General features: G+C 47.7%; 65 protein-coding genes and 3 pseudogenes (2 of these 68 running past the window's edge). 16 read left to right on the forward strand and 52 right to left on the reverse strand.

Translation table 11 applies throughout. The annotated features are described in order from the left end of the window. Window positions 1-457 carry the start of an ABC transporter ATP-binding protein gene (locus tag MTP36_RS04420; protein ID WP_112115029.1) on the reverse strand. It extends 497 nt beyond the left edge of the window, so the window shows 457 of its 954 coding nt (coding positions 1-457); its start codon is at window positions 455-457; its stop codon lies beyond the left edge, outside the window. A gap of 250 nt (window positions 458-707) precedes the next feature. Here MTP36_RS04420 and MTP36_RS04425 point away from each other — a divergent pair, with 250 nt between their 5' ends. Next, window positions 708-1,364: an HD domain-containing protein gene (locus MTP36_RS04425; RefSeq protein ID WP_249253789.1), complete on the forward strand. Its 657-nt coding sequence runs from the start codon at window positions 708-710 to the stop codon at window positions 1,362-1,364. A gap of 235 nt (window positions 1,365-1,599) precedes the next feature. On the opposite strand, the gene MTP36_RS04430 is transcribed toward MTP36_RS04425, so the two are convergent. Then, window positions 1,600-1,944, reverse strand: coding sequence for a hypothetical protein (locus MTP36_RS04430; RefSeq protein WP_249253791.1), 345 nt, complete (start codon window positions 1,942-1,944; stop codon window positions 1,600-1,602). Window positions 1,945-2,059: 115 nt separating this feature from the next. On the opposite strand from MTP36_RS04430, the gene MTP36_RS04435 reads away from it, so the two are divergent. From MTP36_RS04435 to MTP36_RS04475, 9 genes are all read left to right on the forward strand, one after another. Next, the gene (locus tag MTP36_RS04435) at window positions 2,060-2,263 is read left to right on the forward strand and encodes a helix-turn-helix domain-containing protein (RefSeq protein WP_249253793.1); all 204 of its coding nucleotides are present in this window, start codon (window positions 2,060-2,062) and stop codon (window positions 2,261-2,263) included. Between the two features lie 382 nt (window positions 2,264-2,645). Beyond that, window positions 2,646-4,205: a cardiolipin synthase gene (cls, locus tag MTP36_RS04440; protein WP_005921174.1), complete on the forward strand. Its 1,560-nt coding sequence runs from the start codon at window positions 2,646-2,648 to the stop codon at window positions 4,203-4,205. Between the two features lie 210 nt (window positions 4,206-4,415). Beyond that, complete coding sequence (locus tag MTP36_RS04445; RefSeq protein ID WP_249253795.1) at window positions 4,416-5,849, forward strand: phospholipase D family protein; 1,434 nt, start codon at window positions 4,416-4,418, stop codon at window positions 5,847-5,849. Further along, window positions 5,828-6,538 carry a response regulator transcription factor gene (locus tag MTP36_RS04450; protein ID WP_129873037.1) on the forward strand — a complete coding sequence of 237 codons (711 nt, stop codon included), beginning with the start codon at window positions 5,828-5,830 and terminating at the stop codon, window positions 6,536-6,538. The genes MTP36_RS04445 and MTP36_RS04450 overlap by 22 nt, the downstream gene beginning before the upstream one ends. Continuing rightward, a complete protein-coding gene (locus tag MTP36_RS04455; protein WP_249253797.1) occupies window positions 6,538-7,581 on the forward strand; it encodes a HAMP domain-containing sensor histidine kinase in 1,044 nt (347 codons plus the stop codon). The genes MTP36_RS04450 and MTP36_RS04455 overlap by 1 nt, the downstream gene beginning before the upstream one ends. Before the next feature lie 33 nt (window positions 7,582-7,614). Further along, window positions 7,615-8,679: an FUSC family protein gene (locus tag MTP36_RS04460; protein WP_249253799.1), complete on the forward strand. Its 1,065-nt coding sequence runs from the start codon at window positions 7,615-7,617 to the stop codon at window positions 8,677-8,679. Between the two features lies 1 nt (window position 8,680). Further along, a complete protein-coding gene (locus tag MTP36_RS04465; protein ID WP_242821977.1) occupies window positions 8,681-9,100 on the forward strand; it encodes a hypothetical protein in 420 nt (139 codons plus the stop codon). Between the two features lie 185 nt (window positions 9,101-9,285). Beyond that, the gene (locus MTP36_RS04470; RefSeq protein ID WP_097778743.1) at window positions 9,286-9,621 is read left to right on the forward strand and encodes a hypothetical protein; all 336 of its coding nucleotides are present in this window, start codon (window positions 9,286-9,288) and stop codon (window positions 9,619-9,621) included. Between the two features lie 191 nt (window positions 9,622-9,812). Further along, window positions 9,813-10,601 (forward strand): DUF975 family protein, encoded by a 789-nt coding sequence (locus MTP36_RS04475; RefSeq protein WP_055185889.1) that lies wholly within the window; start codon window positions 9,813-9,815, stop codon window positions 10,599-10,601. Window positions 10,602-10,844: 243 nt separating this feature from the next. Here MTP36_RS04475 and MTP36_RS04480 read toward each other — a convergent pair whose 3' ends face one another. The 5 genes from MTP36_RS04480 to MTP36_RS04500 all read right to left on the reverse strand — a co-directional run bounded on the left by MTP36_RS04480 (window position 10,845) and on the right by MTP36_RS04500 (window position 14,291). Beyond that, complete coding sequence (locus MTP36_RS04480) at window positions 10,845-11,081, reverse strand: hypothetical protein (protein ID WP_249253801.1); 237 nt, start codon at window positions 11,079-11,081, stop codon at window positions 10,845-10,847. A 157-nt stretch (window positions 11,082-11,238) separates the two neighbouring features. Next, complete coding sequence (locus MTP36_RS04485) at window positions 11,239-11,556, reverse strand: DUF3847 domain-containing protein (RefSeq protein WP_442900252.1); 318 nt, start codon at window positions 11,554-11,556, stop codon at window positions 11,239-11,241. A gap of 103 nt (window positions 11,557-11,659) precedes the next feature. Next, window positions 11,660-12,145 carry a hypothetical protein gene (locus MTP36_RS04490; RefSeq protein WP_249253804.1) on the reverse strand — a complete coding sequence of 162 codons (486 nt, stop codon included), beginning with the start codon at window positions 12,143-12,145 and terminating at the stop codon, window positions 11,660-11,662. A 119-nt stretch (window positions 12,146-12,264) separates the two neighbouring features. Further along, on the reverse strand, window positions 12,265-13,587 hold the full coding sequence (locus MTP36_RS04495; protein WP_249253806.1) for a sensor histidine kinase: 1,323 nt from the start codon (window positions 13,585-13,587) through the stop codon (window positions 12,265-12,267). Further along, window positions 13,575-14,291 (reverse strand): LytR/AlgR family response regulator transcription factor, encoded by a 717-nt coding sequence (locus MTP36_RS04500; RefSeq protein ID WP_199680580.1) that lies wholly within the window; start codon window positions 14,289-14,291, stop codon window positions 13,575-13,577. Before MTP36_RS04500 ends, MTP36_RS04495 begins: the two co-directional genes overlap by 13 nt. Before the next feature lie 167 nt (window positions 14,292-14,458). Between MTP36_RS04500 and MTP36_RS04505 the strand changes: the two genes are divergently transcribed. Together MTP36_RS04505 and MTP36_RS04510 are read left to right on the forward strand one after the other, a co-directional pair. Beyond that, window positions 14,459-14,815 carry a helix-turn-helix domain-containing protein gene (locus tag MTP36_RS04505; RefSeq protein ID WP_249253808.1) on the forward strand — a complete coding sequence of 119 codons (357 nt, stop codon included), beginning with the start codon at window positions 14,459-14,461 and terminating at the stop codon, window positions 14,813-14,815. Between the two features lie 377 nt (window positions 14,816-15,192). Further along, window positions 15,193-15,591, forward strand: coding sequence for a hypothetical protein (locus tag MTP36_RS04510; RefSeq protein ID WP_098924823.1), 399 nt, complete (start codon window positions 15,193-15,195; stop codon window positions 15,589-15,591). A gap of 147 nt (window positions 15,592-15,738) precedes the next feature. On the opposite strand, the gene MTP36_RS04515 is transcribed toward MTP36_RS04510, so the two are convergent. The 5 genes and pseudogenes from MTP36_RS04515 to MTP36_RS04540 form a co-directional block, all read right to left on the reverse strand. Further along, on the reverse strand, window positions 15,739-16,020 hold the full coding sequence (locus tag MTP36_RS04515; protein WP_249253810.1) for a DUF6061 family protein: 282 nt from the start codon (window positions 16,018-16,020) through the stop codon (window positions 15,739-15,741). Between the two features lie 72 nt (window positions 16,021-16,092). Beyond that, window positions 16,093-16,380 (reverse strand): TnpV protein, encoded by a 288-nt coding sequence (locus MTP36_RS04520; RefSeq protein ID WP_249253812.1) that lies wholly within the window; start codon window positions 16,378-16,380, stop codon window positions 16,093-16,095. After that, window positions 16,377-18,473, reverse strand: a complete 2,097-nt coding sequence (locus MTP36_RS04525) for a recombinase family protein (protein ID WP_249253814.1) — start codon at window positions 18,471-18,473, stop codon at window positions 16,377-16,379. The genes MTP36_RS04520 and MTP36_RS04525 overlap by 4 nt, the downstream gene beginning before the upstream one ends. Window positions 18,474-18,543: 70 nt before the next feature. Beyond that, window positions 18,544-23,049 (reverse strand): annotated as a pseudogene (locus MTP36_RS04530) (DEAD/DEAH box helicase family protein); the annotation flags it as partial. Continuing rightward, window positions 22,977-23,330: a TnpV protein gene (locus MTP36_RS04540; RefSeq protein ID WP_117930556.1), complete on the reverse strand. Its 354-nt coding sequence runs from the start codon at window positions 23,328-23,330 to the stop codon at window positions 22,977-22,979. The gene MTP36_RS04540 and the pseudogene MTP36_RS04530, both read right to left, overlap by 73 nt. Here MTP36_RS04540 and MTP36_RS04545 point away from each other — a divergent pair. Together MTP36_RS04545 and MTP36_RS04550 are read left to right on the forward strand one after the other, a co-directional pair. Continuing rightward, the gene (locus MTP36_RS04545; RefSeq protein WP_249253816.1) at window positions 23,329-23,736 is read left to right on the forward strand and encodes a hypothetical protein; all 408 of its coding nucleotides are present in this window, start codon (window positions 23,329-23,331) and stop codon (window positions 23,734-23,736) included. The genes MTP36_RS04540 and MTP36_RS04545 overlap by 2 nt on opposite strands. Before the next feature lie 427 nt (window positions 23,737-24,163). After that, complete coding sequence (locus MTP36_RS04550; RefSeq protein WP_249253818.1) at window positions 24,164-24,448, forward strand: NAD(P)H-hydrate epimerase; 285 nt, start codon at window positions 24,164-24,166, stop codon at window positions 24,446-24,448. 116 nt (window positions 24,449-24,564) lie between these two features. On the opposite strand, the gene MTP36_RS04555 is transcribed toward MTP36_RS04550, so the two are convergent. The 7 genes and pseudogenes from MTP36_RS04555 to MTP36_RS04585 all read right to left on the reverse strand — a co-directional run bounded on the left by MTP36_RS04555 (window position 24,565) and on the right by MTP36_RS04585 (window position 29,864). Beyond that, a complete protein-coding gene (locus MTP36_RS04555) occupies window positions 24,565-25,029 on the reverse strand; it encodes an Hsp20/alpha crystallin family protein (protein ID WP_005924644.1) in 465 nt (154 codons plus the stop codon). A 310-nt stretch (window positions 25,030-25,339) separates the two neighbouring features. Beyond that, window positions 25,340-25,930, reverse strand: a complete 591-nt coding sequence (locus tag MTP36_RS04560; protein WP_249253820.1) for a DUF1003 domain-containing protein — start codon at window positions 25,928-25,930, stop codon at window positions 25,340-25,342. Between the two features lie 51 nt (window positions 25,931-25,981). Continuing rightward, on the reverse strand, window positions 25,982-26,203 hold the full coding sequence (locus MTP36_RS04565) for an MmcQ/YjbR family DNA-binding protein (RefSeq protein WP_226815879.1): 222 nt from the start codon (window positions 26,201-26,203) through the stop codon (window positions 25,982-25,984). Between the two features lie 43 nt (window positions 26,204-26,246). Then, a pseudogene (locus MTP36_RS04570) lies at window positions 26,247-27,144 on the reverse strand (radical SAM protein). A gap of 79 nt (window positions 27,145-27,223) precedes the next feature. Then, window positions 27,224-27,694 carry a GNAT family N-acetyltransferase gene (locus tag MTP36_RS04575; protein WP_005924656.1) on the reverse strand — a complete coding sequence of 157 codons (471 nt, stop codon included), beginning with the start codon at window positions 27,692-27,694 and terminating at the stop codon, window positions 27,224-27,226. After that, entirely contained in the window at window positions 27,694-29,169 is a 1,476-nt protein-coding gene (locus MTP36_RS04580) for an amino acid adenylation domain-containing protein (protein ID WP_055058585.1), read from the reverse strand. Before MTP36_RS04580 ends, MTP36_RS04575 begins: the two co-directional genes overlap by 1 nt. A gap of 20 nt (window positions 29,170-29,189) precedes the next feature. Next, window positions 29,190-29,864: an alpha/beta hydrolase gene (locus MTP36_RS04585; protein ID WP_044960443.1), complete on the reverse strand. Its 675-nt coding sequence runs from the start codon at window positions 29,862-29,864 to the stop codon at window positions 29,190-29,192. A gap of 389 nt (window positions 29,865-30,253) precedes the next feature. Here MTP36_RS04585 and MTP36_RS04590 point away from each other — a divergent pair, with 389 nt between their 5' ends. After that, window positions 30,254-30,529 carry a DUF5131 family protein gene (locus tag MTP36_RS04590; RefSeq protein WP_249253822.1) on the forward strand — a complete coding sequence of 92 codons (276 nt, stop codon included), beginning with the start codon at window positions 30,254-30,256 and terminating at the stop codon, window positions 30,527-30,529. On the opposite strand, the gene MTP36_RS04595 is transcribed toward MTP36_RS04590, so the two are convergent. The 22 genes and pseudogenes from MTP36_RS04595 to MTP36_RS04695 form a co-directional block, all read right to left on the reverse strand. Further along, window positions 30,465-30,668: a transposon-transfer assisting family protein gene (locus tag MTP36_RS04595; RefSeq protein WP_249253824.1), complete on the reverse strand. Its 204-nt coding sequence runs from the start codon at window positions 30,666-30,668 to the stop codon at window positions 30,465-30,467. The genes MTP36_RS04590 and MTP36_RS04595 overlap by 65 nt on opposite strands. Next, window positions 30,658-31,134 (reverse strand): YodL domain-containing protein, encoded by a 477-nt coding sequence (locus MTP36_RS04600; RefSeq protein ID WP_249253826.1) that lies wholly within the window; start codon window positions 31,132-31,134, stop codon window positions 30,658-30,660. Before MTP36_RS04600 ends, MTP36_RS04595 begins: the two co-directional genes overlap by 11 nt. 47 nt (window positions 31,135-31,181) lie before the next feature. Further along, the gene (locus tag MTP36_RS04605; protein ID WP_249253828.1) at window positions 31,182-32,069 is read right to left on the reverse strand and encodes an LPD16 domain-containing protein; all 888 of its coding nucleotides are present in this window, start codon (window positions 32,067-32,069) and stop codon (window positions 31,182-31,184) included. Beyond that, window positions 32,069-32,728: pseudogene (locus MTP36_RS04610) on the reverse strand (DNA topoisomerase); the annotation flags it as partial. The gene MTP36_RS04605 and the pseudogene MTP36_RS04610, both read right to left, overlap by 1 nt. Before the next feature lie 28 nt (window positions 32,729-32,756). Next, window positions 32,757-32,957, reverse strand: a complete 201-nt coding sequence (locus MTP36_RS04615) for a transposon-encoded TnpW family protein (protein WP_249253832.1) — start codon at window positions 32,955-32,957, stop codon at window positions 32,757-32,759. Between the two features lie 122 nt (window positions 32,958-33,079). Next, window positions 33,080-33,202: a hypothetical protein gene (locus MTP36_RS15940; RefSeq protein WP_256466536.1), complete on the reverse strand. Its 123-nt coding sequence runs from the start codon at window positions 33,200-33,202 to the stop codon at window positions 33,080-33,082. A gap of 30 nt (window positions 33,203-33,232) precedes the next feature. Next, a complete protein-coding gene (locus tag MTP36_RS04620) occupies window positions 33,233-33,670 on the reverse strand; it encodes a DUF3846 domain-containing protein (RefSeq protein WP_249253834.1) in 438 nt (145 codons plus the stop codon). Beyond that, window positions 33,594-33,794 carry a hypothetical protein gene (locus MTP36_RS04625; RefSeq protein WP_215674057.1) on the reverse strand — a complete coding sequence of 67 codons (201 nt, stop codon included), beginning with the start codon at window positions 33,792-33,794 and terminating at the stop codon, window positions 33,594-33,596. The genes MTP36_RS04620 and MTP36_RS04625 overlap by 77 nt, the downstream gene beginning before the upstream one ends. A 41-nt stretch (window positions 33,795-33,835) precedes the next feature. Further along, complete coding sequence (locus MTP36_RS04630) at window positions 33,836-34,075, reverse strand: hypothetical protein (protein WP_120081570.1); 240 nt, start codon at window positions 34,073-34,075, stop codon at window positions 33,836-33,838. 10 nt (window positions 34,076-34,085) lie between these two features. Next, complete coding sequence (locus MTP36_RS04635) at window positions 34,086-34,556, reverse strand: hypothetical protein (protein WP_117530049.1); 471 nt, start codon at window positions 34,554-34,556, stop codon at window positions 34,086-34,088. A gap of 66 nt (window positions 34,557-34,622) precedes the next feature. Beyond that, entirely contained in the window at window positions 34,623-35,555 is a 933-nt protein-coding gene (locus MTP36_RS04640) for a ParB/RepB/Spo0J family partition protein (RefSeq protein ID WP_249253836.1), read from the reverse strand. After that, the gene (locus MTP36_RS04645; protein ID WP_330220870.1) at window positions 35,512-36,138 is read right to left on the reverse strand and encodes a ParA family protein; all 627 of its coding nucleotides are present in this window, start codon (window positions 36,136-36,138) and stop codon (window positions 35,512-35,514) included. Before MTP36_RS04645 ends, MTP36_RS04640 begins: the two co-directional genes overlap by 44 nt. Before the next feature lie 98 nt (window positions 36,139-36,236). Beyond that, window positions 36,237-37,919, reverse strand: a complete 1,683-nt coding sequence (locus MTP36_RS04650; RefSeq protein ID WP_249253837.1) for a recombinase family protein — start codon at window positions 37,917-37,919, stop codon at window positions 36,237-36,239. 118 nt (window positions 37,920-38,037) lie between these two features. Further along, window positions 38,038-38,274 (reverse strand): DUF6870 family protein, encoded by a 237-nt coding sequence (locus MTP36_RS04655; RefSeq protein ID WP_005933564.1) that lies wholly within the window; start codon window positions 38,272-38,274, stop codon window positions 38,038-38,040. A 499-nt stretch (window positions 38,275-38,773) separates the two neighbouring features. Further along, window positions 38,774-39,184 (reverse strand): sigma-70 family RNA polymerase sigma factor, encoded by a 411-nt coding sequence (locus MTP36_RS04660; protein WP_015560007.1) that lies wholly within the window; start codon window positions 39,182-39,184, stop codon window positions 38,774-38,776. 436 nt (window positions 39,185-39,620) lie between these two features. Then, a complete protein-coding gene (locus MTP36_RS04665) occupies window positions 39,621-40,082 on the reverse strand; it encodes a hypothetical protein (RefSeq protein WP_249253839.1) in 462 nt (153 codons plus the stop codon). Window positions 40,083-40,089: 7 nt separating this feature from the next. Further along, a complete protein-coding gene (locus MTP36_RS04670; RefSeq protein ID WP_249253841.1) occupies window positions 40,090-40,869 on the reverse strand; it encodes an ABC transporter permease in 780 nt (259 codons plus the stop codon). Between the two features lie 2 nt (window positions 40,870-40,871). Then, a complete protein-coding gene (locus MTP36_RS04675; RefSeq protein WP_055303121.1) occupies window positions 40,872-41,657 on the reverse strand; it encodes an ABC transporter permease in 786 nt (261 codons plus the stop codon). Further along, the gene (locus MTP36_RS04680; protein WP_117476073.1) at window positions 41,650-42,576 is read right to left on the reverse strand and encodes an ABC transporter ATP-binding protein; all 927 of its coding nucleotides are present in this window, start codon (window positions 42,574-42,576) and stop codon (window positions 41,650-41,652) included. Before MTP36_RS04680 ends, MTP36_RS04675 begins: the two co-directional genes overlap by 8 nt. A 134-nt stretch (window positions 42,577-42,710) precedes the next feature. Then, window positions 42,711-43,628: a sensor histidine kinase gene (locus tag MTP36_RS04685; RefSeq protein ID WP_249253843.1), complete on the reverse strand. Its 918-nt coding sequence runs from the start codon at window positions 43,626-43,628 to the stop codon at window positions 42,711-42,713. Between the two features lie 5 nt (window positions 43,629-43,633). After that, on the reverse strand, window positions 43,634-44,326 hold the full coding sequence (locus tag MTP36_RS04690; protein ID WP_249253845.1) for a response regulator transcription factor: 693 nt from the start codon (window positions 44,324-44,326) through the stop codon (window positions 43,634-43,636). Further along, on the reverse strand, window positions 44,319-44,507 hold the full coding sequence (locus MTP36_RS04695; protein ID WP_024738628.1) for a helix-turn-helix domain-containing protein: 189 nt from the start codon (window positions 44,505-44,507) through the stop codon (window positions 44,319-44,321). The genes MTP36_RS04690 and MTP36_RS04695 overlap by 8 nt, the downstream gene beginning before the upstream one ends. Window positions 44,508-44,657: 150 nt before the next feature. Between MTP36_RS04695 and MTP36_RS04700 the strand changes: the two genes are divergently transcribed. Next, window positions 44,658-45,017, forward strand: a complete 360-nt coding sequence (locus tag MTP36_RS04700; protein ID WP_054754179.1) for a helix-turn-helix domain-containing protein — start codon at window positions 44,658-44,660, stop codon at window positions 45,015-45,017. 202 nt (window positions 45,018-45,219) lie between these two features. Here MTP36_RS04700 and MTP36_RS04705 read toward each other — a convergent pair whose 3' ends face one another. The 11 genes from MTP36_RS04705 to MTP36_RS04755 all read right to left on the reverse strand — a co-directional run. Further along, on the reverse strand, window positions 45,220-46,566 hold the full coding sequence (locus tag MTP36_RS04705) for a relaxase/mobilization nuclease domain-containing protein (RefSeq protein WP_249253846.1): 1,347 nt from the start codon (window positions 46,564-46,566) through the stop codon (window positions 45,220-45,222). A 158-nt stretch (window positions 46,567-46,724) separates the two neighbouring features. After that, window positions 46,725-47,072, reverse strand: a complete 348-nt coding sequence (locus MTP36_RS04710; RefSeq protein ID WP_118523111.1) for a plasmid mobilization protein — start codon at window positions 47,070-47,072, stop codon at window positions 46,725-46,727. Continuing rightward, window positions 47,069-47,233: a hypothetical protein gene (locus MTP36_RS04715; protein WP_249253848.1), complete on the reverse strand. Its 165-nt coding sequence runs from the start codon at window positions 47,231-47,233 to the stop codon at window positions 47,069-47,071. The genes MTP36_RS04710 and MTP36_RS04715 overlap by 4 nt, the downstream gene beginning before the upstream one ends. 12 nt (window positions 47,234-47,245) lie before the next feature. Next, window positions 47,246-47,830 (reverse strand): hypothetical protein, encoded by a 585-nt coding sequence (locus MTP36_RS04720; RefSeq protein ID WP_117485101.1) that lies wholly within the window; start codon window positions 47,828-47,830, stop codon window positions 47,246-47,248. Between the two features lie 13 nt (window positions 47,831-47,843). Continuing rightward, window positions 47,844-48,803: a hypothetical protein gene (locus MTP36_RS04725; protein ID WP_249253849.1), complete on the reverse strand. Its 960-nt coding sequence runs from the start codon at window positions 48,801-48,803 to the stop codon at window positions 47,844-47,846. 179 nt (window positions 48,804-48,982) lie between these two features. Next, window positions 48,983-49,336 carry a cysteine-rich VLP domain-containing protein gene (locus tag MTP36_RS04730; RefSeq protein WP_055228207.1) on the reverse strand — a complete coding sequence of 118 codons (354 nt, stop codon included), beginning with the start codon at window positions 49,334-49,336 and terminating at the stop codon, window positions 48,983-48,985. 4 nt (window positions 49,337-49,340) lie between these two features. After that, the gene (locus tag MTP36_RS04735) at window positions 49,341-49,517 is read right to left on the reverse strand and encodes a hypothetical protein (protein ID WP_014080211.1); all 177 of its coding nucleotides are present in this window, start codon (window positions 49,515-49,517) and stop codon (window positions 49,341-49,343) included. After that, window positions 49,514-50,263 carry a DUF4366 domain-containing protein gene (locus MTP36_RS04740; RefSeq protein WP_249253851.1) on the reverse strand — a complete coding sequence of 250 codons (750 nt, stop codon included), beginning with the start codon at window positions 50,261-50,263 and terminating at the stop codon, window positions 49,514-49,516. The genes MTP36_RS04735 and MTP36_RS04740 overlap by 4 nt, the downstream gene beginning before the upstream one ends. A 2-nt stretch (window positions 50,264-50,265) precedes the next feature. Continuing rightward, window positions 50,266-50,520, reverse strand: coding sequence for a DUF4315 family protein (locus MTP36_RS04745; protein WP_014080213.1), 255 nt, complete (start codon window positions 50,518-50,520; stop codon window positions 50,266-50,268). Between the two features lie 14 nt (window positions 50,521-50,534). Then, window positions 50,535-52,253 carry a C40 family peptidase gene (locus tag MTP36_RS04750; RefSeq protein ID WP_249253853.1) on the reverse strand — a complete coding sequence of 573 codons (1,719 nt, stop codon included), beginning with the start codon at window positions 52,251-52,253 and terminating at the stop codon, window positions 50,535-50,537. After that, window positions 52,234-54,004, reverse strand: the 3' portion of a protein-coding gene (locus tag MTP36_RS04755; protein WP_370741488.1) for a VirB4-like conjugal transfer ATPase, CD1110 family. It continues 590 nt past the right edge of the window; 1,771 of the gene's 2,361 nt are visible here — the last part of the coding sequence; its start codon lies beyond the right edge, outside the window — the gene reads right to left on this strand; the stop codon is at window positions 52,234-52,236. The genes MTP36_RS04750 and MTP36_RS04755 overlap by 20 nt, the downstream gene beginning before the upstream one ends.

Below are 54,004 nucleotides of genomic sequence, written 5' to 3' on the forward strand. Positions count from 1 at the left end.
CGATCGCGCGGGCAAATGCCACACGCTGCTGCTGACCGCCGGACAGCTGATGAGGATACCGCTGGGCAAAATCATCCAGCTGTACAGCGTGGAGTGCATTTTTCACCTTTTCGTCCAATTTGTCCGTCTTGCCAGCCGCCCGCAGGCCAAAAGCCACATTTTCAAAGACAGTCATGTGCGGCCAGAGGGCAAAATCCTGAAACACAAAGCCAAGGCCGCGCTTTTCGGGCGGGATATTGATCTTCTTTTCCGAGGAGAACACACAGCGATTCTCAAACCAGATCTCACCGCTGTCCGGCGTTTCCAGTCCGGCGATCATCCGCAACAGGGTGGTCTTGCCGCAACCGGAAGGTCCCAGCAATGTGGTCAGGCTGCCGCTTTGAATGACGAAGCTGGTAGGCTGGATCACCTGCTTTGCGCCAAAGGATTTTGTAACATGAACGAGCTTGATCTCCATATTTTGCACTCCTACTTTTGATACCTGCTCTATGGTAGCACGAAGGATTTGTGCAAACTATCCTGCTGGGGTAAAGCTTATGTAAAAGTTTGGCAACAAAAATTTCCCGCCAAAGAAAAACTCTGGCGAGGGCGAGCGCTGCATCACCGGAAAAATTGCATGGGTTTTACCACAATTTGATTGTAACTTCTCCGGGATCATCTTATAATAATAGATACTTTCTTTCAACAAGTGAACCGAGGGCAAAGCCATGACGTATAAGGACATCAAATACAACGAAGAAGTCAACGAACTGCTGAAAAAAGGCAATCAGAATCTGGGCTTGCTGGGCTATACCGACCACTCGCAGGCTCATTGCGTCCGGGTAGCAGAAACCGCTGCGCATATCCTGAAAAAATTCGGTTATTCGGAACATGACATCGAGCTTGCCCGGATCGCAGGCTATATGCACGATATCGGAAATGCCATCAACCGGAACCGCCACGCCGAATACGGTGGGCTGCTGGCCAATGAGATTCTCAAACAATATGACCTGAGCATTCCGGACCGCATCACCATCGTATCTGCCATTTCCAATCACGATGAATCTACCGGCAGAGCTGTGGATCCCATCTCGGCAGCCCTCATCATCGGTGACAAGACTGATGTGCGCCGCAGCCGCGTGCGAGAAAAGCCAAAGGCAACCTTTGATATCCATGACCGGGTCAATTACGCGGTGACAGGCCAGACTCTGAAAATCAACACCGAGAAAAAGGTCATCTCACTGAATCTGCAAATCGACACCGACATTTGCAGCATGTACGAATATTTTGAGATTTTCCTGCAGCGGATGCTGATGTGCCGCGGGGCTGCCGATATGCTGGGAACAACCTTCAAGTTAACGGCCAATGGGGCCAAAGTTCTTTAATGTGTGGCCATCTCCGCAAAGAACAGGAACCAGCCTTTATAATAAAAAACAAAAAGTCCCGCCTGAAAGTAAAGCCTTCACTTTCAGGCGGGATGTCTTTCAATATGACTGCTATGGCGGCATGCGTGACCATATCCTGTCAGATACAGCGTACTCCAGAGGTTATCTTCCGAGGCGTGCAGATAATCATAGGTCAGGTTTTCATCCACACGCTCAACGATGCAACCACCCGCCATCAGCGTTTCCAGTTTTTTTGTGATTGTACTGCCGGCATAGTCGATAAAGGAACGGATGATGACATTTCTTCCTTGGTCAAAATGCGCTTGGTCACCCGCTCGGTGCGCTGCTTTTCTGCGGCAAGTTGCTCATCATAACGGCAGCAATAAGAGCGGGGCCTTGCAAAAGGCTCCACTCTTATCATAACGGACAGATTGTATGGGTGAAGCGCTGCGAAGAACTTGAATGCGGGGATATCGGGATATTCGTATATGATGACTGTGGATATCTGAAAAAATACGATGAACATACCCCAGACAAATCCCAAGCAGAGTTCCTTACCGACAGCTATGGCGTGGTGCATAACCAACCGGTTTTGGTTTCTCTTAACACCAAATATTCGCCGATCCTTATATCTCCAGAGCAAAGATTCGAGGTTGTTGGAAAAGTTTTGAACTAAAAAGATGGGAGGAGTTTTCGTGGATACGATCAAGCGTGTTCAGGATTTGATGAAAGAGCGTGATATGAATCTATGTGTGTTGACAAAAAAATGCGGAATATCGTACTCCACGATTCAAACCACCGCCCGTCGGGGAGGGCAGTTAAGCGTAGAGACGATTGAAAGAATTTGTCAGGGTTTAGGAATTACATTAAAAGACTTCTTCGATTCCTCCTACCTGTAAATATAGGGGCAGCAAAAAAAGCCGTTCGCCACGCTGGAAAATCTGCGTGGTGAACGGCTTTAATACTGCTTCTATTTATCCTTTGGCAATCTCCAGATAAACGCTAATCTCCATGATTGTTACCATTGAAGGAATACATTTGCGACGATCTTCGGGCATACCGAATAAGATTTGCATTGGCAGTTGAAAACAGCTCAGGTTACCTATTGCAATTCTGACTATTTGGAATATACTTGTAAGTATCAAATTATTTCACTGTATGAGGACATCCGCACCAAACTTATCCAGTCCGGTGTAATGAAATGCAGAGAATAAAAGACAAAATTGGTATGTTCCACGAAATTTAGGGAGAAAACTGAGCAAGTAGGAAGGCGGAATATATATGAAACAAGATACTTTAGAGGGCAAAGCAAAAACAAAAAATGGGGTAAAACGGCTGTGTTTTTCCATAATCTGCATTCTTCTGGAAGTGATTTTTATTATTACTATCGTAACACGCTTGAATGAATATGCAGAAGTCATAAATTTATTTACAAGGATTTTGAGTGGGATCTTGGTTTTGGGATTGTACGCATCAAATAAGACATCCTCTATGAAAATGCCTTGGGTCATCTTAATTCTAATTTTCCCAATTATGGGTGTAGGCCTGTATTTGTTGATTGGTTTGAATGGTGGCACACATAAAATGCGTGAGCGGTATGCAGAAATTGATAGCAAATTGTTACCAATGCTTCCGGACAGTCAGGAGTGTTTGAGCAGAATAAAAGAAACAATTCCGAAAGCAGGAAATATAGCAAGTTACATACAAAGAAATTCGCAGTATCCAATCTATCAGAATACGGATATTGTGTATTTTGATGAAGCAGTGAAAGGATTAGAGGCACAGCTTAAGGATTTGGAGAAAGCACAAAAGTTTATCTTTATGGAATATCATGCGATAGAAGACGCTGAAGCATGGCATAAGATTCAAGATGTTCTGGAAGAGCGAGTAAAAGCAGGTGTGGAAGTTAGAGTATTCTACGATGATATGGGTTCTATAGGCTTTATTAACACAGATTTTGTGAAAAAAATGGAGACAATAGGAATTCATTGCCGTGTATTCAATCCGTTTATGCCAGGTTTAAATCTGTTTTTGAACAATCGTGATCATAGAAAAATAACAGTTATTGATGGAAAAGTCGGATTTACAGGTGGATATAATCTAGCAAACGAATATTTTAATTACACACACCCGTATGGACAGTGGAAAGATACAGGTATTCGTTTAGAAGGAGATGCTGTTCAGTCGCTTACAGTGACATTTTTAGAAATGTGGAATGCTGTTAGTGAAAAAGCTACGAATGATACTGATTTTAGTAAATACATTATTCATTACGATTATAAAGCACAGCAAACAGGTTTTGTTCAGCCTTATGCAGACAGTCCTATGGATAATGAGCAGGTCGGAGAAGAAGTTTATATCAGTATGATAAATAAAGCCGAAAAATATTGTTGGTTTATGACTCCATATCTAATCATAACAGACGAAATGACGCATGCGTTATGTCTGGCTGCTAAGCGAGGGGTAGACGTAAGAATTATCACACCTGGTATCCCTGATAAAAAATTCATTTATAATGTAACTCGTTCTTTTTATCATGGATTAGTTAAACATGGTGTTCGTGTTTATGAGTGGACTCCTGGTTTCTGTCATGCAAAAATGAGTGTGGCAGATGACTGTATGGCAACTTGTGGAACAATTAATTTGGATTATCGAAGTTTATATCACCATTTTGAAAACGGCTGTTTTATGGCAGATTGTCAGGCAGTTGTGGAAATAAAAAATGATCTGATAAGAACGATGGGAGAATGTCGTGATGTGACAGACCAATATCAAACCGGACGAAGTGCATATTTGCGACTGGGACAATTATTTATGAGATTATTTGCTGGATTGCTATAAGAATCTGTTGAAACGACCTTTCAAAAAACAGTTGATTTAGAAGTTAACTGTTTTTGAAAGGCCGTTTTTGCTATATCTAACAGTCTGTTGTACAAAGAAGATTTTGCATGGATGAAAAAACAAACCTTGTTGAGGTTAAATTGAGTTTTCTATTGTATTGTATTGCTAATGAATAAGAATAAGAAATAAAAAGGAATCAGGTGATGTACAATGAAAAAGCATAAAATATGTAAAATTCTTCTTGTTATACTGGCAATTTTTTTATGTGTGGCTTTTTATGAATTGCTCGGAATCTGCGTTGCATATAAAAAGCAGCCGGAAGTGTCCAATACAACCAAAAAAGAAACAAAAAATGGGTCATGGAACGAATGCAGTGAAAATACAGAACGGGCAGTAATCATAGAAAAGAATCCAGAAGCGCTTTTACAAAGAGTGCGTTTGATCAAGAATGCAAAAAAGGAAATTATTCTTTCTACTTTTGCATTTCAATCCGATGAAAGTGGAAAATTGATCTTAGTAGCACTGCATGATGCGGCAGACAGAGGTGTACATATTCGTCTGTTAGTAGACGGAATGGAGAGCTGGATTGATATGGAAGGAAATCCGTATTTCTATGGATTATCTTCCCATGAGAATGTTGAAATTAAACTGTATAATAAGGCCAATCCGTTGAAACCGTGGAAAATAATGGGTAGAATGCATGATAAATATTTGATTGCAGATGGAAAGAGATATATTCTTGGGGGAAGAAATACATACAATTATTTTCTGGGTGATTTTCCGGGACATAAGAACTATGACAGAGACGTGTTAGTGGTTTGCGATGAACCTGAGAAAGATAATTCAGTTAACCAGTTGTTAGAGTATTTTGAAACGATATGGGAACAAGAAGACAGTGATTATTTTCATGACAATAAAAAACTGGCAAATAGAAAATCTGTAAAGAACGCAGTTTTAGAGTTGCAGAACGGCTATCAGAAATATTTTGAAGAGAATAAGGAAAGAATCTGCGATACCGATTACACGGACGAAACTTTTGAGACAGAAAAGATTGCATTAGTGTCAAATCCTATTCACACAGGTTCCAAAGAACCAGTAGTGTGGTATCAGTTGGGAGAATTGATGAAAAATGCAAAAAATCGTGTGAAGATCCACACGCCATATATTATCTGTAATGATATGATGTATAATACATGGGAGGAGATTGCAGAGAACGTTTCAGATTTTTCTATCATGACAAATTCAGTTGCGAATAATGGGAATCCATTTGGGGCTGCCGATTATGCGAAAAACAGAAATAGAATCTTAAGTACAGGAATTAATATCTGGGAATATGAAGGCGGTTATTCATACCACGGAAAAAGTATTCTGATTGACGATGATCTGTCTGTAATCGGTTCCTTTAATATGGACATGAGAAGTGCATATCTGGATACGGAACTGATGCTTGTAATTCGCAGTAAAGATATTAATAAACAGTTGGAAGAGGGCATGATGGAATATGAAAGAGTGTCCCGCCAGGTATTGGAAGATGGAACCTATCGTGATCCATATCATGTAGAGCCAATCGAATTAACAAAGAAACGTCAGAGAAAAATATTTTTGGTACAGCATCTGCTTGGATGGGCAAGGTATCTGTTTTAATAAGGAGGAAGGAAAACGTGTTTCAAATATTGATTGTAGAAGATGATAAAGAATTAAGCCAGCTATTCCAAAAAGTGCTTGAGAAGAATGGATATCAAGTCAAAAGTGCATCGGATGGAGCACAGGCATTAGAAGTATTGGTTAAGGAATATATTGATCTGATCATTTCTGATATTATGATGCCGGTTATGGATGGTTATGAACTGGTGTCGGAACTCCGTTCAGCAGGATATCAGATACCTGTACTTATGATCACTGCGAAAGGTTCCTTTGATGATATGCGCCAGGGATTTCTTTCGGGAAGTGACGATTATATGGTAAAACCGGTAAATGTGAATGAAATGGTTTTAAGAGTCGGAGCACTGCTTCGCCGTGCACAGATACTGAATGAACACAAAATTGTGATCGGCTCAACAGAGTTTGATTACGATGCAATGACGGTTACAACTGATAAGGAAAGTCTTGCTTTGCCTAAAAAAGAATTCCTGCTTTTATATAAGCTTGCAGCTTCGCCAGGCAGAATATTTACAAAACAACAGTTGATGGATGAAGTATGGGGATACGAGACGGAGGCAGACCCACATACGATAGAGGTACATATAGGAAGAATCAGAGAGCGTTTTAAAGATAACCCTGATTTTGAAATCGTAACAATGCGTGGAATTGGATACAAGGTGGTGAAAAAATAATGGAACAAAAGAAAGAAAAAGGATTGCGGATCCGATCCTGTCTGACTGGTGCAATCTGGCTGGCACTTGTATTTTCAACAGTCATATCTGCTTTATTATTTGCTTTTTTGAATCATTTTTTTAATCTGCCGGGCAGCATACCTGTGCTTGGCTGGCTTTTGATTTTCAATACATTGATTGCAGGGCTGATCACTTCCTTTATTAATGCAAAGTTACTGGAACCAATTACAAGACTTAGTAAAGCAATGAAGGAAGTTTCTCGGGGAGATTTTGAACAGCATTTGGAAACGAACAGCCGTATAGCAGAAGTTGGAGAATCTTATCAAAGTTTTAACGTTATGACAAAAGAACTTCGTGCAACAGAGGTGCTGCAGATGGATTTTGTATCTGATGTTTCTCATGAGTTTAAGACCCCGATTAATGCCATTGAAGGATATACAATGCTGCTTCAGGGAGAAGAACTGTCTCCGGAACAAGAGGAATATGTAGAAAAAATCTTATTTAACACCCAAAGACTTTCCGGATTGGTTGGTAATATTTTGCTGTTATCCAAGTTAGAGAATCAGAATATACCAATGAAAAAAACAGAATATCGTCTGGATGAACAGATCCGCCAGGCAGTTCTTTCATTGGAAACAAAATGGACAGAAAAAGAAATTGGTTTTCAGGTAGAATTGGAGGAAGTTAAATATACTGCGAATGAAGGACTTTTTATGCATATCTGGATAAATCTTTTAGATAATGCGATTAAGTTCAGCCCTTCAAAGGGGACAATTACGATGTTTCTGAGACAAGAACAGGATTCTGTTAAGTTCATTCTGGAAGATGAAGGACCAGGAATAGAGGATGATGTAAAATCCAGAATATTTGACAAGTTCTATCAGGTAGATGGATCTCATAAAGCAGAAGGAAATGGCCTAGGTCTTGCACTTGTAAAACGGATTGTAGATAGTGCCGGAGGAACAATCAAAGCAGAAAACCGTGAATATGGTGGATGCAGATTTGTTATAGAGCTGCCAAAGCAGAAAGATGAGATTATCTAGTTTTAAGATAAATTAGAAGATGGGAGAATTTATATGACATTTTATCAGGAGTTGCAGTTAAATCAGGCAGGTTCTAAAAACCTGTTGAAAAAGAGTGAAACACTAAAAGAAAAATTATATCATATGTGGGTATATCTGGTGAAGATAGCTGCTACAATGGCATTTTGTTTTTTCTTTGTTAGTATTTTCAGCATCCTATTTGGAAATGAGAACAGCATTGTAGGTGTAGTAGTCTTATTATGTCTCATGGTGTTTAGGAATGCGGATCTGGGGATCCACACCGGACAATCTACGATGCTTTTGGCTTTGTTCTTTGTAATTATGACTGTATGTCCGCATTTAGCAAATCAGTTTTCACCGGTATTGGGAATGCTGTTAAATATTGCGGCACTGGCTGTGTTGATTCTGTTCGGATGCCATAATCCATCCATGTTTAATCAATCTACATTGGTTCTTGGGTATCTGCTGCTATATGGTTATGATGTTACGGGAAAAAGCTATCAGATGCGATTAGTCGGAATGGCTTTAGGTGCAGCACTTACCTGCTTCGTATTTTATCGAAATCATAAAAACAGAACTTATAAAAGAAATCTGAAAGATCTGATACAAGAATTTGATATCACTTCTTCCAGAACAAAATGGCAGCTATGTCAGATTTTATGCGTACCGATTGTCCTTTGCATTGCAGAACTTTGTAATATGCCACGTGCAATGTGGGCTGGTATTGCGGCCATGTCCGTGATTTTGCCGTCTATGGAAGATATGCACTACAGAGTCCGTAAAAGGATTGTCGGAAATATTGCAGGTGTTATATGTTTTACAGTATTATATTTTCTGCTTCCTTCGTCAATCTATGCATATATAGGAATTCTTGGTGGAATCGGTGTAGGATTTTCAGCACAATATGGCTGGCAGGCAGTATTTAACACATTTGGTGCTTTAGCCATTGCTGCAGAGACATATGGACTACAAGGAGCGGTTAGTCTTAGAGTGAGTCAAAATGTTTTTGGTGTTGTGTTTGCTTTAGCATTTTGTGTTATGTTTTATTGGTTTATGCCTAAAAAAAAGGAAAGTGAGGTGACCGTACATGCAGAGTGAAGTGAATCAGGAAGAAAATTTGAATACCACTGATTTTGACGAGCACTTCGCTAAAATTTCGTCCTATATTGTAGACACATTGCACGGCGTTCCACTTGAGATGACCGAGGATGAAAAAGAACAATTTCGCATACAGGTTATTTCAAATCAGTATGCAGAACGGTTGCTAAGTGAAGCCGAAAAGACAGAAACGTATAGAGGTTTATCAAAAATTGATATTCTCCATACAGTTTCTATCCCTCAACTGGCTAGAACAATCCCACTTAAAGGTTTGAATCTCAGTTTAGAAAAATACAGAATGCCGGATGGTGTAATAATAGAGGTTGAGAGTTCGTCACATTATTTGGGGTCATTTAGTGAGAAAAATGATTCTTCCACAAATTGGATAGAAAAGATCATGGAGGGTGTCGGTATTCACTAGATGGATTCTCAAGAAGCATATGCACGAAAGTTCTGCACGCGATAAGTATCTTGCCATTATGAAGCCCTACCTTCTGATGTGGCACAGTAGCAGTTGAAAACAGCTCAGGTTACCTATTGCAATTCTGACTATTTGGAATATACTTGTAAGTATCAAATTATTTCACTGTATGGGAGGAAATTATTATGGCAAGACCCAAGGGAAGCAAGAATAAGGCTCGTACTGTAAAGGCCAGCGTTGATTATGCAGCCGTCGTTGCAGAAAAGACCGCTGAAAAGGAAAAAATCGAATCTGAGGTTGCTACGCTGACTGCAAATCTCGATGATCTGAAAACGCAGCTGAAAGCCAAGAAAGCAGAATTGAAAGCCGCCACCAAGGAACTTGCCAAAGCCGAAAACAAAAAAGCTGCCGCCGAAGCAAAGGCAGCAGAAGAAGCAAAGAAGGGCGAAGCAGAAGATGTGCTGAAGAAGCTGCTTGCCAGCGGTATGACGGCTGAAGAAATCCTTGCAAAGCTCCAGTAATGCAATATGATGAACTGGACAAGCTGCTGAAGTAAAGGAAGGGGCTGTTGCACACGGATAAAAGCCGGTGCAGCAGCCTCTTTTTCATTCATGCTGCAATTTTTTCAGCGTTTCAAACGTATCTAAATTAAAGTGGCGTATCATATTCCTTTTCACACATACTTGCCATTTTCAGACAGGAGGTTGCTTTTATGAAAATATCTGCCGACTATCGTATGCTCGCTCTCGATGCTCTGCGCGGAAAATGGAAAACTGCTGTTCTGACAGGTATTGCCGCCAGTGCGCTCGGTGCTACCATTGTGAGCAGTTCCAACAGTGTCGTTTCCAATTCCAATCAGGCAAAGGACATTCATTTTAACCTGTTCGCCCAGCCAAACGGCGGTCGTCTGCTTGCTGTTTTGCTTGTCGGCATTGGTCTGTGGGCAATCCTCCAACTGATCGTGGGCGGTGCAGTTCAACTGGGATATGCTCATTTTAATCTGAACCTTGTAGATGGAAATGATGCTGCCATCTCGGACTTGTTCTCTCAGAAAGATCGTCTGTGGGATGGCTTCTGCATGAAATTCCTGCAGGGTCTGTACATCGCCCTCTGGTCGCTGCTGTTGGTGATTCCGGGAATCGTGAAAACATACAGCTATGCGATGACACCTTACATCATGTCCGAACATCCTTCGTTGACTGCAAATGAAGCAATCACAGAATCCCGGCGGATTATGGACGGCAACAAATGGCGGCTGTTCTGTCTGGATTTCAGCTTCATTGGCTGGGAGCTGCTCTGTTCGTTGCCACTGTATGCCGGGGGTTTTCTGGTTCTCAAATATTTCACCGGTTCAGAGGCTATGGCGATTTCTCTTTTTCTTCTGCTGACAATTCCATTGAGCATTGGCTTCTTTTTTGTACGCCCCTATGAGGAAGCTGCATGGGCCACTTTCTACCGCGATATTACCGCAGCACCTACCGAACCGGATGAAGCATACTGACTTTTATACTATTTCGCAGATGTGACCGGATTTTCGAGGTGATCTGCGTATGGATAAGAAACCTGACCGTTCCGAAATAATTGCAATGACCCTCTTATTTGCTTTAACGCTGGTGCTTACGGTATTAAAAGTGACGAGAACGGTTTCACTGACTTGGTTGTGGGTGCTGGGTCCGCTTTGGCTTGGCACATATCGGTACCGTGATTAGGGCTGCTTGCGCTGGGAGATTTCTCCCAGCGTTTTTTATTCCTCGGAGATGCCGAGATATTGGTCGATCTCCATGATACCCTCCCCACTGACCTCCACCAGATCTTCAAAGGGCACTACGGTGTCGCCCACCTGCAAGGTGCGGAACACCGGGTCGATGCGGTCTGCCTTGCCAGTCAGGGTGACGTAGTTGCCCACTGCGGGAATCTCCGGGTGGGCGGTATCCGCCTTGAAGTACCGCACCGTGATGGTCATGCCCTTGGTGACCTGCATCTGTAGGAAAGTTCTCGGAGGTGACTTTTCTGACGTTATTACCCAATGGCATTCAATGGGCCGATAGGTAGGCAACGAAAACAGCCCAAAGACAACCATCTTTTTGAGAATGCGAACGATACGCGGCAAGTGACGACGAGGTGTATAATTGCGCCCTTTATTCTAAAGGTTTTTGGACGTTCTGCTTTTCGTGAACGTCATGCACCATCTTTGCAAGCGCTAGCACGACTTCCGGTTGACGGAACGAGATTTTCAGCAGCTCCATCACCTGATCGTCGGTCAGCTCTCCCGGACAGACCAGAAAGCTTTCCAGCATTCCAGCACGGGTGCAAAGACGATGCACACGCTCTCTCCGGTTCAGCTCCGACATCCTGCGTTCAAGGATCTTTTCCCGGTGCTGGCAAGAGCGCAGCTTCTGCTCTGCTTTGGCTTTTTCGCTACGGAGGTAGGCAAGGTCGGTTTTGGGTTGGGTCAATGGCATCACGCTCCTTTTTCAGAAAATAAAAAGCCAAACAATCAGACCTGCTTTGCAACTGATTGTTTGGCGAGGAAAAGCGTATATGGTTTTGGCAGTTGAATCAAACAATGATAACGTGAACAGCACGCTCGTAATCAACTTTGCGAACGTATATTGTGTAGAGCGTTTGATAATTGACCTTTTGAAATGCAGTTCCGGCTCTTTCACGGGTTCCCATTGAAAACAGAGACGGTGATGATAAATCGCGTGCTTTTGTTCGATAGGCTATTCCTGCCTTTTCTAAAAGCGATGTGTATTTTTGGTATTGAGATTGATTCGAGCAAACAACCAGCTCTTTTTGATTGAAAAATGGCAACATAGAAACTCCTAAGCATCTCACTTCTTGTCGAAAAATTTCAGCAGAAGTCCGATTATCAATGCAACGCCGCAGACCAATATAACCAGAATGGTTTGTGATGACAAGACGAAAAGCGGTTGAGGAAGCAGTCCCAGCATTCCACCAATAATAAATAAAAGCAATATTAGAATCACAATTGCAAATAGGATTGGCTTCTATTTTTTCATGCTGACACACTCCCTTCTTCAAGAAACAAACTATTATACGCGAACTCTTATAGATGCATTGAAATCATCTGCATCTTATTGTTACTATACATACAATAGAAGATTTCGTCCATGCTTTTGTACTAACATGGATAAAATCTGTCACGAAATCGGAGTGAACGGTATATCAGCAGTGAACTGGAACCACCCATTTTCATAGAACATCGTATACTCTCCACTGTATTTTTCAAGAATCAGCCGGATGTTCGCAAGTCCAAAACCATGCAGCTGTGGTTCTGGTTTTGTAGTTGGAATGGAACCATTTATAATTACAACCGGTTCCGATGTGTTTCGGACAGAGACAAAAAAGTCTTGCTGTGCAACGGCCATGACATGAATCGCTTTATCGCCCTTATCATACTGCTGACACGCTTCAATGGCATTATCCAAAAGGTTTGATAGAAGCACTACCATATCGGAGACATCAAATGGAAGATTTGATAGATCATTCACTTCAAAATCAATGCTGATCTTCTTTTGAGTTGCTTCGGCAGCTTTTGTATTGAAAAGTGCGTCCAAGATGGGATGATGTGTGTTGACAAGGAATAGCCGATCAGTTTGCTGTTCGGTGATTTTTTCAAGATATTCTTCAGCGGCAGAATACTCTTGATTCTTCATCAATCGATTTAGGATATTCAGGTGCGCCCGGAAATCGTGAACTTTTTTCCTTTGGGCAGAATAAAGTTCGCTTGCCGAAGTCATGTTTTTCGATTGTAGCTGAATCTGCTGGTTAAGCATCAATAATTGTTCTCTTTCCGATGCTGCATACTCCATTTGCTCCAATAAAAAGAGGACTGCGACGTTTGAAATAAAAATGAGAATACAACAGCCAGCAGAAACAAACTCTTCTATATTATGACCGCTTGTAACGTAAAGTAGGATCACAAGCATTACAAACGATGCGCATGGGAATAGAAAGTACAGTATCAGCTGCGAATGTTGAGCATCGCTTCTGGGTCTGTTGCCCATACGCTGAAGCATCATTTTGCGAAATAGCGCAATAATAAATAATTCGGATGAATAATAAGAGATTCCATAGATTAGGGATAACGTCTTGTCGGCTTGAAACGTCTGAGCATCCATCCCACAAACCGATGTTGCAAGCATTCCGACTGCAAAAGATAAACTATAAGTCAAGAGATATTCTACAACGATAAGAAATAATAAAAACTTTCCTGAGATATTCTCATATAGAGTTCTGGCAACAATAAAGCAGGATAGTAGAATCAAGAGAATTTTGACGATTTGGTTTCGATTTAAGGCAATAACACTGAATTCAATGGATGCATACATTAAAATAGTTTGAACTATTACACCGACAAGGAATCTATGACCTTTCCAACGGTGCGAAGCAAAAGCGTCTAAAAACAGACATACGCAGACTGAATCTATGATTGTGTAAACCAAACTGATCAAAGCATCCATCTACTTTTACCTCGCCAATGTAAATATTTCTGTTTTAGCTCACTATAATTCTTTTCGCTTGGAGCCAGACAAAGACCACCGCGCAATTGGACTTTATTGTATTGAAAGATTTCGACATAGTGCATATTGACAAGATAGCTTTTTTGAATACGAAGGAAACCGAGTGGCTCGATTTTTTCGGATAGTTCCGTTATGTTGCCGTAAAATTGGTATGCTGGGCGTTTTTCGTCCAACAAGTGCATAACAATGATTCTTCGATGAGATTCTAAATACAGAATGTCATTTACAGGTACATCGATAATTTCAGAGTTGATTGAAATTGTGACAAGCTGTTTCCGTCGAAGTACTTCTTGGACAGCTGAATCAAAGTAGGAATCAAGTTTAGCAGAGAGATCTGCTTTTAGTAAGTATCGAAAGGCTTGAACCTCAAATCCCTCTGGAGCATACTGAATGAAATTCGTAATGAAGATAATCACAATATTTTCATTTTCTGCTCGTAACTTTCTGGCAAGCTCAATTCCATTTGTTTCGCCCATATCAATATCCAGAAGCGCAATATCATAAGGACGAGAAAAGTCTATTTGACTTGGCTGCGAAACTCCATAAAATCTTGATGCTACATGCGTTTCCTCACTTTTCTTTTTGAGTTCTTCAATAATAGAATCAACAATCTGCTGGTCATCATCACAAACCAAGACATTCATTTTGAAATCCCTCCATTGCACATGGGAATGCTTTTTATCACACAACATACAGCCCTGCTCCTCACAAGTCAATTGAATTTCAATATAATCGAACATTATATGTAGTATAGTACGATTATGTTGAAATTTCAAATAGTACACTTTATATAGGATAGGAGTGTACGGGAATGGAGCATTATTTAGGAGAAAAACTAAAAAAGCTGAGAGAAAGTCGTGGCTGGACGCAGGCGGATTTGGCTAAACGGTTAAATAAGGCTGTATCCACAGCCAGTGGATATGAAAGTGATGCACATGCAATTCCGTTGGATGTTCTTGCAAGCATTTCATCCTTATTTAGCATTTCAACAGATGAACTCCTAGGACTGGATGCGCCAGAAGTACTATCTCTTTCTGGATTGACTGGTGCGCAAAAGAAAACTTTAATTAAACTCCGTAATGAATTGCTTTCGCCAAGCCGAAAAGGAAATGATCTTTCGCCGCAGCAGATGGAAATTCTTCATGACATAATAAAAGCCTTCGGTTAACGATTGATTTTCAATACAGTACGGGTGCAAGAATATTACTTAGATATGACCCTCAATGCTGGATGCCCAGTGTTGAGGGTCATATTATTTGCAACCACACCGATTTCGTTACAAATTTTCTCTCTGTTGTTACAAAATCATGGACAGGGATTGATTCTTGTGCTTTGATATTTTTAATACCTAAAGCACGAATATGAGATTGATATGAGGTGATCCCAGTGCAGAACTTAAAATATTAACCGATTCCTCGAATGCAGGTATGATGTTTTACAAAAAGGAGATGACTCAACATGACCGCAACTAAAAGATTGGTATCCACACCTTTTTTAACCGAAAAGGATTATTATCAAGCGGTTGGTGGTTAAAAGGTATAGAAAATGAAGAAAGCTCTATATACATTTCTCCTGTGGGATTTGTTTCTATTTGCTACGGGCTTAAACGACCTTGTTTTTTATAGAAATGTTACATTGTCGGAAAGCGCAACGGTGGTAGATTGGGCGCAACCAGCTTTTGCAAGTGTTACTTTATTTCTGATTTTGCTTTCAATTTACTATGGATTGCACCAACTCCTCTTTGGGAAGAATTTTTATTTGAAGTTGGAAGTTAAGCAGGAAGATATTGATAAAATGCGAGATTTCATTTTCATTTTATTAAAAAAGGAAAAAATTGATCCAGATAAGTTGCATCAGCACTTAAAGTATCTGATAATTGCTGAAGTCGTTTTGTGGTGCATTTTCATTATCTATCTTTTTGTATCAAGGTCTACAGCAATCTAATCCCATTACGGAAAAGTGAAAGCTCGCCAGATTTTATGTCTGGCGAGCTTTCATAATACTCTAATTCATAGCATTATAGCAGTTCTCTTTTCAGTCACTACGACTGTAAGTAGATGGCTGATTCAATTCGGATATTTTAATTAGAGATTAGTCTTCCAGTCTACCATGGTCACAGCCAAGTGAGAGATAATGCTCAATTTCATCACCCAGCACAAGTTGGGCATACTCCAAAGGCTTATTGTACAGCAACCAGTCCAGTTTCGCCCGCTGTACCGGGGTGTTGCCGTACTCGTCCTCAATGGCGATACAATCAATGGAAAGGGTGGTGCCATCTTCAAATCGGGCTTCCGCCCGGTTGGTGTCCATGTTGTAGCGACAGGAAAGCACTTTTTGAGAGTGATTATGGTCGAAATTCTGATTTCGTTTCATTTGAATCGCTCCTTTAATGATTTTGAAATTTAATTTTCAACGATATGTGGTATCTTTTTTCTTTCTCTTAAGTCACCCAACAGCACTGTCCCGCATCTGCCGGACGGTCAATGCAAGCTGCTCCTCGACTTGCTTGTCCAGCTTGGCAAGGTAGCTACCCAGCTCCCCGGACAGGAGCAGTTGATTGTACCGGATGGGATGCTGCTCCTTCAGATACATTTTATGTAAGCGGCCCCACCGCCCGGTGGGGTGCTGCTCTGCCGGGGCTGCTGCGGTCAGATTCGGCAGATAGTGGTCATTGACAAGGTTGTAGTCCAGACCGTTAGCGTTGTCATGGATGGAATTTTTCATGATAGTCATGCCGCATTGTCCTCCTTTGGTTTCGGCGTTGGGGTTGCTTCTGGGTCTGGTTTTAGATTTCCTTTTTTCTTGTGATAGAATTCCAAGGTTTTCCTGTTGTGGTTAATCCTCCTGCACTCCTCGGAACAAAATTCCTGCTGGCTGTGTGTAGGCCAGTAGGAATGCCCACATACGGCACAGGCACGTTGCCTGTAGTAGTGAGTTCCTCTCTCGGCTTCTCTATCCGCTTTCTTTTGCTCCTGTCTTGCCTGATTCCAGCAGTCTCTTGAACAGAAAAGCTGTCGGTTGCTCGTAGGTGTAAACACCTTCCCGCAGTACGGACACGTTTTGGTTTTAATGATTTCGCCACCGTTTTTAGCGATTATCTTTGCCTTTCGCTTTTCTCGATAGGCTTTTTCACGTTTGCGCTGTTTTTCCATGCGCTGCTGTTCTTCCTGCTCCTTCTGCGCTTTTAGTTCGGCAAGTTCTTCCTCGGTATAAGCAATATCGACTTGGCCGACATAGTTGAAATAAATGTCAACCTTTTGTGTGCGGGCATTGCCTGCACCCTCGGCTTCATAAACAACGATTTTATCGACAAGTTCGTTAAACATTGAATCGGAGATTTCTGTTGGATTTTTGCACTTACGAATCAGCAAAATAAAATGTTGAATATCAACAGAACTTGACTTATCTTCGGCAATTTCGGATTTCATCGTTTCCATCTGCGATTCCAATTCTGCTTGCTCGCTATCATACTGTGCCATCAGCTGCTTGTACTGTCGTTCGGGCAACAGTCCAGACATAAGATTTTCGTACAGACTACGAATAAGGGCAGAAAGCTCATCATAGCGTTTTTGACAACGTTTCAATTCCGATTGGTTCTGCTTCGGCTTTTCTTCACGTTTCTCTTTCCAAAGTGATTGCAGTTCCAAAGCGAAGGTTTCTTCATCTTTTAGAACAAATCTCGAAAAGCGCTTGACCGATGCCAATATCAAGGCTTCAACATTATCGGCACTGATTGAATGGGCAGTACAGCCATTCACCCGACTTGCATATCCACCACAACGATAAGAATATTGAGTAGACCCATCCTTTTTACTGTAGTGTGTTTGCAAGGTCAATCTTCTGCCGCAGTCGGCACAATACAGATACCCGCTTAAACGGTTGGTGTGCGTTCCCCAAGCAGAAGCACGATTCACTCGGCATCTGCGTTTCTGAACACTATCCCAAAGTTCTTGCGATATAATCGGTTCATGCGTGTTCTGGAAAACGTACTGTTCATCTTCATCTGTTTCTTTTCTCTTGTGAAGTTTGAAATTTGTGCTTACAGATTTTCGTAAAACAGTGTGTCCCAGATATTCCTGCCGACCTAAAATTGTTCTTACGGAGGAGGTGCCCCACAGGTACGGATTGGAGAACTTTGTCCCATTGTACTGCTCCGGGTGATATTTCTTTGCGTATGCAGCAGGAATCAGGACTTTTTCCTCTGTCAACAGTTCTGCGATTGTCCGTGGGCTTTTTCCTTCGTTCGCAAGAAGAAAAATGCGCTTTACGACTTCGGATGCCACCGGATCAACAACAAGTGTCTGCTTGTCGTTCGGCAAACGGTTATATCCATACGGAATAGAGCCGCTGCAACGTTTTCCATCTTTCATCCGGGCATCGAACACAGCCTTGATTTTATTACTCGTGTCTTTGGCATACCATTCGTTCATAATATTCAAAAACGGAGCAAAATCATTGTCTGAAGCATTGTTGCTGTCGATGCTGTTGTTGATTGCAAGGAATCGGACGTTTTTCTGTGGGAACAGAACTTCCGTATAAAAACCGACTTGCAGATAATTTCGTCCTAAGCGGCTCATATCCTTCACAATAAGCGTTTCGACATTTCCTGCTTCTACCTCTTTTATTAGAGATTGAAAGCCGGGACGATTGAAATTCACACCTGAAAAGCCATCATCTGTAAAATGGCGGATGTTCTTGAAGCCGTTCTTTTGTGCGTAATCTTCCAGATATTTCTTTTGGTTGGTGATGGAATTCGATTCACCAGCAAGATCATCATCTCTTGACAAACGCTCATAGAGTGCGGTGATTTTTGGTTCTTTAGGCATTTGTTCTACCTCCTTTCTTATGGAATCTTTCAATTTAGGACAATCAAGTTTATCGTCCTATTAAAGTATAGCCCTCGGGCGCAAGTTCGATGGCAGTAGTAGTTTCACCAAAAGTAGAAGCCCACGCATCAAAATGGGTCAGCCCTTTCTGCTGCAAGGTGTTGTACTGGAGATAGCGCATGAGGGTATACATCTCGGTCATGCTGTTGCTCAGGGGTGTACCCGTTGCAAAAATCACGCCACGGCCTCCGGTGATTTCATCCAGATAGCGGCACTTGCCGAACATATCGCTGGATTTTTGCGCCTCGCTCGTGCTCAAACCTGCGACATTACGCATTTTCGTGTACAAGTAGAGGTTCTTAAACGCTTGGCTCTCGTCCACAAACAACCTGTCTACGCCCAATTGTTCAAACGTAACCACATCATCTTTACGGTCTGTGCCTTGCAGCTTTTCCAATTTCTGCTTCAAAGACTTGCGCAGCTTTTCCAGTTGCTTTACCGTGAAATGCTCGCCAACCTGCGCTTTCGCTTCTTCGATGGCCTCCTCGATTTCATCCATCTGTTCCTGAATCAGACGCTCCTGTCGTTCTGCGGACAAGGGTATCTTTTCAAACTGGCTGTGTCCGATGATAACTGCATCGTAGTCGCCGGTCGCAATTCTCGCACAGAATTTTTTTCGATTACCGGGTTCAAAATCTTTCTTGCTGGTAACCAGCAGCTTCGCATTGGGGTACAGGCGTAAAAACTCGCTGGCCCATTGTTCCGTCAAATGGTTTGGCACGACAAAAAGACTTTTCTGGCACAAGCCCAGACGTTTCAGTTCCATAGCGGAAGCCGCCATCTCAAAACTCTTGCCGGCACCGACTTCGTGCGCCAAAAGGGTGTTGTACCCATACAGCACATGGGCAACCGCATTGCGCTGATGCTCTCGCAAATTGATCTCCGGGTTCATGCCCACAAAATGAATGTGGGAACCATCGTATTCACGGGGGCGGGTGCTGTTAAAAAGCTCGTTGTACTTCTTCACCAATAAGGCACGCCGCTGCGGATCTTTCCAGACCCAGCCAGCAAAAGCATCCTTGATGGCCTGCTGTTTCTGCTGGGCGAGGGTGGTTTCGTTTTGATTCAGCACACGCTTTTCTTTCCTATCCTCCTCGATGGTATCATAAACGCGGCTGTCACGCAAATTCAAGGTATCCTCCAAAATCTTGTAAGCGTTGGCTCGGCGGGTACCGTAGGTTTCAGTGGCCATAATGTCACCAAAGCCAGTAGCAGATTTATTGCTGATCCGCCATTCGGAAGTGTAAGGGGAGTAGCGAACGGTGATGGCATTGTTATAGCGGATACGATAGGGCGGCTGAAAAGTTTCCATCATAAACTGCTGCACAATAGAGGGGGCAAGCCATGTGGCACCCAGCCGCACATCAATTTCAGATGCCTCCAAATCTTTGGGCTGCGCCTTGGTCAGTGCGTCCACATTAACCTTGAACTCCGGGTGACTTTCCGCAGCAAGCTGTGCCATCCGCAGCTTATCGCGTACATTACCCGAAAGGTATTCGTCCGCTGTTTGCCAGCCGGCTTCCGGGTCGTCTACATCGGCGGCAGGGTCCTTGAAGATCACACCGGAAAGCTCTGCGGTGATGCGCCCGTACTCGCCGGGTGTGCCCAGCAGTTCTGCCATATAAGGCAGATCAACCTTGCCATGCTCCCCGATGGACACTGCCAGTGCTTCACTGGGGGTATCCACGCTGGTGACAACACGCTCTGGCCGAATCGTCCGCTTGGTGAACATATCTGCCTTGGACTTGAGATTTTTATTCTCGTCCAGATTCTCCAGTGAGCAGAGCAGATAGTAGGAACTGTCATCATCGAACAGGCGGGCATTTTTCTTGTCGTTGATCAGTCCGTATTTTGCAGTAAAGGCATCGTAGGCGGCGTTCAGCTTTGCCTGTGTCGCCTTAATGTCCTCGTCCGGGTAGTCGTTCAACTGCTGGTCAATCAGTTCGTTGACAATCTGCCGCAGTTCCACCATGCCAGTGACACGCCCCTTGGCGTTATCGGACAATTCCACCTGCGTCATGATGGAGTTTTCGCGGTAGTAGATCTCGCCATCCACCACAGTATAGCTGAAATTTTTCACGGTAGGATCTGCGGGCAGCGTTTTGCGCTGTGCTTCCACATCTGCGACGTCCGGGGCAGCAATCTCCACCGCAGTGTAATTGCCCTCGATGTGCTGCACCGCTTCGGCAAGCTGATCGGCAAGGCTAGTGCCATCGATGGGCGCAACGGTCAGGTCGTGACCGTATTGGGTGCTTTCCAGTTCCAAATTTCCCAGCACCATTTCCGGGTGGTCTACGAAATACTGGTTGATGGCAAAGCCATCTTCGGTCTTACCGAGCTGCACCCATGCAGGTTCGATGTCCGCAGGGCGGTCACGCTTCTGCAAAAAGAGGATATCCGAAACAACCTCGGTGCTTGCATTTGCCTTAAAAGCGTTGTTGGGTAAGCGGATGGCTCCCAGCAAATCAGCACGTTCCGCCATGTACTTGCGGGCACTGCTGTCTTTGCTGTCCATCGTGAAACGGCTGGTCACGAAAGCAATCACGCCGCCCGGTCGGATCTGGTCGATAGTCTTGGCGAAAAAGTAGTTGTGGATAGAAAAACCCAGTTTGTTGTACGCCTTGTCGTTGACTTTGTACTGACCGAAAGGGACATTACCTACGGCAAGGTCGTAAAAATCTCGGCGGTCGGTGGTTTCAAAGCCAGCAACCGTAATGTCGGCCTGTGGATATAGTTTTTGGGCGATGCGTCCGGTGATGGAATCCAGTTCCACACCATACAGACGGCTGTCAGCCATGCCAGAGGGCAGCATACCGAAAAAGTTGCCAATACCCATGGAAGGCTCCAAGATATTTCCAGACTGGAAGCCCATCTTTTCCACAGCATCATAGATGGCGCGAATTACCACCGGAGAGGTATAGTGGGCATTCAGAGTGGAAGCGCGGGCGGCGGCATACTCCTCTTCGGTGAGCAACCCTTTCAGTTGGGTGTACTCGGCAGACCAGTTTTCCTTGTTGGGGTCAAAGACATCTGCAAGACCGCCCCAGCCTACATACTGCGAAAGCACCTGCTGCTCCTCGGCGGTGGCACCGCGATGCTCCTGTTCCAGCTTGAACAGGGTGCGGATGGCTTCAATGTTCCGGGCGTACTTCTGCTTTGCACCGCCCTCGCCCAGATGGTCGTCCGTGATGTGGAAGTTCCCGGCAGGCACAGCATTCAGAGCTTCGTCTAAGGCAGCGGCATCCGGGAAGGTCTGCACCTTTCCGTCCATCACGGTAGAGATGGGCAGTTTGTCCAGTTTCTCGTCAGAGAGTTGCGGCTCAACTTGCCGCAGCCCGTCCTCGAATTGTTGCTTATTGATTACTTCGTTATCCCACGACTGTCCCTGTGCGCTGGTGTCAATGCGAACATCCGTTTCGCCTACATAGCCGATTTTGCCCTCGATGGTTCGTGTGAGAAGGTCTACCACAACATCGTCCCCGACCTTATAATCAACAGCCTTTTCGGGAGCAGCGTCAAGGGCCTCGTCCTGCTGTTCGTACAATTCCCGGACAACAGATAGCGGTTCTTCCCGAAAAATTGGCATCCGCAGGTCGGCCAGTGCCATATCCTGCAAGGAAACCTTGCCCTTATCAAAATCCACTCCGTCAATCCGAAATTTCCGGCCATCCATATTGATGATGGAGCCGATGGGCAGATAGTCCTCTTTGTGCAGATGTTTAGTCTGGTGATGAGTCCCATCTTCGTTCAATCCGGCAAGGTAAACATTATTGCCCGCAGACCACAATTCTTTTGACTTTCTTGCCCATAAACTAGGTGGAAAGCCTGTGACCTGAACTTCGCCCAGTGCTGTTTCTCTCGTAAACAAAGCACTGTTGAGAACTTTTGCGACCTTGGCAGCATCTTCTCCATAGAACATAAAATTGCTGCCAGCTTCAAATCCAACCAGAGTATCCGGGTGCTGCGCCTTTAATGCAGTGTATTCGGCTGCACTGGCGGCGTTCAGTTCAAGGGGAAAGTCGATGGCTCTTCTTTCTTTGTCCGACAGGTAGCGGTCAGACTGAATCATCAGGTCAATATATTTTTCGACCCGATCCCAGCGGAGAAGCACTTTCTGATGGTCGGGATAATGCTCAAACGTCAGACCCTTGCTGTCATGGTCAAGCCAACCACTGCTTCCGTCCAGATAAGTGTGTGAAGAACCGCCGGGGCCATACGGTGCATATTCTTTGGCAAGAGCTTTTGCCCGGAGTTTTCGGTCAGGCTGCAACTGATAAATTTTCCATATCCGAAGTTTGCTGCCTTCAACATTGGAACCTCTCCGCAGCGCATTTTCAATCTCCGCCTGCGACAAAACAAAAGCGGAGGGCGTTTTTTCGCTCTCCGCTCGGTCGACTTTTTCGATTTGCTGGGCTTCGGTGGGGATGTTCGCATCCAGAAAACTTAGCTGTAGATCAGCTCCGTCCGAATCACTTCCTCGACCTGCTCCCGCAGGCTGTTCATGTGCTGCACCCACGCTATCTGGTTCTTCTCTTTGTCCGGTGCCGGGTTCTTCGCCAGCAGATCGACTATCATCTGCTCCTTCATTGCTGCTGCGGTCTGCTCCAGTTCGGTCAGAGTCGGGTACAGGCTCCCGTTCAGGAGCATCGTGTGGTACAGCACCGGGTGCTGCTGTTTCAGAAAGTTCAGGCGCATCCTGCCGTACTTGCCCAGCGGGGTCTTTGGCTGATGCAGGGTCAGGTTCGGGAGAAGATAATCCCCGGTCTGCGTGTAACTCAGATTGCTGCTCATATTCATGCTGGCTCCTTTCATTGTTTCGGCGGCGGATGGTCGTTTTGACTGCCCGCTCTACGGTGCGCAGGACTTCGCGGCTGATGTCGCTGACTGCGGCACCGAGTGTGTAGACAGTGTCCGGGGTGGAAAAATTGTAGATAGCCTGAAAACTGTCTTTGTCAAAATAGCCATCCGGTTCAAATCCGCACCGTTCCAGCAGCGTGTAAGTGATGCTGATTGCGGCGGCAGACTTGAACTGCATTTCCAACCCGGCACTATCATAATCCATCAGCAGCGAACCGTCAACGATGGCGCTGATGTCCTCGCTGTTGTTGTCCCAGTAATCCGCCACCAGTTTCCCGGCAACATCCGCAAGCTGCTGGCTGACACGCTCTCCGCTGATGCCGTAGGTGGCGGCGAGCATTTCTGAAACCGGCTGTTTCAGGTCATCGTTGTACTGCCACAGGTCGGGGTCACGGGAATTACGGTGCACCCCGGTGTCCGACACATCGAAAACGTAGTGCAGGCGCGGGAATCCGCTGGATTCATCCAGCAGGGCGATGCCCTTAGAACCGCGCCGGACATAACGGTTCATCCGGTTGTTCCAGATGTCATAGTCGGCGCAGGCGGTGGCATCGGGCCGCTGGGCGTAGATCATCAGCTGGTCTGCAAAGGGGTACTTGTACAGCCGGGATGCGGTGGTCAGATAGTCCGTCCAGCTTTCCCAGTACCGAGTCAAGCCGTTCGCCGTGCGCTGGGCAAGGGCGAGATATTCTTCGGTTTTGCTTGGCATAGCGTTCCTCCCTTCAATCTCGTTGTAAACAAAAAAGCGAGCGGCCTTTTCAGGTCACTCGCTTATGGAATCTATGGTAGTTTATGGCGCACTTCGGCCTTCCGGTCTTGCTGCCTGCGGGCTGATACGCCTTCTGCATAAGAGCGACACCTTTGTGCTGGCTGTAGACCTGCCCAGCGGCATCAACACGGATACCGGGGAGGTTGCCGAGGGTGCTGCCCATGCAGATTTGACCGTAATCTTCGACAGTTATAAGCCTTTGCATATGGCAGAAGCTTCTGCGCCGCTGTGCGGAAAAATCATCTGTGCTGACATTGGCATCCGGGATGAATGGCACCCGGAGTTTTGACGAAGGCTTGCCGCTGCGGAAAAATACCGGGAAACAAAAAATGCCCCCGGAGGGCTTGTTGCGGCTCTCCGGGGGCATCTTATGTGCGTTGTGCCTTGGCGCACACGACCGGCGTTTTACTCGATTGCAATCAGATTCGGGTTCTCAGGCAAAGCCTTCGTCTGCTGAGGAGCAGGCAGCTCGACGTGCAGGACGCCATCCTCGAACTTTGCGTGGATGTCTTCCTTCTTCACATCGCCCACGTAGAAACTGCGTGCGCAGGTGCCGGAGAAGGATTCGTGCCGCAGATAGCGGCCCTTCTTATCCTTTTCGTCATTACTGTGGCTGCGCACTGCCTGAATGGTCAGGTAGCCGTCGTTCAGATCCATTTGAACGTCTTCCTTCTTGCAGCCCGGCAGGTCAACAGCTACTTCGTAACCGTTGTCCGTCTGTTTGACATCGGTCTTCATCATGTTTGCACCACGCTTACCAAAGGTATCACGAGCCTCACGGTTCATCATACGTTCCAGTGCAGCGTCATTCCAGAACGGATCGAAGAAATCATCGAACAGGTTTTCATGGAAAACAGTCGGCATAAGCATAAATCATTCCTCCAATCCCGGCGTTCGGGTCGGGGCAAAAAATCTGAAGCGTCCACTCGGAAGAGCTTTCCGGGGAGTCTTGCGGCTCTCCTTTTTCCCTTCCTCCTGAGCACGCCACTGTTATAGCACTGCATTTTAGCACTGTCAATAGTAGAGTGCTAATATTCACAAAAAAATAATACTTTTGCAACAATATCTTGTATCTGTCTTTCCCCCATTACCACAATGAGACAAAAATCAACACCGGGAGATGGAATCGCACACCGTTTTCTTTCCGGCTTATCCCATTTTGGCGCAAAAAAGCTAGGATTCAGTTGTTTTCCTGCTGCTTTGTATGATTTTTGCCATCGTTTTGCAGCCGCTTTTCCAGTGCGGACTGCTTGGCAAGAATGGCGTTTACTTTATCGTACAGGTCCTCAATCATGATCTCGGTCTTCAGGTTGACTTTATAGTCATTTTCCGCTCTGCGGCGGTCTTTTTCCTCCTGACGGTTCTGGCTCATCATGATCAACGGTGCCTGAATTGCCGCCACACAGGACAGTACCAGATTCAGCAGAATAAACGGATACGGGTCAAACGCTTTGGCAGCCAGCACCGTGTTGACCACCATCCAAAGAATCAGAACACCGGTAAAGGAAAAGATAAACGCCCAGCTTCCGGCAAATTTTGCAATGGAATCTGCTGCACGCTGCCCCAGCGTATACTTTTCTTTTTCGCTTTCAGGACTGACGGAGATCTTACTGTCTGCCAGCAGATTCAGCACTTCCTCATCGGTCATGTCGTGCCGGATGTCCTTGAGCACCTCTTTTAATAGTTTTCTGTTTTCCTTCATAACGGTCACTCCTCTCTCATGGATGTTCTTGGGTAGTAAACGGGAATTTATCAGTATCTCTTTTTGCATGTTTTGGGTATCGTTGCTTCATAACTCATATCAAGCAACATTTTGATTTTGTCATCTGATACGCTGCACATCCAGTGCAACAGTAATCCAGCTATCCTTGCTCATGTGATACGCCGGGAAGAAGCCGGGCTCCTCTCGTAGTGTGCCAATCAGAATTGGGTCACATTTGAAATCGACCACTTCCAGCATTTCTTCGCCTTGCAGCCCCAGCTTGTTCTTTGGTACATCCATAATCAGAGCAAACCACTTCCGATTATTACAATGCCGGAACACCTCATAATTCGGATATTTGAGCCACGGATAATCTGTCTCGGCGTTATATGTCTGATTCTAATTCTGCGCGTTTCATAACCTCACCTCTACAACTTCTAGCTTTCTGCATGTTACTATTGCATTTTGGCCGAGGGATAATCTCTTCGTTGAAAAAATAATTGACCACGATAGGCGGATCGTTGAACGGGCGTTTGATGGAATCATCATCCCGGACATACAGTAGCCCTTCCTCTTGGCAAAACTGCCGCATCTGCGCATCCAGCATTGACCAGTAGCTGCGTTCTTTTTTATTGTAAATGGTATCGTACAGCGGCAGCAGGTCTGGATGTTTTTCCGTTATATAGTCAAAAATCGTTTTCTTATAACCGCCCCGCAAGTTTAGGTTTTCCAGCCAGACCAAATTACATTGATTCTTCGCCCGGTGGATGATGGAGGGCAGGTCGGTGAGGCCGGGGAAAATCGGCGAGATAAAGCAGGTGGTGCGCACACCAGCATCATGGAATGCTTTCATAGCGGCCAGCCGCCGCTCAATGCTCACTGCATTGTCCATATCAGCGCGAAAATCTTCGTCCAGTGTGTTTGATCGACCAGGATACCCGCGCATTGGGGAATGTTTTAATGAGGTCAAGGTCACGCAGCACCAGGTCAGACTTGGTAGCAATACTGAGGCTACATTCGCTGCCCTGCATCTGCTCCAAAATGGCGCGGGTGCGGCAGACGGTTTCCTCCAGCGGCTGATATGGGTCGGTCACGTAACAGAGAAACAGTTCTTTCCCTGCATACCGCTCCGGGTGTTTGATTTCCGGCCAAAATTTAACGTCTATGAACTCTCCCCAGGGCTCCGGGTGATTGGTAAAACGCTTCATAAAAGATGCGTAGCAATATTTGCAGCCGTGGCCACAGCCCACATAAGGATTGACCGAATAATCACTCACAGGCAAATTGGATTTTGTGAGGACGCTTTTTACTTCAACGTTTCAGATGATTGGCTCCATTGTATGTATGCTCCTTTGATTTTGCTTATTTTTCACGGGACAGTTTCATCATATCCTTCATATCGGCAAAACCGATTGTTTGATACAGCGGCCTGCCTTTGTTTGAGGTTTCAAGATAAATTTTTGAAATATGCCGCTGACGAGCCTGCTCTACAAGCCACCTGACGATCCTGTTCCCTATGCCGTGTCCGCGAAACTGCGGCCGGGTATAAATGTTCATCAGGTAGGCACATTTCCCGTTTAGATTGTCCGGTGAGGGCATCTCATGATAGAGGCATATCCCGCCGCAGCCGACGATTTCCTCCCCTACGTAGGCAAAGCAGGCAATATGTCCGCCCTGCGGCAGTTCTGTTTGATAGTAGCGGCGATTTTCCGATTCCAGCTCTGTTACAGACCGCTCCGAGGGGATGGAGAATACCTCATGCAAGACTTCCATTCGCCATTGCATCAATACATTCAGGTCCTGGATCGTGGCCTGCCGGATCTGAATCTCCATTATAATGCCCCCGCTTTCATTACCACCGGCAGTTTCGACACATCCGGCTTACCGTTGACATTCAAAGGAATCTGCTTCATCTTCACAAAGAACTCTGGGATCATAAAGGAAGTCAAATTTTCAGACAGTTCTTTTTTTACTTCCGAGACTTTCAGCTTATTGTCGGAAGGCACCACATAGGCGGTCATATAGGACAGTCCATCCTCGTCTGTAAAAGCCCGGACAATAGCCTGCTGCACATCCTTGCACCGATAGAGCCGGGACTCCACCTCGGCAAGTTCCACCCGCTTGCCGTAAATCATGATCTGGTCGTCCTTGCGGTGCAGGAATGCAATGTTGCCATCCGGCAGGATATAGCCCAAATCGCCGCTGCGGTACATGGTGCTACCGTCCGGCTGCCGCTCAAAAGCTCTGTTTTCCTCGGCATGGTCGCCAATGTAGCCCAGAGATACACCGCCGCCATAAATGCAAATCTCACCCGTCTGCCCTTTGGCAACCTCGTTGCCAGATTGATCCAGAATCCTGATTTGCGCACCTAGTACAGGATGACCGATGGGATAGGTACCGTCCTCCAGCACAGTTCCACTATTACAACGGTAATAGGAGGCGCAGACCGTTGTCTCGGAGGGGCCGTAGGTGTTGTAAACCTCTGCTTTGTTCAGCAGGTGATCCACATAAACGCCCCGCAACACATCGCCGCCGCTGATAAGCAGCCGCAGAGAGGACGGAATGACAGACAGGTGGTTCATTTCTGCCAGCAGATACGGAAAGCCGCTGATCATAGTCACATGGTGGCGTTCCACAAAAGCCATCAATGCATGGATGTCGGCCTTATCCTCGTCAGCGGGGATGGCCAGAGCGGCACCATTCAGCAGACTGGTGAACACTTCCTCCACAAAGATGTCAAAAGAACAGACGGAATATTGCAGCATGACATCACCGGGGCCGGGATGGAACTCGTTGGCAAAGGCACGGACATAATGGCAAACATTGCGGTTGGTGACACAGACACCTTTGGGCCGCCCGGTGGTACCTGACGTATACAGCACATAGGCGGGGCGTTCCGGGTCTTCGATGGCGTTGCGCTTCCAGGAGGGCGTCTCCACGCCGCAGATCTCACAATCTGTATAGCGGATGGGGAAACTGCTCAGTTTGGGCGCAAAGGCGTGTTCCGTCAGCACAAAATCCACCTGTGCCTCGGTCATCATGTCATGGATGCGCCCGGTGGGAAAATCCGGCTCGGCTGGGACATATCGGCCGCCGCATTTGAGTACCGCCAGAATCGAGGCAATCATCTCGGTTCGGTGACGCATGACGATGCCGATGCTGTGTACTTCCTGCGGAAAGCTGCACGTGATCATATCCACCATGTTGGACAGCTCTCCAAAAGTCATGGTGCGGTCGTTTTCAATGATAGCCGGGGCATTTTCATGTTCTTTAACTACCTTCTGAAAAAGCGAATAGATCGTATCCATCGTTTTATCTCCTTGTCGGTTTATCTATTTAATATCCAGTGAATGCCAGCCGCTGTGCGCTTGTTGCACGCCTGATAGTGGCTGCCACTGTTCAGTACGAAGGTGGTTTCGATGCCTTTCCCGTGGCACAGTGTTTCTATCTCCTGCGTATTCTGCTGCACAACGTTCAAAATCGGATTATCGGTGGAGCTCTCCTTGTCTCCGAGAGAAAAATACAGACAGTCAGGTTTGCGCTTCATCTCATGGGAGCACACATATTCCATGATGCCATCAAACCAGAAGGAACCTGACATACTCGCTGCGCGGGCAAACACATCCGTTTGGTAGAGAGCGTAGAGGGCGAACAGCCCGGCCAGCGAGTAACCGGCGAGGCCCCGCCAGGCGGGCGCACCGGGAAGGAGCGCTTCCGCTTCCGGCATAATTTCATCCAGAAGCAGTTTCAGGTAATCATCCGCACCCCCGGTGCAGGGCGTATCGTGTTTAGAGATCGGCCCCATATACCACGGTGTCATGTCATGATCCCATTTCAGCTGACTGACCGCCACCAGACAGAAATCTGGGCAGCCGAGCGCCATCAGGTTTTTATACACACTGTTAACGGCATTGGAAAAGGTGTTGAGATAGATAACTGGGCTGCCCGGCTTTGCGCTTGGGTATATGTCCACTCTTTTTTGTTCTATGGTTAAAGAAGTCACCTTGTTGCCTCCTCTCTTGACGATTCATTGTATAAATATTGTACGGTATCCGAAAACGAAAGCAAGTACGCAGAAAGTTCGTACATAGTATCAAACTACTGACCAAGGCTATAAACAGGAGGAAGTAGCCGTTGGCGATGTTGTCTGTCTATATGTTACGGCCCCGGTTTCCGCTGTTCTATATCGGTGCGAAGCTACAGAAGTCAATATTCCTTACCATTATGATGATGGCAACGTACATATGAACCATGTGATGAGATTGAAAAAGCTGGATCAGTACAACCCGTCTTTTCTCCCGTTTGAGAAGCTGAAAGCCTATGGGATTGGTGCGGTACGTGGGCCACGAAGAATGCCTCACAGTCTGATTTGCGAACTGGAAAGGAATCGGTATGAGCAGTGATATTTGGAATCCCTGGCATGGCTGCCGCAAATACTGTGAGGGCTGTGACCACTGCTATATGTACTATCTGGACAATGAACGGGGCAAATCAGGCGGGGAAATTTATAAAGTCAAGACAAATTCCGAGTTGTCGAGTTCAGTATACCACACCAAATGGCATTGTAAAAGAGCTTATGTACGCCGCCCGCAGGCGGCAAAAGTCAGTTCGGGGGAAATTCCAGTTCGGAGAACTCTGCATCGGTCAGCAGTTTCAGCTTTTCGATAACTCCCTCTGACAACTCCCGCAGGGCGATTTCGTCGGGCATCAGGTAGCACTGCATGAGCCGCAGTTCGTGGATAAGCCCCAGCCGGGTGCCGGTGTTGTAGAGCATCATCAGCATCAGTTCTTCATGGTCAAAGTTCATGTCCATTCCTCGCTTTCCGGCAGACAGTGGGATTGCACTCCGGGGCATCGCACTTTTCCTTGAGATTCATCAGCACCGAAGGACGTTCCGGCTTTGTATCCAGAAACCCCGGCAGTTCCTTGAAGCCGATGCTGTCCACATAATGCACAGACACCTCGCCATTGCGTTTGAGTGCGATCACATCGCTGACCGACAGGCTGTGCCCCTCAAAATCCTGCGGACGGGAGAGGTTGAACATCTGAAATAGTTCTTCCAGAACCTCGTTGTCCGGCACATCCTGCCACATGGCGGGCAGATCAGCATAGTAGGTGACCTCGTAATGCTCCGGGTCGGGCGTTTTGCCTCGACGATTCAACTCCCGCATAGAAGCAAATCTTTCATCAAGGATTTTTTCGTCATGCCGCAGCTGCATCACCATATAAACATCGCACCCTGCGTTCAGAAACTTCTGCGGGATGTCTGTCATGGGTCCACCGTCAAAATTCTGGTTCCATTTTTGCTGCATCGTCCACCTCACAGTTCTGGCGCAGAACGTGCAGAGGATTTTGGCGCAGACGCATCACTTGCCAGTTCTGCCAGCTTTTCCAGTGTGGAAGGGCGATGGTCTGCACTCAGTTCCTCGGCTTCCGCAACTTTATCCATGACTGCATCGTAGTCCTGCAGTAGCCGCCGGCCCTTTTCCATGTGGTGTGCTTCCAGAATCTGCTCACGGGCTTCCTGAATGGTCAGTTCCGGGGCACCCAGCTGCCCGCCGTCCATCACAGAATAATCGCTGTGGTAGAGGGTGTAGTCCCATCCATCCTCACAGGACTGGATGGCAAGGTAGCCTTTGCCGCCCAGTTCCCATGCAGCCTGCTCGTCTTGTGTCTGAATTTCCGGGTAGAAGTCGGCATGGTTCCGTTCCATGACCTCGGCAAACTGGCAGATGTGGAACACATTGCCCAAACCGCCCATGTCAAAGTGGTAATCATCCAGATGTTCCAGCCGTGCCGTAAAGCTGCGCCCATCCGGGTAATCCACCTGTACAACTCCGCCATCGGGAATGCGGTAGAGGTCGTCATAGTGGCTGTTGATGAGACGAATATCCTTCGGCAGCGTTTCAGGCTCCCAGATGCGCCGTCTGCCGATACCAGCTTGCGGGATGTTTTCGAGGATCTTTACGCTTTCCTGTTGGATGGCCTTGCGGTCATCGTCCGAAAGTTCAAACAGATACCAGTTCCGGGCAGCAGGAATGGCGTTCCTGCCATCGGGCGGCAGGTTCTTTTCCGAGATCTGCCCGCTTTCCAGCGGCTCACCAGTTACCTTGTTATAAGTGGCAAAGCCGACCCCTGCACCGTTTTCCCGGAGATGCAGATAGCGTTCATCGTTGATAAGGTAGACCGCTTCTTTTATCTGCTCCATCAGCACCCACCTTCAAATTCCAGCGAAAACTTGCTGCGGCCATCGGCTTCACAGGACAGCAGCACGGTGGCATTGTAGGTCTTGCCCTTGGCACTCTTGCAGTCCTTCAGCCGGACCCGACCATCCCGCAGCAGCTTGTCCGCCACATGAGCGTCCAGCCGCTTGCCCAGACGCTTGAAGAACGCATTGTCCTTCCACAGGACAAAACGGCACTCCCGGTTCTCGCAGAACCAGCCTTTTTCACGCTCCACAACATTTGCACCGCAATTCGGGCAGACACCAATGATTTTGTTTTTCATAAGCGCATTCACTCCTTTTTTCATTTCCGTGTTCTTTACCAGTTCGGTAATCATCGTATTGATTTCGGTCATAAATTCACTCGGCTCCATTTCGCCACGTTCGATTTGCAGCAGCTTTGTTTCCCAATCGGCGGTCATTTCCGGGGATTGAATTTCTTCGGGCATCACGGTGATGAGGGCTTTGCCCTTGTCGGTGGGCAGCAGCACCTTGGTTTTCTTGGTGCCCTTCCGCTCCAGAAAGCCCTTCTGCACCAGTTTTTCGATAGTAGCCGCTCTGGTAGCCGGAGTGCCGATGCCCTGACGCTCCACGCCCTCCGGCATACTGTCTGCACTGGCGGTTTCCATCGAGTGTAACAGGGTGTCCTCTGATACGTTTTGTCAAGGGTGTTTAAGAACTTTTTTCGCTGTCATTCAAAATCAGACGCTTGATTTTGTCGCTCATGGTTTCTTTACTCGTTTCACTGAAATGGATTTTGACGCGGTAGGTGGTCTTTCCGATTTTCTTTATCATTACAGGTGGCGCGGTTTCCTTTACGGTCAGAGGGGAAGCGGTTGCGGGGGTGCTGCGGTTGCTGGTGTCGTTGTTCATAGGCTCTCCTTTCCATGAGAAAAGCCCCATGCGGTCATACATGGGGCGGTGGTTTTGAGGTTGAAGTGGCGAAGTGGCAAAGTGGCAAGGTATCTGGGTTTTGCCACTTGGATTTTGCCGTTTCACTTTTTAAGAGCGTGATACAGCCGAAACGCCGCCTTTACCGTCCGGAGGACAGTCCGGGCAGACAGCTTGGTGGTAGAGATCATAATGTTGAATGACTTCTGTTCGATTTCTTCCTGCACTGCCATCACCTCCCGTGCAGCAGGGTGATTTTAGCGGTCATACTCTGCCGGAGGCTTGGTGCGGGGCTTTTCTGCGGGAGGTTCATCAGGCACCGGCAGCACCAGCAGACGGTTGCCCAGTTTCAGAAAGGCTTCCGGCTGATGGAAAAGCTGCTCGTACTTCTGCGCCATTTCCGGGGAGAGCGATACAAAATCTTCCTCGCCCAGACCTACCACCAGAAAGGTTCCGGCAATGACATCGTACATCAGCCCGTCCTCGTCCCACAGGGCACGGTTCAGCGGCAGACCCATAAGCTTGCCGTCATCGTTATAGACGATGGCAACCGGATCTTCAAAAGGGTAGCTTGCGCCGATGGAGCCGCCCACCGCCTGCTGCAAGGCTTTCAGGTCGTTATCGATCTCGACCTGCTGCGGATACTGCCCCGGTGCAATTTTCAGCACCGACAGAGTGTTCTCGTTCTGTTCCATTATCTTCCTCCTCAAATTTGATAGTGATTTCCTGCCCAGCACGGGCGGCGTTCAACAGAGCTGCCACAAAGAAGCCGGAAAAGGCACCAGCTTCAAAAATGATAAACGAATAAATATAATTCATAGCAAACCTCCTACATTGACTGAACTGTGAGAAGAATCCTCTCAGGGAGGACGAGGAGCGCTAGATGCGGTGACGGTATGCTTAGTGGAAACATTGGCATGAGTATGCGGTGCGGCATCGGTAGAAAAATAGTCGTACAGAGCATCCCGCAGAGAATGGAAGCAACGAGCATGGTAGTCGTGCAGACGGAGAACCAGAATCTTCAAAACATCAACGGCGGAACAGTAAAAGTCCTCCGTGACTTCTGCGAAACTCTCATAGCGGGTCATTTCGGTATCCATGCTGCACCTCTCAGTCAATGCAGATGCAGACCATCTTCTCGCGGCCAGCCATCAGAGGGACGCTGTTCTCGGCCAGATAGCACTGAATCAGATACAGGTCACTGGTGGTAAGGGCAACAAAGCTGCCATTGGTATCGTAGCGAACAAAGACAACGGCACCGGACAGATACCGCTTGCCAGCCAGTGTGATGACCTGACGAGGGTCGTAACAGAGAGCCAGCGGCACATCTTCACTGATGCTGTAGCAGGAATCTGCTTCATCGAAGCAAGGCAGGTAACTGCGAACGTTCGCCAGCGGAGTGATAGTCAGTTCGATCTCCGGGGCAATCACGGCGGCGTAAACTTCATCATCGCCGAGCTGCCGCTCCAGCACATCGCTCATCTTGTTGAAGAAGTCGGTCACAGCATTGTCCATGTGGTTGATCTTCTGGTTCATGGCTTCGATGGTCTTTGCGGTCTTGAGATCAATGGTAGTGTTCATAGTGCTTTTTCTCCTAATTTTTGCAAAAAAGAAAGACCCGGTTGGGTCTTACATTCAAAATGTATGTTAGCGTTCATTCTGCCGCTGCTGTTTGCGTTGCCACTGATCCAGCAGCTTGATGATAGTGTCCTCCATCTGTTTCGGGGTGAAGCTGCGCGGGAAATACTTCCGCAGGGTGTCGTTTTTGATGACCACTTTGTCCAGTTCGTCCTTTTTTTCTTCTCCCATGACAGCAAAGGCAACATCATACGAGAAGTGCCCTTCCTGTGCCAGCTTTTTGAGCCGTTGCGCTTGGGAAAGGGATGGAGCATTCTGGGTGTCTTGCATCGCTTCTAAAAAATCCCGCTGTTGGCTTTCGTCCAGATAGGACAACTCCACAGCGGGATTAAAAGCAATTTTCTTTTCGTCTACCATATCCAGCAGTTCCGGGATGAGGTTGGTCAGGCGGATAAAACGCTGGACTTGCTTATAACTTTCGCCTGTTCCTTCAGCAACAATCTCTGTACTGCGTTTCCCGAAATAATCTGGGACAACTTGTCCCACATTTTTGGGTCGTCCAACAGTTCGCTCGATTGCTTCCAGCTTCATCTTGTAAGCGAAAGCCCTCTCGCTTGGCAAGATGGTTTCGCGTTGAAGATTGCTGTCCACCATGAGCAAAACGGCGGCATCATCATCCATCTGACGGACGATAACAGGCAGCGTATCCAGCCCAGCAAGCTGTGCAGCGTGCTGACGGCGGTGCCCGGAGATGATCTCATAGCCACCCTCCGGGCGTGGGCGGGCGATCAGCGGAGACAGCACGCCGTACTGCTCCACGCTTTCCACCGTGCGCTGCATGGATTCATCGTCCAAGACCTTAAAGGGGTGGTTTTTGAAGGGAAACAGCTCCCCGATGGAAATCTGCTGCACCTGTTCCCGCTGCTGCTCCTGCCGGGATTCCTCGGTGGAGAAAATGTCATCTGCCCCTTTCAGCGACACGTTTAAGCTGTTTTTCGGCATTCGCCATCACCTCCTCGGTCAGAGATTTATAGGCTTCTGCAACCTTGCCCTTGGGGTCGTGCTGGAAAATGCTCTTACCCACGGCACTGATCTCCGCAGCACGGACAGACCGGGGAATGGTCTGGTCAAACACTTTGATCTTGCTGCCGTAAGCGCCCCGAATCAAATTGTCGATCTGCTGTCCATAGTTGGTGCGGCTGTCGGTCATGGTCAGCAGGATGCCCTCAATTTTCAATTTCGGGTTGATCTGCCGCCGGACTTTCTGCACAGTCTGCAAAAGCTGTTCCAGACCTTTTGCAGACAGATACTGCGCCTGCACCGGAATCAGGATGGTGTCTGCTGCTGCCAGTGCATTGACGGTCAGCATCCCAAGGGAAGGGGTACAATCCAGCAGAATGAAATCATAGTCGTGCTTTGCACTGTCCAGCACCTGTTTCAGCATCTTTTCCCGGTTCATGCAGTTGACAAGGGAAACTTCCAGCCCTGCCAGTTCAATGTTTGCCGGAATCAGGTCAACGCCCTCTGCATGGTGCAGGATGCCTTCACCGGGCGGAATGCTCTGATCGTTCATGGCTTTTGCCATCAGGGTGGAAAGGGTGGTAGGCAGTTCATCGGGCTGCTGCCAGCCTATGATTAGCGCCTATTAGGAAAACACACTGTCAAAGGGGTTTGTAGCGGGGGTTAGCCCGCTACTGCGGTATCTTCCGTAGTGTTAATTTCAATGTACTCTGCAATCTTGTGGAGCTCGTCAGCAAATTTGAATTTCACGCTGATATTGCCGTTTTCATAGACCTTGATATAGTCCACAAGCTCAACCAAGATTTCCCGATTGAGGGCTTCAATGTTTTGATACTTCATAAAGGCTACCAGTGCGGGATGCTCATTGTCCACACCGTTTGCCAGTTCTGCGCGTTCAGCGTTCAGCCGGGTAAGCACCGTGGAAATATCAGAAGTCTGCCGTTCATAGTCAGCCTTCATATCCCGGTATTCCTGCTGGGTGATTTCACCGTCTTTCCAGTCCTGATAAAGAGATTGCTTGTAGCGTGTTATCTTTGTCAGTTCCCGCTCTTTTGCAGCTATCAGATCGTCCAGTCGGTAAGACTGGCTTTTTTTGATTGGAGCGGAATTGATCTGCGTGACGATTTCCGAGTAGGAAACAGCCAAATGTACCTGATGCTGTACAGCGAACAAAACAGCAGCCTCCAGCCGTTCATGCTTGATTGAGTGCATGGTGCAGGCTGTCCGGGAACGGTTCTTGTAGGTTGAGCAAGAATAATATACATTGTTGTTCTTGCCAACGCATCGGGTAATGGCCCGCCCGCAATCGGCACATTTCAGAAAGCCGCTGAATAAATGTACCTCACGGCCTTTCGGGGAAGTACGGGTATCACGCTGTAAGAGAGCCTGTACCTTGTCGAAAGTTTCATAGTCGATAATGGCCTCATGCGTTCCAGCCACTTCCACCCATTCCTCGCGTGGAACAGCTTCAATCTGGTGTACCTTGTAGCTTTTCACCCGGCTTCGGCCTTGGGCTAAATCCCCGGTGTAGGTCGGATTGGTAAGAATGGAGTGGATCATGCGGACTCCCCACATAGGATCGTCATACCCTCTTGTCGAAACAGGCAAGCCCTTTTGTACCTTGTAAGCCGAGGGGCTCGGTACGCCGTGTTCGTTCAGGTACAGCGCGATAGCACGTTTTGATGACCCTTGAATAAGCATTGTGAAAATGAGTTTGACATTTTCAGCAGCATCGGGATCAACAATCAGCCTGTGCTTGTCCTTTGGGTGCTTTACATAGCCGTAAGGAGCAAATGCTCCGATATACTGGCCGTTGCGCCGTTTGTAATCAAATACCTGCCGGATCTTTTTGGAAGTCTGATAGCAGTAATTATCGTTCATCACGTTTGTAATGGGAACGATGATATTTGAAACGCTGTCGGGGTTCTTGTAGCTGTCCACATTCTCAGCAAGGCTGATAAAGCGAACACCCATTTGAACAAACAGATTGTCGATCAAACTTCCGGCATCGCTATAATTTCGTGCGAAGCGGGACAGGTCTTTTACTATAACGCAGTTGATTTTACCACTCATGACATCCGACAAGAGCCGTTGAAAATCTTCACGGTTAGCGTCCGTCCCAGTATGTCCGTCATCTACATATTCCGTGATACTTTCAAACTCGTCAATGTTGCGTCGGTAAAAATCGTTCAGTAGGTCACGCTGGTTCTTTACGCTGTTGCTATCGTCTTTTCCTTTTCTCAAATCTTCCTTTGAAAGCCGGATATAGATGCCCAGCCGCCAGCGGCGGATTGTGTAAGAGGGAGAGAAACTCTGCTGATACCCTCTGTTTTTTGCTCGTGCCATTGTTCCTCCTTCCCTATCACATTACACTTATATTATAACTCTGTCCGGGGAGGACAACAAGGATGCCTCCGCTTCGGGACACTTTGTCTCGAAGAAGCAAAATGAGCTGTAACCGAAGTTACAGCCCGCTTCTTTGCCGCAGCAGGAAATCCGTCAGCTTATCTTGGAGAGATGGCCCGCTTTCAGCAAATTCAATTTTCACGCCAACACCACCGATGCAAAAGCAGTATGGATTTTTGACAGTCTGCAAAAATCGAGAGATGCGCTCCTTTCGGGAAAGCGCATTGTCAAAGGTCATACCGCTCACATCAGGCAGGGACTCGGCAGCCACCGCGCCAATGTCAACGCTTCTCATTTGTTCAAGTTTCTGTGTAGTTAATTTCACGGTAAACCTCCTTCGCAGATTGATAGAACGCCTCCCGCTGTTTGGTGGGGAAACGTAACAGGCCAGCACCACCGGGATGCTGGCCTGTTGCCTTACTCCACCTTGGGACACTTTGTCTCGAGGCTTATTATAGCTTTTGAATATTAGAGAGCGCCGCACATATTTACTTGGCCTGCCCAAAGACAATCGTTATTTTCTGTGCGGCGCTCTCCACGCAAGTGAAGTGACAAGCCCGGAGGAACAGGCAGCCAGTCTGTTCATTTCCAGATCGTGGCCTTGGGATGGCCGGGCCCATTTACGATGTTGGTGTTGTTCGCTCAATCTCTTTTTGGAAATGTCACCGCGCACCCACCGTCTGGCTCCCCGAACTTACTCAGGGTTGTCGTTATTCCCTTGCGTTAGGAAGAAAACCTCCTCTCATAAACCGAGACATTTTTTCATCAATTCCAAGTGGGTTAAGAAGAAAAAATCAAAAAGTTTTTTTCATGCGTTCAAGGCCACGCTTGATCGACTGGCGAATAGACTCCTCATGTACGCCCTCGGCCTCGGCAATTTCCTTAATCGACTTGCCAAGAATGATATGTGCGTCAATTCTACGGCCTTGGATCTCCGGCAGAGAATTGAGAGCGTTCCACAGACGAAGAAAGGTTTCCATTCGTTCAAGGAGCTCCTGCGGGGTCGGCTCATGCAGGCAAGCGGAATACTCAATCCCGTCATCGCAGTCCAGAGAATACTGCGCCTTGTGCCGGGAGAGCCGCCGCTGGTAGGCCATTTCATAACGGGCATCGGCCTTGAATACCTCGGCAACCTCGTCAGAAACTTCGATAAGCTGATCCTGCGTGTACCAATAATAAAGATCTTTCAGATTGATAGTAGTCATCGTAAAATCCTCCATTTCAGTTTGTTCGGGGTTGGTCGGAAACGAAATGGAGTAATGGCGGAGAACGGCACCGCACCTCGGGACACTTTGTCTCGAAGTCTGGAAAGCAAAATGCGCCTGCGCGACACGAAGCCGCACAAGCGCACGAAAATATATTATCGGTTATGTACTGTTTAATTTCACATTCAAAGCCAGACTGCTCCGATGGGGGAGCTACGCTTTTTTTAACTGGTGCAGATCATGGATACTGCGAAATAAAAAGAAGGACACGGTAAATCAACCTCCAATCGGCTACCGTGTCCCTGCAAGTCGTCATCGGTTTGTGCAAACGCAAAGAAACGGCGGCTCTGAAAATCAAAGCCGCCGTTTCAAATGGGCGTGTCAAATTGTCTGCGCTACGACGGCTTTTTTTCTTTTGCCGTCGTCCGGCAGAGTATTATTCAATATTTAATTCAATGTTTCCAGTGAAATTCTCACATTCAATGCCAATATAATTTCCACCATCAGGAAGTGTAATTGTGTCATTATAAGTTCCGGTTGTTTCAATCAAAGTGACTGCTTCATCAGATCCAGAAATCCAAAATACTTTTGCAGTACCTTCCGTAATCTCCAAGGTGCAATCAATGGACAGCTCCTTACCGGCTTCTCTCTTTATGGAAGTTCCTCCGAACAAATACTCTGTACCTGAAAAGTTCGCATAATCAGCCGTATAAGTTCCCGTATAATCATCAATCCCTTTTTCTTTTGTTCCTTCCAAAGATGACTTTCTTGTAAGCTCTATGGCTCCAGCCGACTGAACGATATTATTATAATGATCGAGAATTTCATCTTTTGAACAGCCAGAAAGCATAAAACTTCCCAAAAGGACAAATGCCAATGCTAAAACTATTTTCTTCATAAAATCATCACCAGCCTTTCTTTGGAGCTACCTTTTTGGCCTTTTTCTTTGTTTGGGTTGCTTCTCGTTCTTTCATGCACAAAATCAAGATGGCAGAAATAACGACAGCAAGCGCAAGACTGCAAGAACAGGTTCCGATATTCCAGTTGACTGCGGTATCATAGCTACGGTAGCCTACCATTCCAAGACTTGCGGTAATCGGATAAATGTTTGCTAATGTCATATTTCCTGCGGCAAACATCCCTCCATATCCATAGACAAAAGCAATGATTACACCGACTAAAAAGCTGCCTGCCCTTCGACAAGTAAGAGCGATAATCGGCAGAACCGCAAGATATAAAAAGAAATTAACCGCAGTAATCTGCAAGGCTGCTTTTAGAGCTAAGGAAATCTCAAAGCCGGGAAATCCCACAATCATTTCTGCTATGATTGTAAACAGACTGCATATCAGCCCGAAAATAATAGACAATACGCCGCACACAATCAATTTTCCGGTCAACAGTTTCTTAAAAGAGATCGGCACAGTCAGAATATTTTTCAATGTGTCATCCGTCTGCTCACGAGAAATCATATATCCAGCAATTAGGCTGATACACATCGGAAAAATCATGGACATATTGTTTTTGATGACCTGTTCTGTAAGATAGGCAAAATCCCAAACGGAACCATCATTCGCCATAGAGGTAAACAAGGTCAGCAGGACGGATAGGAGCATGAGTGCAACGCCCGCCCAAAGGATATGATACCTTTTCAATTTATAAAATTCTGTTTTTACAATGCAAACCATGTTTATTCCCCCCTCTGCTTATATAATCTGTCAATCAGTAAGAACGAAACCAATGCCATGATCCCAAGAATGAATACAACTTGAAATGTTGAGGGAATTAGCCCTGTCATTTGCTCCAAGTCCATTTTTATTCCATGAGCCGCCATATCTCCCGCACTCCAAAATGTAGTCAGTGGCGTGGGCAGAAGCCATAACATAGTTTTAGGCAGTGTGTCAAACAATGCCGTAGCACTCATGTTCAGAACGCTGTAAAAGACACACAACAAAATGGAAAAAACATAGGTCTTACTGAAAAAGACAACAAGGACAATCAACGGGAGTGTTCCTGCCGTAATGAAGATCCCCGTTTCAACCGCCAAAAACAGCTTATAACCAATTCCATAAACTTCTAATGTTCCAATTCCGCAAAGAATTGTTGCAATGGTAGAAGCCACGCAAAAAACAATTCCAAAGATAAAAAGGACAATAATCTTTGCAAGTACCATTTGCGTGCTGGTTACGGGAATTGTACGCAGATTTTTGAATGTATCGTTGTCGCGTTCCATAAAAAACAGAATAGCGGCAATCACTCCGATAATGCAGGGCAGTAAAAACTGGATACCATATCCCAACACCATGTTAAATAGTCCATCGAAAGCATCTGCCCGATCCGTATATCGCTCCATCATAGAGGGCGTTGTCATCAGATAAGTCAGCGGGATTGGAAACAGGAACGCAGCCAAAATAATCAGCGGAATAAATTTCTTCCGTTTCAATTTCAAAAATTCGCATTTGATTAGTTTAAGCAATTCCTTCGCCCCCTGTCACACGCTTGAAGTAATCTTCAAGACTTTCTTCACAGGTATGTGCTTCTGATACCTCCAATCCGTTTTCTACAAAAGCAGTTACAATTTTCCCCACAGACAGATCAAGGTTGTGCAGGCGCAGATTGTGGTCGTCTTGTATGGAAAAATGGGTTTCATGGAAATTGCGTTCCAAAATTCTTGCCGCCTGTGCAGTATCAGAGAGCGTAAACCGGATATGTTTACTGCTTTTTTGCTCCAACTCAGCAAGGCTTTCTTCTTCCAGCAATGCACCGTGGTCAATAATTCCAATATCGTCAGCCAGCAAGGAAATCTCCGAAAGAATGTGACTGGAAATCAAAATAGTTTTTCCTCTTGCGTCGCAAAGCTCCCGAATAAAGGAGCGTACTTCTGCAATACCGATGGGATCGAGGCCGTTGATCGGCTCATCCAAAATCAAAAGCTCCGGATCGTGCATAACGGCAAGGGCGATGGCAAGCCGCTGCTTCATACCAAGAGAATACTGTGAAAAGAGCTTTTTATCTTTGTAGGGCAGTCCTACCAGATCCAGAGCATCTTTGATAGCATGATTGTTTGGTACGCCCCGCAGAGTAGCAAAGATACGCAGGTTCTCTGTGCCGGTCAGATTGGGATAAAAGCCGGGGGACTCAATTAGACTGCCAATGCGGGGGAGCAACTTCTTTTCATTCCCTTGCAAAGACTTTCCCCAGATTTTGACCTCCCCGGAAGTCGGCTTCGTTAAGCCCAACAGCATTTTCATGGTAGTGGTTTTTCCGGCTCCGTTTCTGCCCAGCAGACCGTAAATTCTCCCACGCTTCACATGAATATTTAAGTCAGCCACACTCTTTTGTGAGCCGTATTGCTTCGTCAGATTTTTTGTTTCAATGATATAATTTGTATCCATATTCAAAACCTCCTGTTCTGTAAGGTATTCTATCATGCCAACCTTGCATTAACCTTGCCGCAACCTTGCATTAACCTTGCAATTTGAAATCCAGTAAAATGACAAAGGCTCCCGCCATAAAGACGGGAACCCGCTTAACTCTCCAAAGGAAAAAGCAACATAAATTCAGTTCCTTTTCCCGGCAAACTTTCAACTGTTATACTCCCACCCATCTTTTCTACAAGCTGATGGACAATAGAAAGACCAAGACCGCTTCCTTTTTCAGACCGTCCTTTGTCACACTTATAGAGCCGTTCAAAAATGTGTTTCAAATCTTCCTTCTCAATTCCCACTCCATTATCCGCCAGCAGCAGCTCCATGTTATTTTCCTTCTTTGACAGGGCAATTTTGATTTTGTCTGCATGGCTGTGAGCGATTACATTTTGAATGAGATTATTGACAATCCTCATATAGCTGTCCATATCCAATCTTACCCGGACAGGATGTTCGGGAATATCAATGTCATACTCAACCTGTTTATCCTCAAAAATCGGTATCCAGTCAATGAGGATATTTCTTGTCAGCTCTGCGGCCTCAACACTCTGGATCTCCAAAGCAAACTCGTTGGAATTTAACTTGAACCAGTCAAAGAGTACATCAATATATTCTTTCAGATCATGGGCTTTCCGGCGGGCGGTTTCAATATAATCATCCCGGTCTTTTCCTGTGACCAGTCCTTTGTGTGCAGCGTCAAGATACCCAATCAGAGTAGTAAGGGGCGTTCGCACATCATGGGAAAGGCTCGTCATAAGCTGGCGGTTGGTTTCTTCTGTCTGCCGTACAGTTGAAAGTCTGCTTTCATAGGCCACAACGATCTCGTTGATTTCATAAGCAAGAGGTGCTGTCAGTTCATTTGTTGCAGATAGAATACGCCGGTTGCCATTTCCGTTTTTCACATCAACCAGCACATCGGTCATTTCTGCTATTTGTTTTTTTACACGCCGAACGAGAACGATGGAAGTCAATACAGCCACAACAGCAATCACAATGGACAAGAATACGATAATTTTCATGCTGACTACACCTCCTTATTAAACCGGTAGCCAATCCCTTTGACCGTTTGTATATACTTTGGGCTTGAAGGATTGACTTCTAATTTTTTACGAAGTCGGCTGATAATCGCCATAATGTTACTGTCATCATAGAAATATTCTTCGCCCCATACTTCCTCATAAATCTGCTGTTTGGTCAAAATTTTCCCTTGATGTTTTGCACAGTACAGGAGCAGATCAAATTCCTTTGGGGGAAGTTCAAAAGTACCATTTTCCGTCGTAACAGAACGATTTTCAAGGTCAATTTGCAATCCATCAAAATCCAGTTTTTGCACAGCTCCGGCTTGCTGATTAAAGCGAGTGTAGCGGCGAATAAGAGACGCAATACGGGCAATCAGTTCATCCATATCAAACGGTTTTGTAAGATAATCGTCCGCTCCGGTCCGTAAGCCCCGTACTTTAGAAATGCTGTCATTTTTAGATGTGAACATCAAAATCGGCAGACTGTTCTCTTTGCGGATTTCTGCCAGCGTTTCAAAGCCATCCATACCAGGCATCATCACATCCAGCACCACAAGCTGATACTCCTGCTCTCTTAATTTTTGTAAGCCCTCTTTTCCGGTATTACAAAAATCAGCTTCTATGTTTTCTGCTTGTACGCTACGTTTAATCAAAGCGCACAGTTCTCTGTCATCATCTATAATCAGGATTTTATTCATGGTGCAACCCCTTCCCTTGTTTTGTCCTTCCGTCAATCGGCTTTTCTGCGTTCTTTGGGATCAGCCAAACACCAGCCATCTTCACAGCGCCGGGAATGCGCCCTCCGGCGCAATAATAATTTACCCTACGAGGTGTCACGCCCCACTTTTCGGCGGCCTCTTTTAGTGTCATATAATCCATTCTGCACCTCCATAGAGTATATTATAGTTCTTCGACTCGAACAATACAAGTTTTGGAAGAAAAGAATGTGAAATTAAATAGTCAGTAGTATGAAATACATAGTCGTTCAAATAATATCACATGAAATGTAAAATCATATCAGGTGATGTTATGAAGATAGAACGAGATGAAAGACGCTTTGATTTTCACGATATAGGGCTCGCCATCAAGCGTGCAAGAGAAGCCAGCGGCATGACACAGGAGCAACTGGCCTATATTGTTGACCGCGCTCCGCGTACCATTATGTATAATGAAAATGATGGTCAGCATCCAAGCTTCAACACCTTTTATCAGATGGTCACAATGTTTGATATATCGGTGGATCAATACTTTTACCCGTCCCAGAATAGCGGGAGCGAGTGCAGGAAGCGGATTGATGCCATGTTGAACGCCTTGGACGAAAGAGAATTGAAAATCGTTGAAGCTACAATCCAAGCGATGAAAGCATCGAAAGAAACGGAGGAAACGTAAAAGAAAGCGTAACCTCCGTTTTTTTGCGCCATGTTGCGGGTTGCGCGTTTTGGCAAGCAATTCGGGTGTGGCCACACTCCGAAATTTTTGCAGGGCGCAGGGCCCGCAAAAATGCTTGTTGGGGAGCTCCCCAAACCCGCTGTACTTCGGGACAAATTGTCCCAAAGTCCCGGTGCGCTGCACCGTAGTCTGCGGCCCGTCACTATCGTTCCTGGGCCTTATTTTCACGCTCGTCTGTTATGCCGAGCAGATGATCAATGTTCGCTTTTATTGCCACGGCCTCCCGCATTTGCCGCTGGGCCTCCCGGTATTCTGCATAAAGCTCTTTTTTCTGTCCTGCCAGCTCACGGCGGGATTTTTTTAGTGCTTCAATCTTAGGGAGCTTTGCGCCGTTCAGTATGGTGTTCATGGTATCTTTTGCCGCCCGGTAAGTGGCAAGCTCTGCTTCATGCTGGGCCAGATACTTTTTGCTGTACCGCGCAGCCTTGTACCCATCGAATACCGGGCGGGTCTTGGCATAGTCCACCGTGGCAGCCATCAGCTCCGAGGTTTTGGAAAGAGCCTCCTCCGTTGTGCGGAGCTCGTCAGACAGCTTGTGAAAGTGATCCACCGCAGCCTCGGTGCTGGCCGTCAGCGCCGCATAGTCTGTCAGATGATGCTCCTGCAAATACTGGAGCGCGGCAGCCATCTGTTTTAGGTTGTAGACCTTGGCCCATCGTTCATAAGCCGGGCCCTTGCCCTGGGCCATACGCTTTTGAATGTCGATGATGAGATTAACTCGCAGTGGCGGAACCGTGGGCTCCTCTGGCATCTCAGGGAGTGGACGTTCCCCGGCAATTACTGCCTTGATGTCCTCCGGGTCAAATCCGGCTCCCAGTGTAGAAGCCCGGAGCCGGGTCGGTTTTTCCTGCCCGGGCGCAAGGAATGAGATGACACCGCCGCGTCCCTGTTTCACCGAAAAGCCGGACTCCTCCATGAGACGAAGAAAGTCGGCAAAGTCTGTGGGCTTTTTCTCCAAAGCCGCGAGAATAGCCAGCCGTACCCGCTGCTTGGCAGAGGGTGGCTTTTCTCCGATCCACTGTCCATAGTGGAGAAAACGGCCCTTGCTGTGCTGGCACGGATTTTGGATAACAGACAATTCATGTTCGATGCACACGCGGTCAGAGAGCCGCCGCAGGGCAAAGGACGAACCAATGAAATTATGAAATTTCCGGGAGCGGTCAAAGGCCGTCGCATTGAAATAAATGTGATTGTGGATATGGGCCTTGTCGGTATGCGTACAGACGAAGAACTGATACTTTCCCTTTGTCCAGCGCATCGTCGTTTCATAGCCGATACGGTTTGCTTCTTCCGCCGTAACCTCCCCGGGCAGGAACGCCTGCCGGATCTGAAAGAACAGGGCCCCGCGAGATACGGCCCGGCCTGTCTCTGCAAGGTATTGACTTTTTACCAGAAGAAACTCGGCGGGGGCCGTGTTCGGATCGCAGAGATAGGAAGATACGGCTCCCAGCTTTTCCGGGTTCAGGCCATAGATGAACCGATCCTCCATCGTTTGAATTGCACTTTTTCCTGCCGCTGTTTTATAAGGGCGGATGTAGGTGGTCGCCGTAGAAATCCCTCCTTCCGGCAAATAGTATTTTTGCTTTGGGACACTTTGTCCCGAAGTAGAAAAAGCCGGGGAGCGGTATCAACCACTCCCCGGATGGGTCAGAGCTCTACCAGCGCGGAGAGCTGTTTCAAGAGATCAGATAGCGGCTCCCACAAAGCGGCATAGTCCCGCTGCAAGGCCGCGAGTTCTTCGGGATAAATCGCGCCGTAGGTGTTGGCTTGAATTGCCACTTGGTTCAGATTGTTGGAGCAGCGCCGCTGGAGCGAAACCAGCTCACGAACAGGCGAAAGGTCAACATGAAGCACATACCCACTCAGGGCCATTTTCCGCATATAGGCTCCCATATTACGGATGCCAGCCTCCGCCATACGTTCTTGAATCAGAGCCTGCTCCGCCTCCGACACCATCACATGAAGATGGATCGGACGGCGGCGTTTCTTTGTCATCGCTCCTCACGCTCCCGGCTGCGGCAGGCGCGGGGCGGCTCCTTTACCTTATCCAGCGGCTTTTCCTGTCCGTCTGCCGGAACAGGGCGCGGCAAATGAAATTCACGGTGCAGGCGCAGCGCCTCCAGTACAGACAAATCCTGTTCACGTTTCTTTTCCATATACGCACCTCCTTATCTATCGCCACGGTCAGGCTGCCTGCGCTGGGGAGCCGGAGCCTCCGAGCCGCGATCTGCCTCCGCCAACTTTGCCGCATTTTTCATCTGCTCGGCAATCGGACGGGGCCTGTCGGGATTATCAGGCGCAGGACGCAGCTCATAGTCGGATGCCTGTTTTTCCGTTAGCGGGCGGGTATAGGTAAGATAGCCCCAAGCCAAGAACGAGCCATTTTCCACCGGGATGCGCTGATCGTAATTGAAGATTTCATCCGGCTTGTTATAAGGCGGCTTCGGGAATGTCCCGATGTCCACAGGCCGCTGGGTCGAATAATACTTGTAAAGGCCGGGAGCCTCGGTCTGCCTGATCCCGACGTTATAAATACGCTGATAGTCCTGCACCCGGTCTGTAAAATCCTGTTCCATCGCGGTGCGGTCATTTCCATAGTGACCCCATTCGTACTGCCGCAGGCCGTCTTTGTCATCATAACAGGCCCATGTGACATAGCGGGATGGCGCGGTGGGATGCTCGCCCAATGCAAATCCCCGCCCATTTTCCAGCATGACCGCCTTCAAAATGGCGTAGCCTTGATTTTTGTCCATAGTACACCTCCCATCATCGAGACATTTCTTTGTTTTCTCTTTTCACAAACGGCTGGAGCTGATAGGGGCTTGTACCGTCCTCGGGCCGCAGAAAGTCTATCCGGGCCGCAGCACGGATGGCGTTCTGGTTAAGCTGCCGCTGCCATGCCCCTTGGCTGGGAGCCCACTTAAAGCCGTTGCTTTTCAGTTCCTGCCGCTGATTGGCATCGGGCTTTTCCTCAAAAATAAGCTGCAAACGATTTTCAGCCTCGTTGATTTTTGCCTCGCCTCCGGGGAATGTCCAGCCTGCAAACTCGGAGCGGCTGCTCAGTTCCTCAATGCGCTGGCGCACACGGCGGATGTTGGCGTTGTTGTTGGAAAGCAGATAGGCGGGATACGGCTTGCTTTTGTCCAAGTGCCATGACTGCGCCATATCTGCTTTGAGCTTTTCGGCCTGCTCCGGCGTAAGCTCCGGGCAGCCGTCCAGCGTTTTGTGTTTCCGAAAATACGCATTGACCGCCTTCATGGTGGCCTGCAGGGACTCCAGCCCCTCCAGCTTTTTTGTCAGCTTTTCCACGGCCAGATCGTCATCCGCGCTGATCCCACCCATTCCAACAGAGCGGATTTTATCAAGCAGCTTTGAAATCTCCGCATACTCTCCATAGTTGCGATCCCGGGCGGCGTTCTGCTTGTGCTTTTTTGCCACAGGGAAATTACCGCCCCCGGAGATCAGAATAGAGGGCACCCGGGCATCAATCACATTGCGTTCATTCAGATTTTCCGCAAGTTTCCGGGCATAGCGATCCACCAGCGCGTCAATCTTATCGTGGTACATGGGATCGACACGGGCTTTCTGGCGTTCCGCCGCTGCATACGCTTCATCGACCATTGCCCGGTAGCCCGCCGTAGCGGAGCCCGGCTGATAGTCGGAAAAGCTGTTCATATCTTTTGCCCGCTTTGCGGCTTCTTCGTTGATCGGATAATATTTCGGCATAGTACCTCCTTCCACAAAAGCCGGAACTTTGGGACAAATTGTCCCAAAGCCCCGGCAGCTAAAATGTTGACAGCATCTCACGGAAACAGGGCCGGACGTAGAAACATACGCCTCCCGCAGAAAAGGGCCTTAAATAGCCTTGTCATAAGCGGGTTTGGGGTGTCCTAATTGTCAACACATCAGCCCCGCTTTTTTCGCATATATTCCCGCTGCTGTCTGCGGTGTGCCGCCTTTGCACAGGCCGCCGAACAATAGGTTTGCCGTCCATCAGGAGCCACGGCTCTGCCGCATACCGGGCAAGCCTTGAAATCCGGCCTTGGCCCTTCTGTCAGCAACGCAGCCTCCAGCGCCGGATCAAGGGGCAGAACTGCCTCGCGGAAGTAGCGGCAATAAGCCCCCGTCCAGCATTTCCCAAACATATAGCACTCGCAATCCAGCGGCAGGCAGCCGCAGTCCCGGTCATAGTTGGCACACCATTTTGACACCAGCCTGCGGATTGCCGCTTTTTCTGTCCGGGTCAGTTCTCGGCCCACAGTATCACCTCCCGTTGCCCGGTGGTTTGAGCTGCTCCCGGTAGCAGAACACGCAGCCGATCCCGCGCCAGTAAGGGCAGCCGTCACAACGGGAGCCCTTCGGCGGCAGGCTTGGCGGCACACCCTTAAAGTAGCTTTTTTCTTTCATAAATCCCTCATAGGGGTTGTTGGTAAATCTCATTCATTATCCTCACTTTCGGTATCGTCCTCGTCCCAAGGCGGCCCATCGTCCTCGGGATCGTCATAATCGGCCAGTTCCTCGCTGTAATCCTCTTCGGGTACAGCAGCTTTTTCATGCTTCGGGCGGTAGATTTTGAAGTACCAGCCTGCACCGCTGCCCAGAACAGCCACTGCCAAAATCAGCAGAAGTGTCCCGGTATTGCTTTTTTGCTGGGGTTCGGGTTCCGGCTCCTCCACAGGTTCCGTCACCGGGGCGGGTTCGGGAGCTGTGCCAGCACACTCGGTCATGTTGACCGCGCAGACCTCGCAATCCGTATGGATGGCTCCGGGCGCACATTTTTCTGTGCAGGAGCAGGCCGGAAGCTCTCCGCCAGCGGCCTCCAGTGCCGCCAGCAGATCGGCTTCATCCACCATGTTCAGAAAGTAGGTGTGATACTGTTCGCCGTCCTCGTCCACAGGCTTGTCATAATCAATGACAATGTAAAAGGTGTTGCCGCCGCTGGTTTCCACCGTGATGAACTGTTTGTTGGTTGCAGCATCGTAGAGCAGATCGCGGGTCACAAGGTTTCCATCCTCCGAAAAGCCCTCGCCCGGGGTAATGGTAGGTGCAGGCTCCGGGGCCGGAGTTTCTTCCACAACAGGCGGTTCCTCATTCCCGCCGTCCGAATAGGCATAGGCCGGGATTGCAAAGCCGCATAAAAGAACGGCGGAGCAAAGCCCCGCCGCCAACATACGAAAGTGTTTCATATTCAGTTTTCCTCCTTCTTTTCTTCTTCGGACTTCGGGACACTTTGTCCCAAAGTGCCGCCGTCCTTCAGTTTCTCAAACAGCAGCGGGAGCTCCGTAAGGGAAATGCTCATGCCGCGCACAATGTCCACGATCTCGCTGTTTTCCGCCTCCAGCTTTTTCTGCTCCAGCTCCTTGAGCCGGGCCTGCTGTTCACTGATTTTGGCCTTGACCTTATCAATCTCGGCCTGAATTTTCATGCTTTTGGTAGTTGCCATTTCAAAACCTCCTGTCACGGTAAACGCCCGTAGGCGTAAAAATGAGATTGCCAGTAGCTTGTATTCAAATTTGCGTAGCCGATGGGATCTCCGCAATGCAGCATTTTTCCATCACCGACATAAATCCCGCAATGGCTCACGCCCGGCGTGTCATAGGTGCCTTTGAAGAACACCAGATCACCGGGTTTGGGAGAACTGGTCGGCATACAGATGTTATAGAGCCCCTGGGCTCCCAGCCTGCCCACATTCCAGCCGGAGTGATTGATAACCCACGAAACGTACCCCGAGCAATCAAAGGAAGTGGCGGGAGAACTGCCGCCCCACACATAGGGATAGCCGATGTATTTCTGCGCTTCGGCAAGCATCGCGGCAAAGGTTTCATCGTCCAGATATTCTCCGGGCACTTCGTAATCACCGGGTTTCCCGGTAATGTACTTGTTCACATAGGGAGAATCTGGGAACAGATCGGGGCGGTTTCCCAGCGTTGCCATATAGATGGCATACCGTGAAAGCTGCTCCTCGCTCATGACATATACGGGCACATGGGATAAATCAAAGTTCTCCAGCGTGACCGTACAGATGTAATAGTCGTAAGGCACCTGATAGGTGTCCGTATGGGAGTTGCCGTCCTCGTCCGTCCATGTGTCGGTTTCCGTGCGATACCGGGTTTCCACCACCACATCCTCGGTCAAAATGTACTGGCGGTCAAAGAGCATTTGCAGCGTTCCCTGTACCTCGCCTATTGTCCATTGTCCCTCATGGAGCGCACACAAAAGAGAAAGCAGCACATAGGGATCATGTTCGATTTCGTCCAGATCGAAGTGGTATTCGTCATAGTCATGGGTGCTTTCATAGGTGTCCAGATAATGCTGTAAATCATCTTCCAGCGCACAATAGGCGGCTTCGGCGGCCAGCATATCCCGATCCTCGCAAGGATAGGTGCTGGCTCCTAATGCACCGGCCCCGGCGTTCCCCAGCATAAGCATAGTAGAGGAACAGGACTGCATAGCAAACAGGAGTAACACACAGAGCACCGCAATCACGGCACCTGCGGGATGACTTTTGACAAATTCCACTGCCCGGGCAGTCAGGCGTTCTGTGGCTGTGGCAGTTTTCCCAGCCGCAGCCGCGCTCTGCTTTGCAGCCTCCTTTGCCTGCTTGCGGTATTGCCTGCGAAGCCGTTGCTTCTGCCAGTAGCGGGTAAGGGCATTTTTCGTCAGCTCCGGGTGCTCCTGTGCGGCGGTGTGAAAATGGTAGTCCGCCGTGTACTTGGTATAGCGGGCCTCGGCCTTGCGTACCACTTTTGCCGGATGTTCCCGGACTTTACGGCGCACAAAGCGAGAGCCATGCCGTAGCGCGGTTTCTCCCACAAGCTCAGAACGGTGTGCGCCTTCCGTGCCGACATTTTCCTGTTCCACTTCAAAAATCTTGCCATGCACGAAGCTGTGAACGGAACCGCTGGCAACACGGCCTATGCGTTTTACCGGGCCGGGCTTTTTCGGCGGCTTTTGCTTTGCCAGCTTCTCCCGGGCCTGTTCCAGTTTTTCGCCTTGGGACTCCATGTGGAGCTTTGCCGCCGCAGCCTGTTCCTGCTGGCTCTTTTTGCGGAACTTGGACTTCGGGACACTTTGTCCCGAAGTGTCGGAAGCCTCCGGCCCGGGCTGTTCCCCGTCAGGGGCGTGGGCGGTCTGCGACCAAGCCTCCTCCTTGGCCTTATTCGTTTTTCGTTTCATTCTTCATATCCTCCGGGCGGGTAGTCAGCAGGTCATAGATTTCTCCGCGAGGGAACCGATCCACAAACGGAATGGTTACATTTCCATAGAACAACAGCCCCTCGCCGGAATTGCTGTGTGTGATATAGGAAAGCTGATGCTCGGAAATACCGAGCTGTTTTGCCAGAATGGTACGGTCACTCTGCGCCTGCGAAAGCAGGATCATAAAATCCGTATTATCCAGAATGTTCTCGATTTCCCGGCTGGCCAAAAGGTCTTTGACGTTCTGCGTCAAAGCAGACGGCACACATCCTTTTTTACGCAGCATTTTCCAGACCGCCACAAAGTAGCTGGCTGTCAGCGGATCGCGGAGCAGGATATGAAACTCGTCAAAGTAGCACCAAGTCGCCGCACCCTCGTGGAAGTTCTGATCCACCGCCTGCGAAACAAACTCATTTGTGATGTGCATTGCAATCTTTCTAAGGTTTTCGCCCATGTTTTTCAGAACGATGCACACCACACGGCTGTCCGTCTTGACGTTGGTAGGATGGTTAAAGAGATTGAGGGAGCCTGTGCAATAAAGCTCTAAGGCAGTTGCCACGCGCCGGGCTTCGGGCTCCGGCTGGCGTAAGAGCTCTTCGTACAAATCCTGTAACAGCGGTGTTTTTGCAGTTTCCAGTCCGAGCGCCTGTTCCCGGTACACCAAACGCACACAGCGGTCAATGACCGTCTTTTCAATGGGCTGCAAGCCTTCCTTGCCGCCGACCACCAGCTCGCATAGGGACAAAAGAAAATCCGCCTTCATGGAAAGCGGGCTTTCTCCGGCGGCCATATTGAGCTCCACATCCATCGGATTGAGGTGGTGCGGGCTGTCCGGGGCAATCTCGATCACCTGGCCGCCCAGCCTTCGCACCAGTGGAGCGTATTCGCCCATCGGGTCAACCACGATGATCCGATCCTGCGGGATGGTGAGAAACACATTCAAGAGCTCGCGCTTTGCGGCAAAGCTCTTGCCGGAGCCCGTAGAGCCCAAATACATCCCGTTTGCCGATTTCAGCTTTTTGCGGTCAGCCATGATGACATTGTGAGAAAGTGCGTTCATGCCATAGTAGAGGGCCTGCCCAGCCATGCGGAGCTCCCTTGTCATAAAAGGAATAAAGATGGCTGTGGAGCTGGTGGTCATACCGCGCTGGATTTCTACCTCGTTGTAACCAAGGGCCAACGAGGAAACAAAGCCCTGTTCCTGTTGCCAGTCCAGACGGCGCAGAGCGCAGTTGTATTTCTGCGCGATACCGCCCACGGTAAACACATCGTTTTCCAGCCGCTGGCGGTTAGGAGCAAGGTTTACCACCGTAAAGGTCAGCAGAAACATTCGCTCATTGCGGGATTGCAAATCAGCCAGAAGTTCCGCTGCGTCCTTGCTGAATGTAATCAGGTCAGGGGGAAGAATATCCGGGTCATAGCCGGAGCGCACAGCCTTTCTCTGTTCCTCCACTTTCATTTTTCCGATGTCCGAGATTTTCCCCTTGATGGTCTTAATTGCCTTGAGCTGATCCACGGTCTGAATGTGCATGGTCACGGTCATTTCCGCATCCAGCTCCAAGATTTCCGCCAACAACTTATCCGAAAGCTCCGATGCCATAATCTGTAAGTAGGACACCGCGCCCCAATACTGGCCGATGCGGAATGTGCGGGACTGGCGGAAGTCGAGACTGTCCGGGGCAATAAAGTCTTTTGTGCCAAGCCCGGTCTGCGGGATGTCTTTCCACGAA

This window comes from Faecalibacterium sp. I4-1-79, assembly GCF_023347235.1.
Lineage (GTDB): Bacteria > Bacillota > Clostridia > Oscillospirales > Ruminococcaceae > Faecalibacterium > Faecalibacterium tardum.

What these genes read in the sequence shown, in the direction of transcription:
- MTP36_RS04425 (WP_249253789.1), top strand. Translation starts at nt 708, where the DNA reads ATGACGTATAAGGACATCAAATACAACGAAGAAGTCAACGAACTGCTG.
- MTP36_RS04430 (WP_249253791.1), bottom strand. Translation starts at nt 1,944, where the DNA reads ATGCACCACGCCATAGCTGTCGGTAAGGAACTCTGCTTGGGATTTGTC.
- cls (WP_005921174.1), top strand. Translation starts at nt 2,646, where the DNA reads ATGAAACAAGATACTTTAGAGGGCAAAGCAAAAACAAAAAATGGGGTA.
- MTP36_RS04445 (WP_249253795.1), top strand. Translation starts at nt 4,416, where the DNA reads ATGAAAAAGCATAAAATATGTAAAATTCTTCTTGTTATACTGGCAATT.
- MTP36_RS04450 (WP_129873037.1), top strand. Translation starts at nt 5,828, where the DNA reads ATGGGCAAGGTATCTGTTTTAATAAGGAGGAAGGAAAACGTGTTTCAA.
- MTP36_RS04455 (WP_249253797.1), top strand. Translation starts at nt 6,538, where the DNA reads ATGGAACAAAAGAAAGAAAAAGGATTGCGGATCCGATCCTGTCTGACT.
- MTP36_RS04460 (WP_249253799.1), top strand. Translation starts at nt 7,615, where the DNA reads ATGACATTTTATCAGGAGTTGCAGTTAAATCAGGCAGGTTCTAAAAAC.
- MTP36_RS04470 (WP_097778743.1), top strand. Translation starts at nt 9,286, where the DNA reads ATGGCAAGACCCAAGGGAAGCAAGAATAAGGCTCGTACTGTAAAGGCC.
- MTP36_RS04475 (WP_055185889.1), top strand. Translation starts at nt 9,813, where the DNA reads ATGAAAATATCTGCCGACTATCGTATGCTCGCTCTCGATGCTCTGCGC.
- MTP36_RS04480 (WP_249253801.1), bottom strand. Translation starts at nt 11,081, where the DNA reads ATGCAGGTCACCAAGGGCATGACCATCACGGTGCGGTACTTCAAGGCG.
- MTP36_RS04495 (WP_249253806.1), bottom strand. Translation starts at nt 13,587, where the DNA reads ATGGATGCTTTGATCAGTTTGGTTTACACAATCATAGATTCAGTCTGC.
- MTP36_RS04500 (WP_199680580.1), bottom strand. Translation starts at nt 14,291, where the DNA reads ATGAATGTCTTGGTTTGTGATGATGACCAGCAGATTGTTGATTCTATT.
- MTP36_RS04505 (WP_249253808.1), top strand. Translation starts at nt 14,459, where the DNA reads ATGGAGCATTATTTAGGAGAAAAACTAAAAAAGCTGAGAGAAAGTCGT.
- MTP36_RS04510 (WP_098924823.1), top strand. Translation starts at nt 15,193, where the DNA reads ATGAAGAAAGCTCTATATACATTTCTCCTGTGGGATTTGTTTCTATTT.
- MTP36_RS04515 (WP_249253810.1), bottom strand. Translation starts at nt 16,020, where the DNA reads ATGAAACGAAATCAGAATTTCGACCATAATCACTCTCAAAAAGTGCTT.
- MTP36_RS04520 (WP_249253812.1), bottom strand. Translation starts at nt 16,380, where the DNA reads ATGACTATCATGAAAAATTCCATCCATGACAACGCTAACGGTCTGGAC.
- MTP36_RS04525 (WP_249253814.1), bottom strand. Translation starts at nt 18,473, where the DNA reads ATGCCTAAAGAACCAAAAATCACCGCACTCTATGAGCGTTTGTCAAGA.
- MTP36_RS04545 (WP_249253816.1), top strand. Translation starts at nt 23,329, where the DNA reads ATGCTGGCTCCTTTCATTGTTTCGGCGGCGGATGGTCGTTTTGACTGC.
- MTP36_RS04540 (WP_117930556.1), bottom strand. Translation starts at nt 23,330, where the DNA reads ATGAATATGAGCAGCAATCTGAGTTACACGCAGACCGGGGATTATCTT.
- MTP36_RS04550 (WP_249253818.1), top strand. Translation starts at nt 24,164, where the DNA reads ATGGAATCTATGGTAGTTTATGGCGCACTTCGGCCTTCCGGTCTTGCT.
- MTP36_RS04555 (WP_005924644.1), bottom strand. Translation starts at nt 25,029, where the DNA reads ATGCTTATGCCGACTGTTTTCCATGAAAACCTGTTCGATGATTTCTTC.
- MTP36_RS04560 (WP_249253820.1), bottom strand. Translation starts at nt 25,930, where the DNA reads ATGCAAAAAGAGATACTGATAAATTCCCGTTTACTACCCAAGAACATC.
- MTP36_RS04575 (WP_005924656.1), bottom strand. Translation starts at nt 27,694, where the DNA reads ATGGAGATTCAGATCCGGCAGGCCACGATCCAGGACCTGAATGTATTG.
- MTP36_RS04580 (WP_055058585.1), bottom strand. Translation starts at nt 29,169, where the DNA reads ATGGATACGATCTATTCGCTTTTTCAGAAGGTAGTTAAAGAACATGAA.
- MTP36_RS04590 (WP_249253822.1), top strand. Translation starts at nt 30,254, where the DNA reads ATGAGCAGTGATATTTGGAATCCCTGGCATGGCTGCCGCAAATACTGT.
- MTP36_RS04595 (WP_249253824.1), bottom strand. Translation starts at nt 30,668, where the DNA reads ATGAACTTTGACCATGAAGAACTGATGCTGATGATGCTCTACAACACC.
- MTP36_RS04600 (WP_249253826.1), bottom strand. Translation starts at nt 31,134, where the DNA reads ATGACAGACATCCCGCAGAAGTTTCTGAACGCAGGGTGCGATGTTTAT.
- MTP36_RS04605 (WP_249253828.1), bottom strand. Translation starts at nt 32,069, where the DNA reads ATGGAGCAGATAAAAGAAGCGGTCTACCTTATCAACGATGAACGCTAT.
- MTP36_RS04615 (WP_249253832.1), bottom strand. Translation starts at nt 32,957, where the DNA reads ATGAACAACGACACCAGCAACCGCAGCACCCCCGCAACCGCTTCCCCT.
- MTP36_RS04620 (WP_249253834.1), bottom strand. Translation starts at nt 33,670, where the DNA reads ATGGAACAGAACGAGAACACTCTGTCGGTGCTGAAAATTGCACCGGGG.
- MTP36_RS04625 (WP_215674057.1), bottom strand. Translation starts at nt 33,794, where the DNA reads ATGAATTATATTTATTCGTTTATCATTTTTGAAGCTGGTGCCTTTTCC.
- MTP36_RS04630 (WP_120081570.1), bottom strand. Translation starts at nt 34,075, where the DNA reads ATGGATACCGAAATGACCCGCTATGAGAGTTTCGCAGAAGTCACGGAG.
- MTP36_RS04635 (WP_117530049.1), bottom strand. Translation starts at nt 34,556, where the DNA reads ATGAACACTACCATTGATCTCAAGACCGCAAAGACCATCGAAGCCATG.
- MTP36_RS04640 (WP_249253836.1), bottom strand. Translation starts at nt 35,555, where the DNA reads ATGCCGAAAAACAGCTTAAACGTGTCGCTGAAAGGGGCAGATGACATT.
- MTP36_RS04645 (WP_330220870.1), bottom strand. Translation starts at nt 36,138, where the DNA reads ATGGCAAAAGCCATGAACGATCAGAGCATTCCGCCCGGTGAAGGCATC.
- MTP36_RS04650 (WP_249253837.1), bottom strand. Translation starts at nt 37,919, where the DNA reads ATGGCACGAGCAAAAAACAGAGGGTATCAGCAGAGTTTCTCTCCCTCT.
- MTP36_RS04655 (WP_005933564.1), bottom strand. Translation starts at nt 38,274, where the DNA reads ATGAGAAGCGTTGACATTGGCGCGGTGGCTGCCGAGTCCCTGCCTGAT.
- MTP36_RS04660 (WP_015560007.1), bottom strand. Translation starts at nt 39,184, where the DNA reads ATGACTACTATCAATCTGAAAGATCTTTATTATTGGTACACGCAGGAT.
- MTP36_RS04665 (WP_249253839.1), bottom strand. Translation starts at nt 40,082, where the DNA reads ATGAAGAAAATAGTTTTAGCATTGGCATTTGTCCTTTTGGGAAGTTTT.
- MTP36_RS04670 (WP_249253841.1), bottom strand. Translation starts at nt 40,869, where the DNA reads ATGGTTTGCATTGTAAAAACAGAATTTTATAAATTGAAAAGGTATCAT.
- MTP36_RS04680 (WP_117476073.1), bottom strand. Translation starts at nt 42,576, where the DNA reads ATGGATACAAATTATATCATTGAAACAAAAAATCTGACGAAGCAATAC.
- MTP36_RS04685 (WP_249253843.1), bottom strand. Translation starts at nt 43,628, where the DNA reads ATGAAAATTATCGTATTCTTGTCCATTGTGATTGCTGTTGTGGCTGTA.
- MTP36_RS04690 (WP_249253845.1), bottom strand. Translation starts at nt 44,326, where the DNA reads ATGAATAAAATCCTGATTATAGATGATGACAGAGAACTGTGCGCTTTG.
- MTP36_RS04695 (WP_024738628.1), bottom strand. Translation starts at nt 44,507, where the DNA reads ATGGATTATATGACACTAAAAGAGGCCGCCGAAAAGTGGGGCGTGACA.
- MTP36_RS04700 (WP_054754179.1), top strand. Translation starts at nt 44,658, where the DNA reads ATGAAGATAGAACGAGATGAAAGACGCTTTGATTTTCACGATATAGGG.
- MTP36_RS04705 (WP_249253846.1), bottom strand. Translation starts at nt 46,566, where the DNA reads ATGGAGGATCGGTTCATCTATGGCCTGAACCCGGAAAAGCTGGGAGCC.
- MTP36_RS04710 (WP_118523111.1), bottom strand. Translation starts at nt 47,072, where the DNA reads ATGACAAAGAAACGCCGCCGTCCGATCCATCTTCATGTGATGGTGTCG.
- MTP36_RS04715 (WP_249253848.1), bottom strand. Translation starts at nt 47,233, where the DNA reads ATGGAAAAGAAACGTGAACAGGATTTGTCTGTACTGGAGGCGCTGCGC.
- MTP36_RS04720 (WP_117485101.1), bottom strand. Translation starts at nt 47,830, where the DNA reads ATGGACAAAAATCAAGGCTACGCCATTTTGAAGGCGGTCATGCTGGAA.
- MTP36_RS04725 (WP_249253849.1), bottom strand. Translation starts at nt 48,803, where the DNA reads ATGCCGAAATATTATCCGATCAACGAAGAAGCCGCAAAGCGGGCAAAA.
- MTP36_RS04735 (WP_014080211.1), bottom strand. Translation starts at nt 49,517, where the DNA reads ATGAGATTTACCAACAACCCCTATGAGGGATTTATGAAAGAAAAAAGC.
- MTP36_RS04740 (WP_249253851.1), bottom strand. Translation starts at nt 50,263, where the DNA reads ATGAAACACTTTCGTATGTTGGCGGCGGGGCTTTGCTCCGCCGTTCTT.
- MTP36_RS04745 (WP_014080213.1), bottom strand. Translation starts at nt 50,520, where the DNA reads ATGGCAACTACCAAAAGCATGAAAATTCAGGCCGAGATTGATAAGGTC.
- MTP36_RS04750 (WP_249253853.1), bottom strand. Translation starts at nt 52,253, where the DNA reads ATGAAACGAAAAACGAATAAGGCCAAGGAGGAGGCTTGGTCGCAGACC.